The organism is Candidatus Dojkabacteria bacterium (assembly GCA_016927995.1).
GTDB lineage: Bacteria > Patescibacteriota > Dojkabacteria > JAFGLO01 > JAFGLO01 > JAFGLO01.
Genome location: JAFGLO010000008.1, coordinates 1 through 57,671 on the forward strand (window position 1 = coordinate 1; position 57,671 = coordinate 57,671).

The window sequence follows — 57,671 nt, forward strand, 5'->3', positions numbered from 1 at the left end:
GCTTGTTTTGCTTTCTTGTTAAGGTGAATCTCTGCTCACATACCGGGCTTCCAGAGTTTTACTTTACTTCTTCACTACTTCACTATTTCACTACTTTACTATTCTCTCATGAACTCTTCGAATTCTTCCTTACTTACTACTTCACTTTCCATAAGAATCTTAGCCAATCCTTCGAGTTTCTTTCGTTGTTTTGTTAGAATTTCTCTTGCGTTCTCATATTCTTTATCTACAATTGCTTTGATTTCTTCATCTATTATGGCTGCTATCTTTTCACTATAATCTGACCGCTTCTCGTAGGAATAGCCAAGCCAATATTCATTTTGGGCTTCGCCATATTTTACAAATCCAAGTTTATCGCTCATTCCATATTCTTTAACCATTTTTTCAACGAGTTTGGTTGATTCTTCAATGTCGGACTTAGCACCGGCACTAATTTCTCCATATACAATTTCTTCGGCAACACGTCCTCCGGTATACACACGAACACGCGCCAAAAGTTCTTCTTCTGAAATTTCAAGTCTGTCTTTTTCTGGTAACTGCATTGTCATACCCAGAGAAAGTCCACGAGAAACTATGCTTATTTTGTATACAGGATCGGACCCTTTGGTAAAGTAAGAAACTATTGCGTGACCTGCCTCATGATATGCAGTTCTCAATAATTCTTCTTTTGTCCGCTGGAGTGACTTTCGCTCGGGACCGTACATTACTTTAAGAATTGCCTCTTCAAAATCGGCCATTATTACTTCTTTTCTATTGTCCTTTGCGGCAATTATGGCAGCTTCGTTTGCAATATTTTCAAGGTCGGCACCGGAAAGTCCGGTTGTTTTTTTTGCAATTGTTTCAAGATCAACCTCTTTTGTAAGTGGTTTGTTTTTCGTATGAACCTTGAGAATGTCAAATCTTCCCTTTGCATCGGGAGTCTCTACAATAACTTTTCGGTCAAAGCGACCTGGTCTCAAAATTGCGGGATCCAAAATATCCGGTCGGTTGGTTGCTGCAAGCACGATTACTGTATCGTATCGGGAAAATCCATCCATCTCAACAAGAATCTGGTTTAACGTCTGCTCCGTATAACTGGATTTTAGGGATACTTCACGTTTTTTAGCAACTGCATCGATTTCGTCGATAAATACAATACATGGTGAGAGACGGCTTGCTTTCTTAAAAAGATCACGAACCCTTGCTGCACCTGCACCTACAAGCATTTCTTCAAACTCGGCACCCGAGGTATGAAAGAACGGTACATTGGCTTCGCCTGCAACCGCTCTTGCCAGAAGGGTTTTCCCTGATCCTGGCGGCCCTATTAATAGTACACCCCTTGGAATTCGTGCTCCCACTTCGAAATATTTCTTTGGATTTTTAAGGAAATCTACAACTTCGGTTAGCTCTTGCTTTGCTTCTGCTATACCTGCAACATCGTCAAAGGTAACATTGGTCTTTTTGCCGACTAAAAGCTTTGCGGTAGACTCACCAAATGAACTCATTTTTGAGCTGGAGGCCTGAATGTTTCGAACTAATATAAACCCTCCGGCCAAGAGTAACCCAAACATCCCTATTGTAATTATTGTGTCAACACCTATTTTGAAATCCTCGGCGTATTCTATTGAAAACGATGATGTATCAACCCCGGAGTCTTTAAGGTAGTCGGTAAACGACTTATCGGATTCCTGATAGATCGCACGTTTAATCTCATTTGAATCTTCAAAGCTTAGTTCAACCAAACCTTGTATAGACTTGATTGTTATTGTGTCCACTGTTTCAGGCTCATCCTTTATTATTTGAATAAGTTCTGATATTTTCAATGTCTCTACATTGAGATTCGAAAGAATTGGCGACAATATTAACCAACCCAAAAGTGCAATAACAACAAATCCTGTTATCCACGATAACGGCGTTGATTTGGCCTTAAATGGTTTGATAATCTTTACCTCTACTCCTTTTTCGTTTTCCATTATTTTTTTATTTATTTAATTTAGGACAGGCTTGAAACCCATCCTTACTAGAAAGGTATTTTATCACACAAATGTACTTGTAGGGGCAGGTTTAAAACCCGCCCCTACACTTATCTTACATTTGTGTGCCAAAATTCCATTGTATACAATCCACCGGACAACCCCGGCATACTGCTTATTGTGGCTTTACCCTGGATTACAATAACTGGCAACAAATAGCCGTTATCCATATCAAGATAATAAACCTGCCCCATTGCAGAAATATTTAAATTTTGAAAATTAATGTCGGAGAAGACGATCCCTGTTGCGTAGTTTGGATCTTCTTCCGTAATTGGGTCATCGTAAACTGAATTATATTCGTCAAAGACAATCTGCGTCTTAACTATTTTCGAACCTGCCGTACCTGACTTAAAACTATCTACGATTCCGTCGGAATTGTATCCGTTATACGTTCCTACTTTGTTAAAATCAGGTAAATATCTAAGCATCGACATATACGTTATTTGACCGTCCGAATCAACCACAAGTTCAATAAGATCCTCCTCAAAATTTGTGTTTAGAACTTTATATTTGTTAACCGACAAGGTTCCTATTATACTTTCATAACCGGCAACATTTTTTACAGAAAAGGTATAATTATCGAAATATTCGGTTTGGAATAAATCATTTAATGCCTTTGCTACAGAGGAATTCACGTCACCACCAGACGAATTTATTACCAACCCGCTGTTAGTCAAAGATATTTTTAATATTTGGGTATATAAAGTTGCGTTTCCCTTGTTTCCCGCCCAGGTTGTAAAATACTCTGATTTGGTTTCCACAAACCCTAACGATTGCATTGCACTTATTAAATCGAGCATTATATTTATATCAACAAGCTCATACACTTTATTTAATTCGGGCCACTGTGTAATCTCGGCATTGGCATCAAGATAAACTGCTGTATTCGAGAGATTAAGTCCACCGTTTGGATCATCTATTGAAAGCTCTCCTAATGATTCATCTCCCTGCTGAGCCGGATTTAGAAGATCCTTAAAGTAAACAAAGTATGTTGCAATCAGTAAGCCAACAAAGGCAAGAACAACAAGAATAACGAGGTAGTTTGCAACGAAAAACTCTTTAATTTTTTGAAAACTAAACTTCTTATTTTCTTTTGGTTCTTGTACTGTTTCCATTTGCATTTAATTAACTTACTCGGGACATACACTATTACTTCCAATTCCAACATACCTTGCAACATCTACCGGAGCCCCCGAAGGAGTACGTGCAAATACATGCACATGCTCACCACTCCAGCGAAGAGTACAGCCATCCGGAATTTGCCCATCTCCCGGCCCGGGAATTGTCTTAAGCTGCGAATATTTGATTCCACACCCAACTACCCAGTCACCCTGCCCGGGAGCAAGAGAAAACAACTCACATAAAGGGTCACCAGCATTTACTGAAGCCCCAGACTTTATCACGCACTTCTTTGCATCAATATGTACAATAACGAATTGAGCTCCCGTACTTTTTCCTGTTTTATGATTCTTTTCCTTAATAATAACATAGTCCTGAGATAAACCAACGCGGTAAATTGATACTGTTCCACTTACCGGAGCTTTCACCATTTTGGTTCCATCGGTTGGGGCAATATCAACTGCATAGGTATTTTTTGTTTGGACAAGAATTCTGTGAGACGTGGCTCCTTTGTATCCTTGAGTACATTTTATTGAATCAAACATTGGGCTAAATGGATAATCTAGCTTTAACTGCGTTAGACTTGCATTGTAGTCAATTGCATATCCTCCACCTGCAGTACCGTCGAGTATGCTTGTATTACCACCAGGCACTGTAGCTCTATCGGGTCCTCCCGACCCAACTTGACCGGGAATAACATCGTTTGGCATAAAGGCCCCGGAACGTGCATACGTGGAATATATACCGGCGATAAGAATGCCCATTATCACGGCTACCAATAATAAACTCTTAACGGATATCTCCAGCACGGCCCATCCTATTTTTTCTACAATTTCAGCGACAACCCATCCGACAACTGCAGCAACCAAATTTCCAATTACGGGAACTGCTGAACCTATCGCTTGCAAAGCTCCGTGAATCAATCCTTTCGTTCCAAACTTCATAGCCAACTTTACAAATGCATCAGACACCGATTGAAACGCTTTTCGAATCGCATATTGCACGACCGACTTGGCCGCATTTTGCCATCCGGCATTTGCAACCTTTTGTAACTCCTTTGCAAGTCCGGCCATGCCCATTTTTTGTGCAATATTTATTGCAAAACTAACCCCTCGTTCGGCAATATGCTTGTTTACAAAATTCTCAAGTCGACCTTTTATACCAAGTTCCGGAAGTATCTTTTTCCCAAAAAGCAGGTTAACCATTTTTGCCCAATCGCCATCCCATGCCGATCTTAAGATAACACCCGGATGGGCAATATATGCCAATGCAAATACTTTGTTAAATCCTTTCCCCAATTTATAGTCTTTCCATTTCTGAGGCGTGGCCGTAAGCAATGCCCTGAATTTATCGGCACCACGACCAGCCGCAAGCATCTTTAAAAGATCTCCGTTTAAGAAGAGATTTGGAAATGTTTCAGCTTTCGACCAGGCCAACCTACCTGCATTAATATCGTTTACTAAATTTATAGCACCTAACCATCCACTCTGACCTTTTTTAATTCTGGTAAGTTGTATCGCAAGTGCCCTTTCGCTTTCAGAACCCTTGCTTAGTTTTCTTATGATGTGGTCAAACGCAAGAGACTGATAATTCTCCCCGCTTTCAGTTTCAATAATTGTTCCAACGATTGATTGAACCGTACTCGAGGTTTCTTTGGAAACATCCAACCCTAATTGAGAAAGATCTGAATCAACAAGCGCTTTTAATCTATCCCCTCTTTTCTTACTGGCTTTACCCTGCTGTGCTATTCCGATTCTTTTTAGATATGCATTCCTTCTACTTGCATCATTAAAACTGCCGAGATACTGCTCAATTGTATTTATTTCGGGGGCCGATACTTTTGCCTTTGTAAGAATTTCTCTGGAGTTTTCGGCAAGTTCTGCAAACGCTAAGGCTCTTGCATCGTTAGAAGTATGCATTATATCGTTGTTATTCCAAAGATCCAGCACTCTTCTTCTGAACGAATCAGAGATATCCCCGTGTCCTGCCTTTGCAAGAGAATACTTTAGCAATCGCTCCTTTTCCCAAGAAGTTAGACTTGATATCATATTTGCCCACTTTTTACCCCCACCAAAAAGCGGCGCACTTGCACCATAGGCAATCTCCTTGGAAAAATTAATCGCACTCTCTACGGCTTTGTTCGGATCATCAAGAGCCTGAACAATAAATTGCGGAGATATCGAGACGTTAAGGTTTTTATAGTCAAGCCCTACGGTAAACCTAGGAGAATATAACGCAATGTTAGCTCTGTTTATAACGTTATCAATGGGACCGGCAACCAACGCATTTATAGGTGCCATTGCACCTTCCATTACATCAGCAACCTGAGCACCCTGCTGACCAATATCAATAAAAGGTCTACCCTGCGCAGGTCTGCTTTGCTTTGGTAACAAACTGTCAAATACCGAGTCTAAAAGTCCCATTAAAATTCAAAGTAAAGTTTAAAAGGTTTAACCATTACTACACTACTCACCCACTGATTTAAGTAAACCACCAATAAGTGGAGTCTTGGACGACATCCCAACAATGCTTTTGGTTGCAAGACCCGCGGCCTGTGAGCCCTGAACCTTTAAGAACTCTTTTGTAAACTTGTCGGCTGATGCAGCGGCAAGCACTATAGCATAGGCAATTAGCCCACCAATGTTACCTGCGCCGGGATCAACAAGTGTTGTATTGATTCCACCAGGGAAGGTAATCGCAGTCTTAATACTACTTATTGCAACAACCGCCCCAATGTTAATCATTGCGAATGTAACCGGAAATACAAGTGCATCTGCAAAAATACCTTTATACGAATCGATTATCATTTTTTCCTGACCAGGTAATGTGCCAATTAACGTAACAATAGGTAGTGCTATTACCTTCATAAAAATCTGGGCGTATGCAAGAAACAGATTGAAAACTATCTTAAATGAGGCATATATTAAGCCCACGGATATAATAATTTTTACCAAAATGTCCTTCCAGGTTATTCCTCCGTTATAAATAAAACCTGTAGCCGCAGTAACTGCAGACATAGATACAGATGCCGTTGAGGCCAGAAGATCCCCCGCAGAGGTTCCCCAACCCTTAAATGTTGTTATTAGTGCATTTCCCCACGACGTTACCGCTCCTTGAAGGGTTTGCTTTATACTGGCAGAATGTGCTGCATTACCAACGCCACCCGTCATATCTACAGCACCCGTTAAAATCCACTGTGTGTTTGTCCAAAAATACCAAGGTCCGCCGAGTCCAATTGGCTGCATTGAGATTCCATTCTTAGTGTAGTAGTCAGCAATGAGATTACTTATTAGCGCCATGACAAATGTACTAACGCTAAGAAGTAGTCCTGCTAAAAAGAAACTCGCGTGCACAAGAATCATTCCAATTATCACACGGGGAATAGAATTTGTTATGGACACTGCAACCTGCCCGTTAATCTTTTGTCTAAACATGATCATAAACCCGATTACAACAACAACTACAACAAATCCTACATATGCAATATTCTTTGTGTAATCCCATAGATCCTTTATTGGTTTTAACATATCTTGACCTGAGGTGGGAGCTGTCGCAGCATTAGCTTGGTTTATTCTCGAAGGACTCCACTCCTGTGCAATGTAAACTCCCGGGTTTACAGAGGTAGGAAAGTTTGAAAAAGCATAAGTAACAAACTCACTTGAGCGATCCAACAGTCCGTATCCCATGGATCGAGCCGCTTCACTTTCCTGTAAAAGCGCCATTTGGTCCTCAACTGGAAAAACACCAAGCCCTATTAACCGTTGTCCAAAAACTAAAATACCGGCCATTGTATTAACGCAATGATAATCGGCTGCGCTAGTCCCCTCTGTCCCATATACCTGATTTGTAACCTCGGAACACTCAGTATATGCAGAAAGGTTAGGATCACCCGCACTGACCTTAAAGCTTCCGCTTATGGTTCCGATAACTACCATAAACAAAAGTGCCATTGTTAAAATCCTCATGCCTTTGGTGAAGAGCTTTTCGATTTTGGACATTTTAAGTTAATATTAAAATTTAAATTTATTCTTCTTTGGGCGGAATACCCTGAGTTGTAAGTCTAACATAAGCTTCACTAATATCCATGTGTCCTGGCATTCCATACATTTGATCGTATGCTTCACCAATAAGACATGAAAACTTTAGTACTCCAGGAAAATACAGCTTAAGATTATCATATTGTTTACCACAAATATATGCAGAGACTTCGACGTAAAGTTCGCCGACGTTATCACATTCGGTACCGCCACCCGGATAGGCCGTCATACCTAGAAGCGCAAGATCATACTGTTGCATTATATCGGTGAAGGTGTCGGTAACATAAAATTGAATATCTTTTATGCTTTGTTTACACGGATTAAAGAAAGAGATCGTTCTATCAATTGTACTTTCTATAACCCATGTTCCCGCCTGACCAATGGTCATTGTAGGTGCTTGAATACTGCAGTACTCTAAAGCTCCGGCAGGTACGGAGTTAACCTGATTTTTACAAACCCCAATCATCTGTTCTTCAGCATATGCTTTTAAATATTTTTCAAGGTCCAAGAGTCCATTAACGCCTTCCCCGGGAATTCCATAAAAATACGCCATATTACTTTTTGCCTTTTCATAGGCTGCCGCCGCATCTTCAACTGTTGCCTCGGCTTTCTGCCCACTTGATCCCGTTGTCTCAATGTATAAAACAGATGGCGTATAAGCCGCCGGAAAGTTGGCCGTACTTGACCAAACCATGTCGTAATTTTTACCTGGAATCTGCATTGAATAAGGATTCCCACCTTGTTGGGCTGTTCGACCTTTGGCTCCGATAATTGGAATTTCGTTATCTTTTGCAACTAGCCCAAATGGTGCCGAAATTCCTGTAGGATACATCATGGTTCCAAGCCGAATATCGCAATTGCAACCAAATTTTCCAACTTCGCCAAGCTCGGAAAACCAGGTGGACAAAGTATTAGAAGTTTCACCCGTTACCGATAATCCTTCGGTACAAACCATTTTGTCAACAACAGGAATATCGCCTGTACATGGACGAATTTCGTCGCCCCATTCAGGCCACAAACATGCATTCATATCGGCTCCCCGAGTTGGAAATCCATTACAACATACGTAATATGCAGAACAATACGAGCCACCACCACACGAAATATATTTATTGGTCGGACAGGCTAAACTACTATTAAGTCTAGAGGCAAAATTAGTAGCACTCGTAGCTCCACTAAAAATACTGTTCCAATCGACGTTACAATTATTATAAACAGATACCGCAACAGTTGATGAATAACCGGTATTGCTGTTTGTCTGACTGCCGGCCGCAGGTAAGTAATAACCTCTACACTGAGCAGTTCCTTCGATATCGGGGTTGTAAATAAAAGGCATTGCAGCTTTTACCTTGCCCTGCAATTGTGGCCATGCATTTGCTAAAAATTGAGCCATATCAGGCTCAACATATCCACCTAAAAACCCAAGTTCTGTAATAAAAATATTGTTTCTGTCAAAGTTAACTCCGGACGTAGTTCCCTTTAATATAGCATCGGTACAGATCCCGGCATCGATACAGTTTACACTGTCCTTGTTGTTGTATATTGTTGCATAACTTCCGCCATATACGTGAAGGGCAACACCATCGAAAGTAAGATCGCCTAAATTCATGTTACTAATAAACTCACTCGGATTAACGGTCTCGGCATTCGGATATGGGTTCATGGAAGGAAATAATACCTTATGCCCCTTTGCCCTAAGTGCAGACACCAGTTTTTTAAGATATTTACCAACACCTTGTGCCATTGCCGTATTACCTCCACTATTAAAAAGCGCAGTGTTTTCCCTGCTCCAGTTAATTTCGTTAAGAGGCTCAACCCATACAGACGTAATTCCGGAAAGACATGAAGCAAAATTATTAACCAGATTAGTTTGGTCGGCATCGCTTACAGGAATTCCGCTACTACCCGGATACAATCTGACAATTAAATTCCCACCTGTGTGCGAGGCAATATAGTCAATTGGAATTCCACTATTCACCTGTTTACAGTCGGTACCCATCATTACCATTACCCAGTTACCGTTATTAACCGCCCAGTTAAGCGTGGCATTCTGATGATCCCAGTCATCGCATCCATAAGCACCAAGATTATACCCGACAACAGAATCTGCAACAGGACCGGTACATGTTCCACCCGACGATGCAGATACCAAAGGTTTGTAATTTACAATAAAAAACAAAGAAAGCAGAAGACACAAAACAGAGCCGCCATAAAACCAAAATTGTTTTCCGGGCATCTTTAAAACCATGCCAAAGGATACCATATTCTGTTCGTTTCTGCTAATATATAATACCTTCTACGAAGGGAAAATTTTGAATAAATTTTTAGAGCCTGCCCAGCTATGATTACATGGAACACTTACTTTTCAAAAAATAGTGAGTCCACAAAAGCGTCAAAAATCTTTACACAAAAACTTGGAAATACCAATGTTTTCACAATCATTACACTTTTGGGCTCGGGTCCCTTCAATGCTCATACAGCAGGCAATATGATTTGGGAGAAAATTAAAGAAGTAATAATGGAACCAACCGAGTCGATAACCGAAATGCTCGAGGAGGCACTAAAAAAATCCCGCCAGCACTTAATTCGTCTGATTCAAAATGACGAGACATTTAAAGATATCGGAATTGATTTTCATGTTTCAATCGTTATGGTTCAAGGTAAAATTATGTACATTGGTAACATTGGAGACAACGATCTTTATATAATCCGAAACACCCCCATAGATATAGGAAAACTTGTCCACGACGAAAAGAAAATATTTCAAACCGGCAGTGGAAAACTTGAAGATAATGACATCTTGATACTAGGTGCACCCAATACGGTCGATGCATATATTGAAACCCAGTTTTCTGAAGATACCCCACTGCACCAATGGGAGCTAATAAACGACGACTTCCAAAGTCTGTCGGATGGATTTGCGGGTACACAGTCAATTATCACAGTTTTTATAGGAACACCCGAGTCACAAATTCTTGAAGAACCTGCGGGTAAGGTCAACGATCCAACAAATTACAAGGCAGGCAACATTACGGCAGAATCGGCCGGTACAAACACCGCCCTAAATCCGGAAGCACTGACTCCCGAGTCACTTATGATTGATGATTCAACCTTTGGAGGAAAGGTTAAATCATTCTTTGCGAAGGCAAAACTTTTTGCAACCGATACTTACCGAAAAATCGAGCCCACTATTGGTAACCTGATCAACAAAGTTAAAGAACTGTTCGGGTCAGCCAAATCGGCAATTTCCCAAAGATTTTCGGGCCAGGACCACTCCGGACTCGAAGAAACCAAGATACCCGTTGCATTCGCAGAGCCAACTAGAAATGACAATTCCGGACTATACAAAGACTACGAACTTCGGGACGTACAAAAGCCCGTCTCGGCAAATCTAAGACCGCAAAGCTCTATTGGCCGTAAGCTAAAGAGTTTCTTGTCATTCTTACCAATTCAGCCAAAAGTAAAACCGCAAAACGTCGGTAGCAAAATCGGTGAACCCTTCTACAAAAAACAATGGTTCTACGTTGCCATAGTTGCCGTTATCGGAATATTCATAATCGGCGGACTCATAAAATCCGCAAAAGAGAAAAAAGTCTATACGGCTTACCTTGACAAGATTACAAGTTACGTAACGACTGTAGAAACCATTATTTCGGAAGCAGAGCGACTTGCTTTGTCAGGACCAGAAAAAAGAACTGAACTTATTACAAAGGTTGACCAATACAAAAACTATATTGCAACCGAAAGTATAGACACAACCAATCTAAAGGAAGCTGATCTGGAACTTAAAACTAGACTTGGAACTGCAGCTACAAAAATGATTCTACTCGAGAATCAGGCCTATTTAATAGAACCTGTAAAGGAAGGCGAGAATCTAACAATCCTCTTTGACACAACACAGGCATGCAATGGAATGGCTGATCCTATCGACATCGCCGTTAACTCACCCTTCATGATTATTCTTGGCAATGACAAAAAAAGTATTTGTGTTGTAAACCTAAGTGAAACCAACGCTCAAGGAGTAATAATTGATAATAATCATACCCTATCGGAAGAACCATTTGCCGTTTCAGCTTATACAATTAAAGATTCCCAAGACAAGATTGTCTCATCCGGGTTTTATGTACTCGATGCCAAAAAAGGTGTAATAAAAATTGAAATTCAAAATAGTGAGAATGCTTTTCTGGATGCCTCAAAATTTGTATTAACCGCAATGTCTGCACTAACTCCAAATACAATCGGGAAGGCACTCGACATAGAAACCTATAAAGAACACCTATACTTTTTAAACGCAAGTGAGTCACGTGTTAAGAAGGCCGCCGGTCAAGACAACGGGTTTGCTTTCCCTCAGGAATATCCCGGCATGCGAAATGACGAATTTACCCTGGCAACAGATATGTTAATCGATGGAGCAATTTACATTCTTACAAACTCCCCAAGTAAAATCCTTATGTACTCAGGAGGTGATCCATATAATTTAACAATCCAAAACACAACACCGAATATTAACGTTATTGGTAATGGATTCACGGAAATTGGTGAGACTCGTCCAATTTACATAATTGATCACCAAGAAGGATACGAACGTATACTGGTTTTTGAGAAACCCACCGGAGAAGGTATGGCTTTAAACTTAAATCTCAGATACCAGTTTAGATATCAGGGAAGTAAGGAAAATGTATTTACCGACCTAAAAGAAGTTTTTCCCGATGAATATGACAATTATCTTTACGTTCTTGACGATACGCTAATTCTCAAGATTGTCGTTAAATAAATGATCATTTCAAATAAGGGCGTAACAAAACATTACGAGGTAATTGACAAATACGAAGCAGGGATTATGCTAACGGGTCCGGAGGTAAAATCCATTCGAAATAAAAGTATCTCTTTTAAAGGCACCTACATTACCAACAGGACCGGGGAGCTTTTTCTTGTTGGACTTAATATTGGTCAATATAAATATACCGGCAGTAAAAATGCCATATCGGAAAGACAAATCAAACTTTTGGTTACGAAACACGAGCTTGTCAAGATTAATTCAAAACTAAAAGACGGTAGTATTACACTTGTTCCCCTTTCAATTTTTACCAAAGGCAAGCGACTTAAACTTGAGTTTGCAATGGGTCGTGGACTTAAAAAATATGATATTAAATCTCGTGAAAAAGCTATTGATCAAGAACGAAAGACTGAAGCCCGTGAAGCAAAGTATAAAAAGATTAACGGCTGATTGGCTAGAACACCACCGCCAGAAGAAAGATCAAAAGTGCAAGAATTACACATATACCCGTCCATAAAAACACCAATGATTTAATTGCTCTCCCGTAAGAAGTTTTGATAATCTTGTGAAGCACGTTAACTCTAAAGTACATAATTATCAAAAGAAAGAAATGGTAAAAATATAAAATTCCTACAAGCGACAAAACTACAATTGTAAAGAGTTTTTCTTCCATTAGATTTGCACCCCCTTTTGCTTTAATTCGATAAGATCATTTAGTATATCTTGGATTCTGCTGGGTTCTGAAACGTTAGTGAATTCAAATTCCGGGGTCTCACCGGCAGTTTGTACATAAATCGTGCCATAATTAAAAATTGATGCCCAAAGCCCTACGTTACTAACCGAAACATCTTCAATGTTTTCTATGGCCGCCTGACTAACCCTGTATGACATAAGCCCATTAAAATCGACATCAATCATTCGCTCGGTTGTTATTATGTTCATATTATAAAACCAAAAAACCATTGTATAAATGAAGTTTGTAATCGAGGCAAGTACCAAAAACACGGATCCGGCAATAACCGCTCCACTAAATTTTACTCCCGTTAAATTGAGAATAACCGGCAGGATAACTGCAATCAAGAAAAGCCCAATCGAACTAATAAATCTAGGAAACAGTGTGATTGGGTGACTTCTAAATACCAGAATAATTTTTTCTTTCGGCTCCTGACCATCAAGTTCAATTCCTTGGGGAAAAGAATATGCTTTCGAAAAAAGCGTACCCGAACGAAAACGATTAAGCTGCCGACCAAGAGTCATTGCTGTTTTATTGATTCGTTTTTCTGTTCTCTGCTGCTGCTTATCGATCATAGTTTAAAGGATTAAGTTTTATCTTACTTGCACTCAGATCCATTATCACATGATAAATTATAACATTCCTATTGAAGTTCTACAATATATACCCTGTAGCCGGCACCTACATTTGCAATTGTTGTACCTCCAACGGTAACTGTCCCGGAGTTGGATAAAAGCAGATAATACTCCGAAGGAGCAACAGTGAGTCCAATTCTTATACTAATATTTGTATTATAATCAGAAACCAATGTACCTCGATAATAGTGAGATAATATTTGATTGTAAGACTGACCGATCATTGAATAATAATACGCGCCATATTGACTTAAACCCACCCTGTGCCCGAACCCTCGTGTCCAGAATAAAAATTCGCCATTTTGGTTTACTACATCCCAAAGTTTTGTCCAAATGGCAAGATTTCCCGAAGCTTGAACGTTGTACCCAATTCTAAAACAGTCTGCGGGCATGTCGTAAGTCCCTGCCGTACCGGTTATTCTAAGGGTTGTTGTATATTTTGTGTTTGACTGAATGGTTGTCCCACCCGTATCATAGAAGTGCTGCATTCCGGTTATTGTTCCGACTTTTGAGGTAATTCCCGAACCCAGGCCGCAATACGATATACCATAGTCAATAATTGGAATTATGTTGCTTGAATTAAGTCCGGAATGGACTACCCCACCGGATGTTGAACATCCTGCACACCAGTATGTGTAGTAATTTAGCGGTGCCCTAAGCGAGCCGTTTTCGTAGTACCAATCAGACTCGGCCTGAACAAATCCACGAAATCCGCCCCAAACCTCCTGAGAGGAAAGCGTGTGTCCACCGCTATTTGAATGATAGTATGGTGCAATTACCGCCCCAGCATAAGTTAATACCTTCCCGTTTACGGCATCGACAGCCGACGTCCAGTAATTTCCGTAATTTTCGATCTCCTTTATGTATCCACGATATGCTTGATCCGATGTATTATCGTAAAGGTCAAAGTTATAATTAGCCCGTTTACCAAGATTAGCTATTGCGTATGACTTTCCAATAATTGCCTGCGATTTCAAGGCCTCCATTCCACCATTTGTTCCCCACCACGCAGACATTTCCGATAGTCCCCGGATATATTGTTCTAAGGGCAGCTCATTTATTAGATAGACGTTAGTATCACCACGAGCCTCCAACGTACCACGATACTTTCCATATGAAAACCCTGCATCACTTGCGATTTCAAGTGGGCTTACCGATGAAACCCTGACTGGTCCCTGTACATAAGAATCATATATTGATGTTCCGCTCGCATTGGTTATTGTTACCTTAAAATATGCATTACCGGACGTTACAGGCTTTGGAAAACTCCCGCCTGACGAGCTACCCGGGTTTACACTTGCATACTTTGCTGCAATTATCCGCTGTGCGGCAATATCAAGCGATGCTATCTCGCTATCAATGTCTTTTAAATCCGCAAGCAACTGGACTTGAGCCTGCTTTTGTGCGTTAAGAAAATTTTGGTACTGTATCTTTTGTGTTGCCAACTCTTCCGAAAGCGATAAATATTCAACTTCCTTCTGCAAAAGTGTTTCCTTATCGGCATCCAGTTGGATTTTTGCACTTAACACCCAGCTCAACTGGTCTTCTATTTCTGTGATCTTCCTATATAAACCGGCTTCAATGTTTTCAAAGTATGCAATTGTTTCAAAATCGGAAAAATCTGTAGAAAAATAGATTAGACTTTCTTCATCTTCTGCAACTAGTTTATAAAGCTCGGAAATCAGAGTCTTGTATTCCGTGTATTGGGTTTCAAATTCGTGTGACAGATCACCAATCTGGAGTTCAAGTGCTGCAATACTATCTTCAAGCGTAATCTTATCCATAGCCAGTTGGGCAAGTTCTGTTTCTATTGTGTTAATTCGATCGGCAACGTAATAAATTGCGTTGCTGGCCGACGTAATCTGATAGTTTACCGTTTTTAGATCACCCTGTTTTCCGGCTTTCTCGTCGAGCTTTTCGTCCTTTTGGTTGTTAATATCGTCAAGTTCATCGGCAAATACGGTATTCGTAAATGCGGCCATGGAAAAAAACACAAGGGCACTTAAAAGAATTTTGGACAGCATCTTCATACATTCAGTATACTACAGGGGGCAAGTAGGCTGCAACTAAGGATCTGTAAGTCGAATTAGTCAGTAAACCTTATGAAAACTCACCCGACAAAATCTTAGTCTAAATGCAGATCATTTTTTACCGGATTTGACAACAATTCGCTTAATATAGTCATCTTCGGAACCAATGCTTTCGGTAATAACACCTTTAATTGTTTCAATTTCCAGATGAATAACTCTTCTGTCAAAAGGATTCATGGGTCCAAGATCAACAGGTAGTCCGGTATCATTAACTTGGATAACAGCCTGCTGTGCAATTGTCTTAAGCTTTTCGACATGCTCGGTCTTGTAATTATTGATATCTAAAAACAGTTTCGCGTCCCCTATATTGTCTTTTTGCACAATGGTTAGTACAAATTGTAAGGAATTAAGGATCTGACCTTTGTACCCAATTAGCCGCCCACCCTCCTCACTTGTTATGTTTACGTTTACACAGGCTTGATCGCCCTTACCCTCTGTTGAAATATCAATTGTTGCTTCAACCTCAAGAAGATCCAAAAGCTTCTTTACTGCTGTTTCTACATTTTTTGTGGAAATTTTGGACATGATACGCACTTTAAAAATTTAATTCTTTTTTTTAGGGCTCTTTTGAGGCAATTTGTCCTGTCTTCTTTTGGAAAGCTCGGCATTTACGATAAGTTGTTGCGCAATTGAAACAGCCGACTGTACTATCCAGTAAACAGATAAGCCCAATGGCATTGTCCATGCTACATTCCCAAAGATAACCGCCATAAATCCCGAGTTAATTAAGAGAAATGTTGGCGAATTCATTTGAGCCATTGGATCAGGCTCAGCATCTTTCTTTTTCTTTTGATTCCTTTTCTCTTCATCAGTTCGCTTACTTGATGAAATCGTGCTAACATAGCTACTTGCAAACTGTATCAAAACCACGAGAACAATTCCCAAAATATAGGGCAGCGATTCCATTGCCCAGAATCCGAAATCTTTGGTTACGTTACTTGCAGTCTTCGCAAAGTCAATCCCGAATTCCGAAAGCTTAACTGTAACATCACCGGAAAGTTTAAATAAACTCATTATAAATGGATACAATACCATTCCTTCACCGTTAGAAATTTTTCTAATTACGGAATAAAGTGTAATTACAATCGGCAGTTGAATAATTAAAGAAGTTAAGCACCCCATTGGGTTGTATTTAATCTCTTTATATAAAGCAACTGTTTCTTGCTGTAACTTTACAGGGTTGTCCTTGTATTTTTCCCTTAATTTTTCAATTCTCGGCTGTGCCTCTTTTAAGCGATGAGCCGACTCCAGCTGCTTTTTATATAAAGGATAAACCAACACTTTTATAAGAACAGTTATCAAGACAATTCCGAAAATAAAACTCTGCCCAGTAAGAAAATAAAAAATTGCAAAAATATTTGTTACGGGCTGAATCAAGATTAGGTTAAAAAAATCTGCCATTTTAAGCCCTTTTTAATTTATTATTCTTGTTAATGTATCCCAAACCTCTTTATAGTGTGGACTTTTGTGACCTTTAAAAACATATACCAAACCTACGCTCTTGTCTTTTGACTTGCGTAATATATCAGTAAATGCGGCTCTAAACAACCGTTTAATCCTGTTTCGAACCACTGCAAGCTTTGATACTTTCTTTGAAACGATTACGGAAAGAACGCTTTTTTTAAGATCTGTGTTTAGAATAAACCCGTATCCATACTCGGTCCTAAAATATTTACCTTTCGACTTTATCAACGAGAATTGCTTGGGAGACGATACCGTGTCAAAAAATTTACCCATAAGAAAAAAAGAAACTAAAACTTTTTGCCAAGTCCTGTCATTTCTTTTGTAACGGAAAGACTTTCCCGACCTTTTAATTTTCTTCGCTTTATAACTTTTCGTCCATCTTTGGTTGCCATTCTGGCCCTAAATCCAAACTTTTTGTTTCTGGTTCTTTTGTTGGGTTGATAGGTACGTTTTGTCTTTGCCATGACAATTTTTTAAAATTTAATTTTCAGTATTATTTCAAGAATAATGGATAACTCTTTACGGAGTAAATGTAACTAGTGTATAATACACCGTTACTTTCACAGTGTCAATGAAGTCTGCTTCCCTACTGAAATTACAAAGAAGCTAAAACCTAATTTAATCTACAAGTTAATGGAAGATATTCACGTAGACAAAAGGACCGTTACCGGAAAAGCATGCAGAACCTTAAGAAATGACGGTATTACCCCTGCTGTAATCTATGGTTATGGAAAAAATCGCGAATCCAAGAATATTCAGCTAACCCAAGAAACGTTACACGAAGTCATGGGTAGACTAAGCTCAGCAAGACCGGTTCAGCTCGAACTTGATGAGACACTAATCTTGGCAATCATTAAGGATGTTGTCATGCATCCGGTAACCAACGATATACTTCACGTAGACTTTATGGCAGTTAATGAAAATACCCCTGTTACAGTTTCCGTTCCGGTTGTACTTACCGGGATTTCACCTGCCGTTAAAAATAACATTGGAGTTCTTGTACATGAGCTTGATCAGGTCGAGGTCACCTGTCTCCCAGATTACATTCCGGACCAAATAGATGTTGATATTACTACACTCAAAGTAATCGGTGACAACGTATTGGTCGAAGATTTAAAGCTCCCCGAGAATTTAAGTCTTTCCGAAAAGGAATTAAAACGAACGGTTGTGACTATAGCCAAGGCTCAAAAGGTTATTGAAGAAACAACAGAAACCACCCCGGGTGAAGAATCCGAGGAGGAGAGCGATTCTACCGGAAAAGAAAGTGAAAACCTTTCGGATGGTGAATCCGCTAACGATGAGCAACCCAAGGAGTAAACCGGATATCGTTCTAACACTAAATCCTTTTATGATACCCTGTTTGGGGTGGGATTTTAGTATCAAAAGTCAACTAAAGAAAGTTTTAAGAGCAGATATATCATTGTTCGTTTCATCTGATAATTCGATAGCCCCTACTTCTATCCAGGTTGGATATTGCACCTCTTGGGCATGTCTTACAGGCTGGATACGAAACCCAAAGCTTAACACGGGACTGCCATCTACTTCTTTAAGCACCGCATATTTATCTCTTCCGGCAACGACCAAGTTGACGGTTTCGGGGTTTTTAGTCTGCGAAACAAAAGGGAGTCCCCAATCAGTAAACGAGGAAACATCTAAATACTTCCCATCTTTAAAAATTTGCGGATTTGTCAATTCTATATAATCTTTATCGCCGTTACATAAAACTTCAACCCTCGCCCGTAGTTCCTGTAGTTGTCCCCATGGTTCTGCGCACGTATACATTCTTGCAAAACGACTTCCCGAAACAATCCTGGTATCTTCGTTCGCAGCCGGTTGTTGAATATATATTTTGTCTTTCCCAAATTGAGGAGAAACCATTTGTCTAACCATTAAAGGCCCGGATTCGAGTGAAAGCCTATGAATTAAATCCCGGGCATTTGATGCTTCCAAAAGTATGGAAGCAAAAGCACCAAAATCCATGAACCTGTTTCGAGGTTCACTTAAAATGTCCACGCTATAAATCTTTTCTTTCTTATTTAGTCAAAAAGACAATGTTTTAACCAATTAGAAACAAGGTTATTCAAAACTTTTTTCAAAAGTATTGTTTAACTCATTTGTTTCAATTACCGTATCTCTATAATCAACCGAGGCCTCAATATGCATAACCTGATCCCCTCCATTATCCCCTATTACGCCACGAGTTATACTACCCGTACGCATACAAGTACCGGGTTCCGGAACGGAAAATGGGTAATGATGGTTGGTTTCAAATAATACACCCGTTTCCTTATTTTTTATACTCAATGTCAAGAACCCGTCACTGGAACTTGTTCCTACATTACAAAAATCAATATAGTAATAATAAGCGTTCCTACTCACTCCCGAAACAATTAGATCAACACCTTGCTCCTCGGTAGCCTCTGGAACATAAATAAAGTTATTACCGGCACCATGTCCACCCAAAACATCACCTGACGAGAGATAAATCTCATTGGGCCAAGTATATGAAAGGTATCCTGAGTAGAAAGGAATTATAGATATAGAATCATCCGTAAAAACACTCGGGAATACTTCGTATAATGTTTTCCTGCTTCTTAACCGAGAGAAAGATTCCCAACAAACAAAATATAGCTGACCTGTTTTTGAAATAGTCTTTCCCTCTAAGTATTCGGACTGAGCAAACCAACTTCCGGGATATTCTTCGTAAAAAACATAGCCTTGAGTTACGTCGTCAACCTGTGGCATTTTAACGTAAACACCAAAATCGGTGTCATCCTGTTCATATCGATATGTTGCTATCTCACCATTTGCATGCATTACTGTAAGCTCATAGTAGTCAACCTGTGCAGGCATTGTAAACCTATCGGTCATCATCCAATCCATATCAAAATAAAATCCGGACCTTTTAGTATCTATATATGTCATTGGAGCAAATGGAAGTCTAGTCATATCGGTAAGTTCTGCAGAATAACCATCTTTTCTAACAAATTTAAACTTCACTGCGGTTGTACCCTGACCCACAATAAAATTTATATGTTCATCCATTGCAACAATTAATGGTACTTTATTAGCCGTTTCTGCTGACGGAGCAGTTACTCTATCCTGGGTTGATTCATCCAACGTAATCACTTCTGAATCTAAATTTACAGTCCAAGTCCAATATTCTGGCGCCCTTCCATTTGGATAAATTATCAATGCTTCAATATTGGCACTATATCCAGAAGGAAGTTCAACAGAAAGCATGTTTGATTGTTCGGTCTGGTAAATCTTTATATCTTTTATTCTTTGATACTTAACCCTATCGACAACTTCTGAATCAATGTATGCCAGTTGCGTTCCGGAAGGACCAACAACGTTTACGGTTGAAATAGATGCAGCTTTTATATCAGATTCTGCGGATATATTGCTAACAATTGTAGTTTCCGGCGTACTTACGGGTTCTTGAGTGTTAGAAGCCGTTTCTGCCTGTGATATCGAGCTATCCAACGCTTCGACAATCTGATCTGTTGTAGCACTTGAGTTAACTTCAAGAATTGTCTGAGTTCCAAGTTTGTATGTAGTTACCGTCTCACTATAGTTGCTAACGGTCCAGTCGACAACCGAAGACGTGTTATCTTCAAGATTTGTTTGAGTATTAGTTTTATGTGGATCCAGAAGCAAATATCCAACGAACGCAATATCCGCCAACAGGAAAACGGTGAGAATGATTCTTGTAAAAACTTTCATGTAGTTTTGAAGAACTTATTTAAGGTATCCTGTTTCGTATTATACACCAAAAGGTCGGATTAGTATCACTCGTCTTTTGTACAAGTCAACCTGGATAATCGATAATACTATTTGGACAATCTTGCGATACATAGACTCAGGCTATATACTACACACAATGGAAAAGACACTGAAAATAAACAAAAATCAACAGGCGGCAATTGCACATATAGATGGTCCGGCACTTGTGATCGCAGGTGCGGGAACGGGAAAAACATTTGTTATAACTCAAAGAATCGTAAGTCTAATAAAAACAAAGAAAGCCCTACCCTCCGAAATACTTGCCTTAACCTTCACAAATAAGGCTGCCTCCGAAATGGCAGAGCGTGTTGACCAAGCGTTGCCGCTAGGGACATTTACCGAGTGGATTATGACTTTTCACACATTCTGTGAAAAAATTCTAAAACAAAATGCAGTGCATTTTGACTTGGAGCCAAGTTTTAGATTAATAAATAAGCGTGAAGCTATACACCTTTTTAAGGAATATATCCGTGCTTTTTCACTAGATAGATACCGTCCCAGTGGTAATAAATATAAATATGTAAGTGATATCTTGTCTTTCTTTAGTAGAGTTCAAGATGAAGCATATAGCGCCCAGGAATTCTTTAATTACGTGACCAAATCATTACTTTCCTTCCTTAAAAAACATGGACTTTCTGAGTCACAGTTTAAAAATCTTTTAGATAAAAATCAGGTAAAAACAACGATTGACTCTTTCGTATACACTGTAAGCAACCCAAAAAAAATTCCATCCTGGAAAAATCTTGCTAACATCTATCCAAAAGTCGAAGAGATTCCCGAAGATGTATCTGCAGAATTTAATACATTGGCCGGAAATTTTGAACTGGCAAGAGTTTTTGTGGAATTTGAGTCTGTAAAAAATGAGCTTAATCTTCTTGATTTCGGAGATATGGTTCAAAAAACAATCGAATTATTCAAGAAAAGACCTGCAATTCTTAAGAAATATCAACAGCTCTTTAAATATATATTGGTTGACGAGTTCCAAGATACAAACTATGCACAGTACGCACTTTTGAAACTTTTAGCCCATCCTAATAATAACTTAATGGTTGTCGGCGACGACGATCAATCAATCTACAAATTTAGAGGTGCATCAATTTCAAATATACTAACATTCCAAAAAGATTTTCCTAAAACTGAGGTGTATGTACTTGTTGACAACTATCGTTCAACACAACCTATCTTAAATCTTGCATATCAAAGTATTCAAAATAATAACCCCGATAGGCTTGAAATAAAGACCAAAATCTCAAAACTGCTAAAGGCACAGGGGAATGAGCTAGATACAGAAATAAACGTCACCGTGTCAGAAACCGGTTACGACGAGGCTGAATGGATTGCCCGTGAAATTTCCAAACTTACAGGAATAAAACTTTCCAAGCTCTATTCTGACAGCAAACCAAATTCTGTTGAGATTGTAATCTCTGAACCTAAGAAAGAGACAGAGCCCGGGCAACTTACACTTATTCAGGAAAATGAAGCAAGTAAAAATATCGCACTCTCAGATATTTCAATTCTTGCCCGAAGCCTAAATCACGTAAATCAGATTACCGAGGTTTTCTCAAAAGCAGGAATTCCTTATAACCTTGCACAGGGCAAAAATCTGCTAACGGAAGACGAAGTACTTTTTATTCTTTCGTTTCTGCGTGTTTTGACTGATTATACAGACGATCTTTCAATGCTGTATCTACTTAGACATAAATATAACCAACTAAATCCTCGTGACTTTATGTTGATTAACCAAAAGGCAAAATATTCCAAAGAGACGGTTCTTTTATGGATTGAACGTAATTTGGGACTATCGCTTGATAACCCTGAAGCCAAGCCCGTACTATCCCCCGAGATTATAAATCTTCATATAAAAGATGATTCCATTGAAAAGATTACCAAAATATTTAATCTAATTGCAGAATCTCTTAAATTGGTTCGAGATCAAAAGGATTTAACCTTCATTGTTTACAACACTCTTTCAAAACTAGATGTACTTATAAACCTCACAAAGGAAGATAATATTTCAGCAAAGATTGAAATTAATAATATTGAACGAATTTTAAACATAATCAAGACTTTTTCGTTAAAATTTGGAACTACTAATCCCGATGACTTTGTAAGATATATCGATTCCATAAAGTTTTCCGGTGAACCGCCCGAGGACGAGGAGGAATTTAGTTCGGTAGATGCAGTAAATATTTTAACGGTCCATAAGGCGAAGGGTCTCGAATTTGACACTGTTTTTCTTGTTGGACTGGCGGGAAGGAGATTTCCATCGGATGATAGAAAAGATCCGATTGATTTACCAAGCCATATTATTCATGAAATATTACCCGAGGGAGATTTTCATATTCAGGAGGAACGACGGCTATTTTACGTTGCACTAACACGAGCAAAACGTCGACTATTCTTAAGTTTTGCCCAAAAATATAACGACGGGAAACAGATTAAAAAGCCAAGTGTCTTTTTGGCTGAACTTGGAATAAATGCAAGCGCCACACCAAAGCCGGATCTTAACCGAGACAAACTTTCCGAAATTATGATTGATTCCAGTCTTACCCCGGACAATAAAGCCATTCCGTTTTGGGAACCAAAGGTTTCAACATTAAGCTACTCCCAACTTAATTCATACGAAAGTTGTCCATATCAATACAAACTTCGGTATATTCTAAAGCTCCCATCAAAACAAAGTGCAACCTTTTTTTACGGTTCGATAATTCACGAGCTTTTAAAGCATATGTTCCTTTATTTAAAACAAAATAATAAACAACTTCCAATCGAAAATGCACTTGCGTTTATCGATAACAGTTGGGATCCTTCGCCCTTTGATACAAAAGAAGAATCCGAAGCACAAAAGCAAACAGCAAAGAAAACCGTTCAAAACTTTTACGCAAAGCACTATGAATCTAAAGGCTCACTTGTGGTAATTGAAGATACGTTTAAAGTTCTTCTAAAGGATATTGTGCTTACAGGGAGAATCGACAGAGTTGATAAAACAAATGATAATAAATTCAGGATTATCGACTACAAAACAGGAAACTTAAAGGATATTGCCGACGTAAAAAATGATATGCAACTCAAAATATATGCCTATGCATTTACCCAGAAATTTATGTCAAAAGTTGACGAGATAAGTCTTTTCTTTGTTGATCATGGAAAAGATCAGCTTATAAAGCTTCCGGAAGGTTACTACGATAAACTTGAAAACGAGTTATGGGAAAAAATCGGCCCCGCCGTCGAAAAGATTAATTCCAAACAATTTACGGCTAACCCTTCGCCTCTTTGTAGGTTCTGCGAATACAGAAATGTGTGCGAATTTGCAATGACCTAAAGATTTCTAAAGAAATATCCCCTAAAGTGGCATTAAATAGTCTCACATATCCCTACCCGGGACCAACTACCCCTCTACTATCACGTCAGGTTACGTCGTTCAAACAGATATTAGTAACAGCTGCATACGCAAGCCATCCAAAACTTAGGGCCGCTAGGAGTTCACCACTTTACCACGTGGCCTCTTTGTGGATAAATGTGGATAAGTCCAGGCAAATATGTTACTAAATGCAGGGGCAAAACGATTGCAAGACAACCACTTTGACACCAGTCCCGCCTATGTGTCGTGACGTTTATTTTTCACTGTTACGCAATGTGGACTAGTCTTATCGGTTTTCCAAAAATGTGGATGAAGAAAATTCTTGCCAAACTCTATACAGATACATCCACTTCAAAATACACAAAAATATTAACAAAACAAAAGCTTTATTTGATAACGGGTTTAAGGGAAAACGCTCGATTAGATAAAGAGTTGAAGTAGATCTTTTTTTCCACAAGAAATATCTACTCGATTTTCGTTATTACGTTGGAACTTTTAAAAAAATAGTCCACCAATACACACTCTCTACTAATACTTCTGCTAATTAAAAAAACTAGAAGAACTTAGGATTAATTAATTTTCTTAATCCTAAAGGTTACAACTTCATCACCCTCTAAAACCTCAAGGGTATCTTTAAAAATGATTCCACATTCGAATCCTTTATTTACAACATCAACTTTCTCTTTTAGAATTCTAAGAGATTGAATAGTTGACTCACCAATAACTTCACCTTTTCGTAAGATTTCTACACGAGCTCCCTTAGTAATTTTACCTTCGGTAACAATCGAACCGGCAACTTTATCGCCTTCCGTCAAGATAAAGACTTGCTTAACATTTGCTTTACCCAAGATATCTTTTTGTTCGGTAGGTTTGGTAAGTAAGGTGATACGCTCTTTAATATCATCGATCATTCTGTAGATAATGGCATAGGTTTTAATACTCACATCAACCTCCTTTGCTTTTTTCTCTGCAAGCTTTTCCACGGGAACATTGAATCCTACAATGAGTGAGTTTTTACTTGCCCTAGCGTTTTCAACGTCAGCAATTGTAATGGGTCCGACTTCAGATCTGTGTAATTTAAATTCGACGTCCGGAGTTGTCTTTTGAAGATTATCTAACTCTTTACGAACGGCGTCGAGAACTGCCGGAGTATCGGCCTTTAAAATAAGGTTGAGAGGAATTCTGGTTTCTTCGGTAAAAAGCTCCTCTAAGGATTCTGCTACAACCTCTTCTGTTGGTTGATTGCAAGTTAATTCACATTCCTGGTAGCTAGTATTTTTAAAAAATTCTTTTGCTGCAACAATTCCTTTCTCTGTTTCGGCACAATACAATAGTTTTCCTGCAGAATGAATATTTGAAAGACTAATTATTCTAACGCCATTTCCTTCTGAAACTTCATTAACAAGCTTTTCGCTTTGATCAAATAAAACACCTGCACGTTCTGTACCTTGAGGCGAAGATATAAAGAAGCGTTTCTTGAATGAGCCTTTAATAATAATTGCATCAAGACACTTACCCATTGATTTATCGACCCAAGCGTCCAATATTACGGCAAGTCCATACTCCGACTGAGTGGTTGTAAGCTCCTTAAGTTCCGCAATAAGAATAATCATCTCTAAAAGATCGGTTAGACCCTGCCCTGTCTTGGCGCTTACTTCGACAATGGGGGTTTTGCCACCCCAACCTTCAACAAGAATGCCTTCCTCACTTAATTGCTGTTTTACTTTATCTGCGTTTGCACCTTCTAAATCAATTTTGGTTATTACAACGATGGTTTCGGTCTGTGCAGCTTTAAGTATTTCGATTGCTTCTTTGGTTTGGGGTTGTACACCCGCATCTGCGGCAACTATTAAAAGAATAACATCGGCAGTTTTTCCACCAATTTCACGCATTATTGAGAATGCCTGGTGACCCGGGGTGTCTATAAATGTGATTTGCTTGTTATTGTAATTAAGGGTTGACCATGAAATGTGTTGAGTGATTCCGCCTGCTTCGCTGTCCCAAATTGCCGTCTTTCTAAGGGCATCGAGTAAAGTGGTTTTTCCGTGGTCCACATGACCTAATACACCGACAATAGGGGCTCTCCATGCTGTTTGTGTTTGTTGTGTTTTCTTTTGCATTGTAATTGTAGGTTAACTTTGTAGTCGCGGAAACGTTACTGCTTCAGTATTCCCTGTCGACCAATGTGTTCGGCGGAAGCCCTTTGCTTATTATAATTTGTGCTAAAGCGATTTCCTTCTCACATATCGGTTCTCCAGAATACTATCCTGCTTCACTACTTTACTGGTTCACTCTTCGACTTATCTTCCTCTTTGGTTTTCTTTTCCTCTTCTGCCTTTGCTGTCTCTTCTGCCATTATTTTTTCACGCATTTCTATTGCAGCTTTATTCAATTCTTCGACATCGCTTTCACTTGTGAGTTTTTTCTTAAGGCTCTTTGCCGTTACGGTTATTTTATAACCTGTTAATTTTGCTGCAAGTCTCACGTTCTGACCCTCTCGACCTATTGCCAATGAGACTTGATCATCGTCCACATTAACAATGGCTTCATTTTTGTTATTAATTTTTACATCGATCACTTTGGCGGGGCTAAGTGCATTTGCAATGAATCGTTCAGGATTTTCGGCCCACTCAATAACATCGACCTTTTCCGTCCCGAGTTCATTCATAATATTTGAGATTCTTACTCCCTTTTGACCAATACATGATCCAATAGGGTCAATTCCTTCTTGATCGGAGGTTACCGCAACTTTACTTCTAAATCCGACTTCACGGGCTGTACTTTTTATTTCAACAGAACCCGACGCTATTTCTGGAATTTCTATTTCAAATAGTCCGGCCAGAAATTCGTTTGTTGCACGAGATACAATTACTTCTTTTCGGTTATTTACTTCCTCGACACCTTTGATCATTACTCTGTAACGCTCGCCGATTTTATAAAATTCGTTTCCTATTTGTTCTTCAGGAGGCATTATTGCAATTGCTCGATCAACTTCCACTATTGCGGTTTCGCCTCGCATTCGTTGAATCTTGGCTGATACAACATTCCCGATTTTTGTTTGTATGTCATCAAAGATTGACTCGCGCTCTGCGGTTCTGATACTGCCGATAAGAACGTTTTTAGCAGCTCTTGCGGCAATTCTTCCGAAGTCACTTACGGGAACTTCAACCTTTATTTTGTCGCCAATTTTGACCTTTTGACCGGTTAGGGTATCTGCTTCTTTTTTGGAAACTTGGGTTTGATTGTTTTCAACTGATTTAACAACGGTTTTAGTTAAAAATGCCTTAAGAATACCTTCCCTTTGGTCGATATCAATATCAATTTCGACATCTGATCCATATTCTTTTTCGTAAGCTGACTTGATTGCATCGGTTATAGATTGATAAACTGTATCTGCATCTATTCCACGGTCTGCACTTATTTGGTTTATTGCGGTCATTAGCTCTGACTGAACAGCCATTTCACGGACAAATTAAATTAACTTAGGATTATTTCTTTAAAATAGCGTTGGTATTATACAGTAAGCCGGTGAAATAGTGAAGTAGTTAATGAGTTAGCGTAAGCAGTGAGTAAGAAGGATTTGTTGTGACTTATAGATTTATTAACTTGTTAAAGGTTTTATTGAGCATTCTTCATAGTAACTGGAAGAAATACCTTACTCCCGCCAGTTACAGTCCTCTGGACCAAAACGCTGGCTCCGAAAGCCTCTTCTTCAGGTTTTGTAAGTCTTTGATATAAAACATCAAAGCGTCCAATCGGAGGATTTGTTCCATCAGTTCGCTGAAAAAGTTCAATATTATTTCCTGCGCTCAAACACGGTATTCCTTTAACGTCTGAACAATCGGGAAGCTCAATATCTAAGATTGGAGTTAGTGTTGATTGAACTAATGGTTGTTGAGTAGGGGTAAATTCGTATAATCTATATGTGAGTCTTTTTTCTCCGTTAACATCTATTCTAATAAGGGATGCAAAGAAGTTTCCTTTAAGCTCCGAACCATTAGGAAGGGAGATGGTTAAGTTTTCAATATAAGTAAGCCCGTGAAGGTGGTTTGTATCTATTGGTTCTTGTATATCTACTGGAGTTACAAGGACTCCACCTTGGTCAACAAATGCAAAACTAGCTCCGATTGTTGAATCTCTGTTTACGTATCGTCCAAAAATTACTGAACCATTACCTATCGAAACAGATGATGGATCTGTAACTTTATTTGAAGTTGTTGCTATGTCAACAGAATCGCCGGTAGTTTCAGTTCTGATACTAGGAGCATTACCTAGGCTATTATTTAAGGTAGAATCTGTTTCCAAACTCTCAAACTCATCAGCCCAAACTGAACAACCTCCAACGATTTTACCTGTTGATTTATCAAATAAAGTAGCTGAATAGAATTTTCTACCACTTGTATATAATTCTTGGACAGAAATGCTATATCCCTCCAACGAGTCGGGTATTGTGCCGGCAAGAAATTCATCAAGATACTTGACCTCCGTTGGAGTCTGTAATGCAAATCTTACCATATTTGGGGTTGATTGCCCACTTTGGGTAGTTGCCATAACTACAACAGGATTTTCAACATTGGACTGTGCACCTACAGCACGTGCAACTCTATTATCTCCCGGAGCTAAAGGGTTCTGATCACCTGTGGGATCCTCGTCTACAAGGTATGCATGTGAATACAGACCTTCTCCAGTAGTGATAGCTACACTACCTCCATGCGTGTAAGTCATAACCTTTGGATTTGTTCCCAATGTAAGGGTTACGGCTGTCCCATTTGCCCTAAGTCCTTGATGGATTAATGTAGTTGTGTTGTCTGGTAGAGTTGACAAAGTAATTGAACCTTGTGTTGCAAATGGACTGATTAAGGTGTCTACCGCTCTTGGTATAACGACAGCTTCAGTTGGAGCCGTTTCTTGCATCTCTTTATTGTCTGGTTTTTCAACTGTGGTTACTTCGAGGGGGGGGGGAATTACTGGTAAGTTGGGAACCAAAGCTGTTCCTATGGTTGTTGCTCCGATATTTGTTAAAAAGGTTCGTCTTGAAATTCGATTACCCATAGCTTTAAGTTGAATTAAGTTAAAACAGTATTATGTTAATTGATTACGAAAACAGCGAGAACAAAGTAACAAGAATCTTTTATCAAATTTACATTTTAGGAAGAAATTTATCAAGGGGATTGTAAGGTTGTTATTGGGTAAGGGATTTAATACACCTTTTGAATTCGGCAACCGTATAAAGATTTCCACGGGCTACGGAAGACTCCTTAATGGAGCTTAGCTGAGATGGATTCATCTTCTCAAATTTTTTAATCGCAGCTTCTAAATCTTCTACCGCTGGCTCTTCTATTAGTATTCCTGTTTTTCCATTGATTACCGTTTCTTTTGTGCCACCTTTGTTTAATCCGATTACCGGTGTACCTGCCATCATTGATTCTACAGGGACTATTCCAAAATCTTCGTGATTTATATGTATTGTGGCTTTGGCCTTTTTATATAATTCCCATTTTTCTGATTCATCTACTCGACCGGTGAATATGATGTTACTAAGCCCTCTTGCTTTCTCCTTTAATGATTCTTCCATATCTCCTGTGCCCGCTATTACAAGGTTTAGGTTGGGAAGCTTCTTGAATGTATCAATTATTACGTCGACCTTTTTGTAATCTACAAGTCGACCGAGGTATAGGTAGTAGCCATCCGGAGGTAAATGTTGTAGGTTAGATGTTATACGTTGATCAATAGTTTCTGCCGGAGGCGGGGTATCAATGGGTGGATTTATAACAATACTGTCTCTGCGATATGCCTTTTTTATACGAGCTCTTATGTCTTCTGAATTTGCAACTAAAATATCGGGCCGTTGTGCTGAGGAGTAATCCCAGATTCTAAGTAGGTTATTTATAAACTTAACCGGAAGCCTAAAAATTTTTGGAATTCTGCCTTGTCTACTTGGTTCCATGCCCCATAAAAACCTTGGAGGGCAATGAATATATGAAATATGACGTGACGTTGGTTTTCCAATTACCCCTTTTGCAAATATGCTTGTGCTACTAATAATAACATCGTAGTCTTGGAGATTTAGGGACTCGAACGCAAATGGAAGCAGAAGTTCGTATGCAGGATAAAACCATTTTAAAAAAGGAAGTTTTTGAACCCAGGTAGTTTTAACATTTTTGGGCAACCAACCTTTAAACCCGGGTAGAATAAGTCCTGTATAAACATCAGCAGCAGGGAAAACCTCTGTAAGTGCCTTAACAACCTTTTCACCTCCCCCATCCCATATAAAGTAATCGTGAACGATAGCTACGGAATAATCAGTAGTCAGTGATGTACGAGCAGGCTTTTCCTTGGCTGCTTCACTATTTGACTGTTTCACCATTTCACTCATTTTTCTAAAAAAGACTTTGCGGTTTAACTGGAGTGGGTTTTTTCTTCTCCTGAGCCGTTTCTTTTGTCTTAATAATATCCGATACGGTGTCATCAATTTTTACCGGTTCCAAATTTCCATCTAGGAAACTTTTAAGCTTTTGAAAATCGGCCATTAATACCGGCCTATTACTGCCGTTGTATAGTGCAAACGCAGGATGGTACGATATAAAATATACCCTCCCTCGGTATTCGTAACAGTTTCCGTGATCGTTACCTACCTGCCTTCCCGGAATGAATCGGTTAAGTGCGTGTCTTCCAAGTGGAATAAATACCCTGGGGGCTATAATTTCTATTTGTTTATCAAGCCATGGAGCGCATGTAGATACCTCGTCGGGTAGTGGCTCTCTGTTGTTTGGTGGTCTACATTTTACAATGTTTGTAATAAAGACCTTGTTTCTACTTAAGCCTATTGATTCCAGAAGTTCATTTAGAAATTTGCCTGCCGATCCTACAAAGGGTAACCCCTCTTTGTCCTCGGTAGCTCCGGGACCTTCACCTATAAACATAATTTCGGCGTTAAGTGAACCTGCCCCGGGAACAACCTGGGTAGCATTTTCTCTAAGCCTACAGGCACTACAATCCGCAATTTTATTTCTTAGTGGGAGGTAAGCCTGTTTCTTGTCCAAATGCATTGTTAACCGAAGTTATTCCTTTATTATATCAGCTTTTTCAAGTCCCGGTGCAATTTTATAAAGATCCTTTAGCAATGGGAGGTTAGTTCTAATTGTTGTAAGGATTGCACGTCCAAGTCCAATCGGGATAATAATTGCCTTTGTAACCTGTGAAAAAGGAAGTTTCTTGGTAAGTTCATAAACCTTTCCTATTCGGTCCTCCTCAATGTTTATAATTTGCATATAAAAGCCTTTAATTCTTGATTCTTTATATATTTTTATAAACATGTCTGCATAACGAAAAAGAGCTTTAAAGAAGCCCCATTTTTTAAATTGATACGAGGATTTTAGATCTCTACAATAAATTGTTTTTACCTTTAGTTTATTTTTAACATAATGGGTATTCATTATTACCTCTAGAAGGTAGCCCTTTTGTGGATCGATAATTATCTTTTCAAACTCTTCTTTATAAAAAGCCCGCTCGCCCCCTAATAACCTTGGAATATTAGTCCACCCTATTATGCTTTTTCTATCACTGATTCTATCGAGGATTGTCATGTCGTATCCGTCTTGGATAATAGGATTGATTAGCTGATCAAGGTTTTTTAGTAGGATATCTTCCAGGTCAGCGTCCAAAAGAACAATTATCTGGCCGCTAGCCTTTTTAATTCCATTGATTATGGCTGCTGTTTTTCCTTTGTTCCGGTTGTGTCTGAATATGGAAAGTTGAGGATGAGTCTTTTTGTAAGCGGAAAGAATTTTTTGTGTGTTATCGGATGAGCCATCATTTACGACCACAACTTCAGAAAATTTACGATAAGATAATGCAAGAGATAATACTTTTTCAATGCGAGGACCTTCATTATATGCCGGGATAACGCAGCTGATTGTAGGAGTTGGTTTTTTCACGTTTGATTTTATGTTATAAATTCCGAGTATCATACCACTTTCTTTTAATTTCTGATATTTGATGCTATTCTAGGGTATGAGAAAGCTTTGGGAATTTGCAAAAAAATATGGTTGGATTTTGGGAACCGTTTTATGGGTTTTTATTCTTTCCTTTGTGCTTTTTCCTAGCATTATTAATGAATTTATTCCCTTTGTATTAACAAATGATCCGGTACTTGGGAGTTCTGCAAGTGGATACACTTTGGAGCCGCTTATGCAGGATATGAATTTACCTTTTGATAATCAAATGTCTGATATTGGTTGGAGCTTTGGTGGATACGTTCTATCTGCCGGTGAGCAGAGCGTTGATCCCCGTGTTAGGGCAATTGAGATGCTTTTAACTCAGTATGGATCTCCGGTTGCGGAATACGCAGAAGTTTTCGTGCAAGAGGCTGATAAAAACGGTAATGATTGGAGACTGGCGGTTTCGATCATGGGTGTCGAATCGGGTTTTGGAAAAGTGATTCCTGTAAATTCTTATAATGGTTGGGGTTGGAAAGGTGGTCCTAACGGTGCGTATAGTATATTTTCATCGTGGAACGAATCAATTTCACATATTACTGAAAGACTTGCTACAGGTTATGGAAAGAAGATTACCCCACTAATGATGGAAGCCATTTACTGTCCACCTTGCGGTGCTACGGGAATGCATTACTGGGCTAATGGGGTTCAGAATTATATGGATATCCTTGAATATTACAGGAAAGCTATCGTTCGATAAACTTGGGTCTACTAAGTGCCAATATCATACAGAATAAAAATATTCCGGTCGGTATTGTTAGAAAATAGTGATCAAACAAACCAATAACTATCACAAAAAGTAATGTAAATAAAGTCTTTGGATTTTGTTTTAGAAGCTGCAACCGAGTGGAAATAAACCCCGCTATCAATACCCCCCAGCCTATACAGAATACGCCATATTCTACAATTATCGAAAGCAATATGTTGTGAATTGGCTGAATAAAATATGTACCGGTTTTTTGAATTATTGGGTCAATAGAAGACAGATCAAGAAATCCCGTAATACCCGTGCCAAGAAGTGATTTGGGAAGGTTCGAAGTAAAATGTAAAAGGGCTTGGTCGACTTGTTCTATCCTAATTCGCACAAAATCGGCACTTGTGTATACCCCCACCCCTATTACTGCCGTGGCTGTGAGTGTAAGAAGAAGTAACAATACACCGTGATATCTATTGGAAGTAAGCTTTAGTATCCAGTAAAGTACAAGTAAGAAAATTCCTGCTTTTGATAAGGTTAGGCAAATAATTATACTGCAGATAATTCTTATAACCGAAGAAAATGTTTTGGAATATGTTGTTTTGTCACTAATGATTAACGTGAATAAAGATAATCCGGCAAGTACGTTAGGATGGGATAAAAATCCATAACCTCTAACGATAAATATGTCCTTAATAGACAGGGCGGCTATATCTATCGCAGTTTTATCGATAATAGACTCTCCTATTATGTTTAGTCCAAGCGAATGACGGAAAACAACCTGATAGAGCGCTACAATTAAGTTTAAACAAAGCATAGGAAATAATCCGAATTTAACGGCAATTCCGATTTCTTTTTTTGAATATGTGTTTGATATTGAAAAAGCTGTAATCAAATATAGGATATATTTTAATGTATAACTTAGTGCCGGGTATGAAAAATGTACCGCCAGGGGTATACAAAGCGCAACAAGGATAAGGGCTATGGGCGTTGAAAGCCTTTTCTTGAATGCGATGTATATTGTTATAAGAAGGCAAAGAATGTCGATTATGTGGATTGTGGGAATTTTGTAATAAATTAACCTTCCATTTATATATGAATCAGGTGAGATAAAGTGGTAAGCAATATTGAATCCAAGTGAGAATAGAAGGCTTGAAAGAATTGCAATATTAAGATTCTTGGTTTTTATATATGAAATAACGGCAGGTAAAACAACAAGAATACAGATTAATGATAATTTTAATAGGAAGTGTATATTCATGACCTATTTTAGCTTTTATCAACCTACTTGACAAAGGTGAGTAAGGGTTATTATAATTGGTTAGCACTCGGACGTAATGAGTGCCAAGATGTATTTAATTTAATTTCTAAAGTTATGAATAGAATCTCGGTTTGGAACCCTTGGAGCATGATATCTCCCTGGGAGTGGGACGATGAGGATTTCCCACAAAATCTTCCTCCTATGAATATTGTCGATAAGGGTGATACTCTTGAAGTAAAGATTCAGATTCCCGGTTTCGATAAGGAGAATGTAAAAATTACCGTTGAAAACACAAAACTCGTAGTTTCCGGTGAGGTTAAAAAAGAAACAAAGGAAGAAAATAAGCAGGAAAAGTTCTTTAGGCACGAAATCCAAAACAGATCGTTTAGTAGATCTTGTTCACTTCCTACGGAGGTGGATTCCGAAAAGGCCAAGGCTACGTTCAAAAATGGTGAACTCATTGTTGAACTTCCCAAGGTCGCCAAAGTTAAACCTAGAGAAATAAATATTATTGAGTAGCTCGCGATTTCACCTTACGCGGGCTTTGTTCGCCAGGACGTGAACAAAGTTGTGCCAAAGCTCAACTAAAAAGTTAATTAATTCTTACTCCCCACTGTCCCCCGACGGCCGTCGGGGGACATACCTCAGTAGCATTGTTTATTGTATAACCGTGTAGATATGCAACCCTAACTTTGTTATTATTAACTTATGAAGCTTAGTATAAAAGTTGTTCCAAAATCCTCTTGCAATAAGGTTATTCCACAACCCGATGGATCCTTAAAGGTAAAGGTAACGGCGCCACCCGATAAAGGCGAGGCAAATAAGGCTGTTTTGGACCTTTTGGCAAAGTACTTTAATATTGCAAAGTCGCAGATTGCTATTTCAAGGGGTGAAACTTCAAGGAAAAAGGAAGTAGTAATATTAAGGAATTAGGTCCTTGAGTTCAAAGGCAATTGTGGGCTGTTTACAAAGAATATGCGCCCATTTGCCTGCCCGCCTACGGAGGGGACTTGAACCCGAGCCGCATGATACCGATAAGGCGAGATATTATAAAGCAGGATGATTATTAAGGAATTAGGTCCTTGAGTTCAAAGGCAATTGTGGTCTGTTTACAAAGGATATGCGCCCACTTGGACTTGAACCAAGGACCCCCGCTTTATAAGAACGGTGCTCTAACCACCTGAGCTATGGGCGCACAATTAACGGTTAGCACATAATTTTACTTGTTTTGCGAACATTTCTCAAGAGCCGTTAAAAATGATTTATAGGAGGTTTCAGAAAACCTTACAATAAAGTAGACGTCAACAGAAGCTCGTTTTGAGGCGGTTGGGACCAAGATTCCGGTTGTCTCGAATATTGGAGCACAAAAATGAGTTTTATCACTAGTTATTATTGTTGTCGTTTGGGAGTAAAGCATATGGGCTGCTCCAAGTAATAAATCACCTAAACCAACACTGTTTTTATCGGACTTATGAAAGTGTATGTACATTTGAGTTAGTGTAATCACGTTTTTTAGTTTCTTTTTTAGAATATCGGGATGTAAGATTGTTTTAATAAAAGGGACTTCCTTTATAAAATCTTCCTTTGTTTTAAGTATCATTGGCAAGAAGGTATCGCGAACATATTCAATATGAACAAACTCGTCTATTAAGAAGTGTGTTGAGTTGGCTTTAATTAGTGGAGTCAGTTCGGTAAGAAAATCAGGATCTTGTTGAAGGTGAGTCAAAAAGTTTGTATCAACAAAAACATTACCAAAGCAACCGTCAGGTATATCATGAAATAGTTTAATCTATTCTATACTTCTTGCGGAGAGCCTTCCCTTCTTTTATTATTTTTACTAGTCGTTTGAGTGTGTCATTGGTAAATTTTTCGGTGGAAGGTCTAACATAAGGAAGTCGCTCTATTTTGAAAATCTTTGTTACTTTAGCAGTATTTATCCTCTTCTTCATGATTCATAATACCACAAGAATTTTCCATTCGCTGGTACCTAGAATGACGTCATGTCATTCTAGGTACCAAGGTTGCTGTAGAAACGTGTACCTTAAGCAGGTATTCTCAAGCTAGTCCTCGTAATTAACGATATAGTTAATTTTCTGGTTTTCCACTACAGCATCGATTTCATATTCTTCGCCCATATAGGTCATAACGAGCTCGACATTAATCTTTGAAGGAAATTCGTATACAACTTTATTTAGAAGCTCTGTTTTCTTGTCTATATAAAAGGTGACGACAAGATCTCCGCTAAAGTCAAATTTTGTAGTTATGTCATTTTTGGAGATAGCCTCAACGCCAGATACAAATCCATTAATAAAGTCATCTTCATAATCTTTAAAAAGATCCTTGAATTTGTCTGATCCTTCAACAATTGTATATGAATATACCCATTCGTCGGTTGTTGATTTCTCGGACTTTAACTCTTTTGTACCGAAAGGAAAGGATTTTCCTTTAAGTTCTTCTGCAATAGCAACAAGTACAGGCTCGTCCCATTCTGTAGTATCTCCTTCGAGCTCGTATTCTTTGTTTTCGACGTCAACAGTCATTGTATATGAGTCGCCAAGGTCAACTGAAGATGTTTCTCCGGCTATGGTTGTTTTCGTGGTTCCTTTGGTTTCGACCTTAACGGAAAAGTCGTCGACATCACCGGTAAACTCGAGCTTACTGAACTCGGTGACGGCTTTTTTAAATGTATTATAAGGCTTGTGCATGGCCAAATAATAATATGCTCCACCACCAAGTAGAGCTAAACCGCCGAGCAAAAGGAATGCTACAACGATTAATCCTAAAACCTTTTTATTCATTTAGGTTTTATTAAATTAGTTTCTAGAATTATAAACTATATGAGCGTTTTTATCAATTATTTAACCTTGACTATTCCCTTTTTAAGATGGATACTTGTGCGCACCACAAATAATATAACATAGTAACATCTATACCGATGACCAAAATAAGAAAGGCAATAATAACAGCAGCGGGCCGAGGCACAAGGTTTTTGCCGGTGTCAAAAGCATTCCAAAAGGAAATGGTTCCCATAATGAATAAACCTCAGCTCCAATGGGTAATAGAAGAGGCACTGGACTCGGGAATAACTGATATTGCTGTTGTTGTACGTGAAGGCGTTGAAACATTTAAAAATTACCTTAACTACTCGCGATCGCTTTGGCGATTTTTGAAAGACTCAAACAAAGAACATCTAATGGAAAGCTGGGTTAATCTCAAACACGAAGCCAAGATAACTTTGTTTTATCAGAAGAACACTGATCCATACGGGAATGGTACTCCTTTTATTTTGGCAAGAAAATTTATAAAGGATGAGCCGTTTGTTGCAATGTGGGGTGACGATATTATTGTAAAAACTGACGAAAAGAAACCCTCTTGTATTCAACACCTAATTAATTATTATGAAAAATATGACCCCATTGCTGTTCTATCGGCTAAAAAGGTTAAAAGGTCCGAAATTTCAAGATACGGGAGTTACGAATACTTCAAACGTAGTGAATCTAAAATTCCTTTTCACGTTAAACGTGTTGTAGAAAAACCAAATCCGGAAGAGGCTCCGTCGCTTTATGCCAATGCTTGCAGATTTATCCTTACACCCACAGTTATGGAGGAACTCTTAAAGAAGATTCCAGGAAAAGATAACGAGCTTTGGCTTACCGACGCTGTCGAGCGTTTAGTTGCCCGTGGAGAAACTGTTTTAGCAGTTCCCTTTCCAGGAAATGAGTGGATTCCTGTTGGTGATCCAATTAACTGGCTTAGGGCCAATATTGTGCTTTCAGTGAATAAGCCGGAGTATCGGACTGACGTGATTAATATTCTGCGAAGTATAAAGTACTAATTAAGCACTGCGACATCAACCGGCAGATATTCACGGACATTTTGCGGACTAATGGTAACTTGAGCTACCCCACTTTCTACTATTTGCCTTGCAGCATGTCTGCAGATTTTGGTGACGTTTCGTTCGAGCTGACGGATTCCTGCATCAAACCCGATTGGTCTTACAATTTGTGGCCACACATCTTCAGTAAATACAACCTGCTGGGTGTTTAACCCAAGCGATTCTAATACCCTTGGGAGTAGATAGTTTTTACCGATAACGATCTTTTCCTCGTCGGAATAACTTGTAAACCGGATTGTTTCAAGTCTATCCAAAAGCGCTGTAGATATGGTTCCGGTGGTATTAGCCGTTGTAATAAAGAATACTTGTGAAAGATCGATTGGATGGTCAATGTAATAGTCAACGAAATGTGAGTTTTGTTGTGGATCAAGAATTTCCAACAAGACTGCCATCATGTCGCTTCTTAAACCTTCGTGTCCACTTGTTTTGTCAATCTCGTCAAGTAATATAACGGGGTTCATAGATCCTGTTCTTTGTAGTGCTTTAATAATAAAACCCGGATCTGCATCAAGCTTTGATCGTGGAATGCCGCGAAGCTCGGACACACTTCCAAGTGCGCCCATGGGTATACGAGTAAACTTTCGACCAAGTGCTTGAGCAATTGATTTTGCCATTGTGGTTTTTCCAACACCCTGTAGTCCTACAAAACAAAGTATTGGAGCATTGCCGGATGCACCTTTTAGCTTAGATTCGTCAATTCGGGAACTGGTCTGCGAACTCGGCATCTCATTGTTAACGGAATCAAACGATTGTTGGGCTGGGATAGTTAGTTGAGTTTTACGCCATGCAACTTCCTGCTGGATCGGTTGGGCAGCAGACCAAGGATCTGACTGTTGTAATGACGGAGGCGTTTCTTGGCTGACTTGCGCTTGTGTCAATACTTGAGTATCTGTAACAGGTGTATTTGTTTGTTGCGGTGATTGATAACTTTCCTTTAGTTTCATTACAGCTAAATAGTCCAGAATCATTTGTTTAACCCCTTCCATCCCATGGTGATTTTTGTCCATAAGTTGTTTGGCGGCTGTAAGGTCAATGGTATCTTTTGTAAAGATTGTCCAGGGAATAGAGTTTATTTGTTCGATATATTTTGAAACGACTTCAAATTCTGCCGAATAGCTACCAAAACGGGCCATACGCTCAAGTCGTTCAATCATTCGGGAGATTCGATCTTTAAGTTTTTCCGGAATGGTTGGTGTAGCCGAAGCTTTCTTTAATTCTTCGATCTCTTCTATTATTGCTTGTGTTTGTTGGGCAGTGTCATACATATTAATAAAGTCTACTTGATTTCGGTGCGAAGATCAATTGTACTTTAGATCTTATTCAGGAATTTCAACGTCAACAGAAACATTTGTTTCTAATATTTTTGAGGTTGATACTGATTTGTAAGTCATTTTATATGAAACTCCATCCTCCTCTTGAGTTCCTATTGTCTCTACGTTCAGATCGCGTTGACAAGGAGTTCCATCCTTTAATAGCCAAAATGTAAGCTCTGCTGTTACAATGGCTTCCATTCCGCCAGATTCGAAATACTCTTTCATATAATAAATGTCATAGTCATCCGAAAGATCATTGATTACGTCTACATCTGTAACAACAAATTTGTAAACCTTTTTGCCGTCTAGTTCAACAGTTGATACTTCCATGTCTTCTATATCAATTTCCGAAATTGATTCCCAAATTTCCCATCTGTCATCGAACCAGTTAGTAAGGGTTTCTTCTTCAACGGTTACAGCGTTATTAATATATCCAAGGTTGTTTTCTGTAAAAGCATCCTCGCCCTCATTCTTTACATAGAAATCAGTATCCTCAATGTAGATTTCAGAATTGTAATCATTGTCATACACTAGTTCATCGGGATCGTTAGTTTCATTTTTGTCATTTGCAGTTAAAACAATATAAGCCATTTTGTGTGTTACGTCCTCTTCTATTTCGAGACTAGTTGTATTTTCGTATGTCAGGTAAAGTTCGGTTCCGTTACTAAGTTCCGATTTAAGGGAGTTGTAAGCTTCGGAGCTGCCTTTTAGGGTTTCAATTTTTTCTAGTTGAGTTGGTATATTGGCTAATGCCTTTTTCGGAGTAGACCTAAATACAAAGTACCAAATAGCTAAGCCAGTAGCAGAAGCAGTACAAAGCAGAAATATTCCAATGAGTGCAACGACGGTTAGTGTTTTTTTGTTCATTAATGTTTTTTAAAATTTAAAAGTTCATTATTTAACTCCTTCAGGAATTGTGACGTTGGTTTTATTAATACCACTTGCAACAATATTGAAAATAAGTTTGGAATTTGAATATTGACCATCATCAAAGTCAATTTCGGAGGAAACTTCAACGTAGATTTCAACGGGCATCCCATTGGTTCCAATCCAAAGTGTAAGTTTGGCAGATACATCTGAATCTTCTCCCGATACAATTTCTGATAACTTCTCTGAGATAACGGCTTCTATTAGCTCCTTGTCGGTGGTTTCATACTTATAAGTTCGAACTCCATTGTGATCTTCCTTTTGTATAAATGTGAATTTGTCTGTGTTATCTTTTACGGCATGAAGGAATGTTCCAAGCCAAGTTTCCTGAAAGTATTTTTCGAGTCCGGCCTCGTTTTCATAGAGAATTTGCGAAACATCACCAAGTTCATTTTTACCAAAGATTGTCTCGTCGTCGGTTTTTGAATAAAAGGTACTGTCTTCAATATAGACTTCCCCTTTGAGTGTTTCGGTTTCATCATTTGTTGTAAGACTTGCGTCGAGATCGATATATGCCTTTTTGTTTTTGTAGTCATCCTTTGCAAGTTGGCTTAGTATAAGCTCGGATTTATATGTGCGTTCGGTCCCATCTTCGAGATATTTTGATTCAATAAAGTGACTTCGCTTTACTAAGAATTCTGCACTGTTAATTGTTTCGAGTTTGTCGTTAAGTTTGCTCAGTGCCGTCTCGGGGGTTACCCTCAGAAAAAAGTACCAGATAGCAAAACCGCCGCCGCCAACAATCAAAAGGCCCAAAATTACCGCGATTTCGATTCCAACAAAAAGTGAAGATTTCTTCATTTTTTTAAGTTGAACTTATTTAAGATATATAGCTAAAGTTTATCATAGTTGTTTTGGTAGGTAAATTGTGGTTAATGTTATTTTGCAATATCCGAAACTTCGATTAAATTATTTATCACGTATTTAGCTTTTCGATATCCTTCTTCTGTATCATTTATTGAATGGTTGCCTGGTTTTATAAACAATACCGTTTCAATATTTACAGCGTTTGCACCTTCTATGTCTGTATGGGCGTTGTCACCGATCATTAAGGCATCTTGAGGGAGTGTGTTAAGTTTGTGAAGGGCTTTAAGAAACATTATTGAGCTTGGTTTATCACTACCTGTTTCTTCACTTGTGATAATTTCATCAAAATAACTGGCAATACCAAGCCTTTTTAGTTTTCTTAACTGAATACTTGTTGTTAAATCTGAAACAATAGCCATTTTAATTTTGTGAATCCTTAGTTGTTCTAGTATTTCTTTCGCATTTGGGAAAAGGATCATGTTGTCAAAATAGACATCCCAGTAGTTGTCATAAAGTGACAAAATAAATTCCGCAGAAATAGGTGTGAAAGAATTGGTTTGGTTGCGTAAGTGTTCGAATATTCGTTGAAAATAAAGAATCCTGTTGTGTGAGCTGGCTGTGCCTTCAAGTTCTATGTGGATCTCTCTTCTGGAAAGTTCATATAATTGTTGGAATATGTTTTTAGATACGTTGTATTCTTTACTAACTATATTGTATATGGCGGCGATCGATTTATTGTGCGCAATATCGTAGTCATAGAGAGTATTATCTAAGTCCCAGAGAACAGCCTTTTTCATTGGTGTAATATCAAACTTATTTAGGGGTTAGATGGGATTTCTTGTACCTTTGGGGAAACTTCGATTTTTGAAAAAAGTGGAGAAATATTGTTTTCAATTTTTATTGTAGGGTTAAACTCATCCGAATATTCCCATAGAAGTTTTCCGATCTTAGGTGTAATTTCATCTATCATAAGATATTTTGAAATGACTTGGGAGGTGTTGGTTATAAATGGATAAAAAAGTCGTCTTAGATTGGCAATTAATACAAGGCAGTTGGATAGGATTGCTTGTGCTTTTTGTGATTCTGTTTTAACAACTTCCCAGACTTTACTTTGGTCGAAATACTGGTTTGCAAAATCGACAAGTGCCATAATTTCGGAAAGTGCAGCGGCTTGCTTACTGTTACCTAGAAGTGCTGCCGTATTTTCGAAGGTGTTTTGGATTTTTGATTTGACCTCCAATGGAATGAGTCCTTTATGTATGTTTCCTTCGAACTTTGAATTGATAAACGTTAATGTTCTGTGAACAAAGTTACCAAATTTTGCTGAAAGCTCGTTATTGACGGTTGCCTCGAAATCGGTCCATGTAAAATTACCTTGTTTGTTCTCGGGGGAATTTCTTAGAAGGTAAAAGCGGACAGGGTCTACGCCGTAGTTATCTGCTATTTCAGCAGAATCAATTATCCAGTTTCGACTTTTGCTAAATTTCTTGCCTTCATAGTTTAAAAATTTGTTAACTACTACCGCATTTGGAAGAGTATAGTTCCTTTTTGATCCAATAAGAATTCCGGGCCACAAGATCGTATGAAAGACTAAATTATCTTGACCCATAAAGTAGTAATGCCTTGAGTTGTTGTTAAACCACCAATCTTCCCATTTTGTTGCTTGGCCTTTTTGCATTTGAAAGATGATCTCACCTGATTGATCATTGTTTTCTATACGTTTTGACCACTCTATGCTTCCGCTTAAATAACCGATTACTGCATCGAACCATACGTAAAATCGTTTGCCTTTAAAGGAAGATAATCTTTTTTCTTTTGGAATTTTTTCCTCAGGAATGGGTACACCCCAATCAAGATCTCTTGTTATTGCGCGTTTTTGCAGGCCCTCCTTGATCCAACCTATTGCCTCTGCGTATACCCAGGTACGCAAGTTTTCTTTGTTTTTGTCTAGATTTTCTTTTATTTCCTTTGACAGTTTTGAAAGATCCAGAAAATATTGCTCGCTCTCCTTGAGGGTTACAGGTGATTTTGAGATTTTGCTTACAGGATCTATAAGCTCGCCTTGATCAAGCATCCGACCACAAGCCTCGCATTGGTCGCTTCGCTGTTCCTTTGCGTGACAATGTGGGCACTCGCCTTCTATGTACCTGTCAGGCAAAAACTTGTCATCGGCTTTGGAATAGTATTGGAGGGATGTTCCCTTCTCTATATAGTTGTTTTCTAAAAGGTCTAAAAATAGTTGTTGTGTAACTTCTGCGTGATTTGGTGTTGTTGTCTGAGTATATAGATTGTATGATAATCCGTACTGCTTAAACAATGCTACGTCTTTGGGGTGATATTCGGCCACTACTTCGGCGGGTGTTTTATCTTCTTTGTCTGCTTGGACTGTTATCGGGGTGCCATGGCAGTCCGAACCGGATATCATTAGAACGTCATCACCACAAAGTTTGTGGTACTTGGCTTGTACGTCGGCAGGTAATAGGTAACCGGCCAGGTGACCTACATGCAGATCACCGTTTACGTATGGCCAAGCCACCCCTATGTAAATTTTCTTATTCATGTGAATATTATACGTTTTCCGTAGGGACAGGTCTAGACCGACACCCACAATTGTAAACATAGATGATATCTCAAATCAAGGATCCCCAACTGATGGTCTATACTTGGTGTAGGTGTTAGGTACTGCTTAATTTCCGGTGTTTACCGTATTGTGAATTAAAGGCTGATTTGGAAAGGCTATAACCTTTCGGGGCTATGGGGAACAATGTTTTATACAGATTGAGTTAAGTTACAATGTGTAATTTTGTCGATCTTTATACACACCTACACACCCGTTTCGGGAATCGACCATCAGATAATGGTTCCCCGATATCAATGTCGGTCTAGACCTGTCCCTACATGTTTTATGTTATGTGTTATATAATTGGCTTATGAAAGAAAAAAGACCAAGACTAGCTGTCTACGATGACAATAAATATGACTATTCAACGTATTGGCAAGGACGACAGTATGAACATCGGGCAGAAGTTTTAGCATTGACGTGCCTGCAAGCAGGGAAACCGAAGAAAGGATGGTTTATCGATGTAGGTGGATCATTTGGTCGGTTATACGATACTTATTCAGAAAAATACATGAACTCCGTTATAGTAGACTATTCAGTTGTTGCATTAAAGCAGGCGAAAGAACAGCTGGGAGACAAAGTATCACTAATAGCAGCCAATGTTTACAACCTTCCCTTTCGTAATTCAACCTTTCAGGGTGGTCAGATGATACGAGTACTTCACCACTTAGACAATCAGCCGGCTGCAGTAAAAGAGCTTGAGCGGATAATGAGCGCCGACAGCGAGTTTATCTTGGAATTTGCAAACAAGCGTCACCTGAAAAACAGAATCAAAGCCATTCGTAGTAAAGAGTTTGCAAACAGATTAAATGCCCCGGGACCATTTGTACCGGAATCCGATGGGGTTACCCAAGGTGTTAAGCCCGGTCAAAAGAGCATATTTCTAAACTACGATCTTCCTTTCATTAAAGAAACACTTTCTCATACTAAGTTTATAATTTCAGCGATTCGTGGAGTTTCAATACTTCGAAGTGATTTTATAAAAAGTCATCTTCCATTATGGCTTATGCTTATATTTGAGAGAGTATTCCAGTATATTTCCAGTATATTTCTTTGGACACCTAGCGTATTTTTAAAACTTTTTAAAGGAACCGGCGATAATTATTATGAGGGGTCAAACATAAAAGAGATTCTTGTTTGTCCAAGGTGTAAAGGTGAATTGGAGTTCAAGGCAGAGTCGGTTCAATGTTTAGATTGCAAGCAGGTCTATAAGTTATGGGACGGAGTATGGGATTTTAGATGGCCCCAAAATTAAAACGATGAGAACTAAAAAATCACTTGGCCAAAATTTTTTAAACGATACCAAGGTTATTTTTCGATTCATTGATGTACTTGCACCTACCCCAATCGACACGTTTATTGAGATTGGTCCGGGAAAAGGAGCTGTTACGTTTAGACTATTACCTCGCTGTAAAAAAGTTATTGCAATTGAAAAAGATGATTTATTAGCGCAACGGCTGACAAATAAAGCTAACAGACAAAGCCTGTCTAATCTAACTATAATAAATAAAGACTATTTTTCCGCGGAAGAAGAGATAAGCCAGCTTGTAAATGATCCCGACAACACGTCTCTTTTATACATAAGCTCTCTTCCATACAATGTATCGAAGAAAATCCTGTTTTCCCTACTTTATGAGGAAAAGGGTTTTAAGAAAGGTGCCTTTATCATTCAAAAGGAGGTTGCCGAAGATTACTGTTCGGCGATACCTAATGCGGCCTTCTTAAGTCGTGTAGTCTCTCTTGTCGCAACCTGTGAATATATGTTTACAATTCCCAAGGAAAATTTCACACCAATGCCCAAGGTCACAAGCGCAGTAATAAAAATCACAAGAAAGGATCCGCTAATAGATTCGGTTACGGAACAGATTGACTTTTTAAAATTTGTGCGAACCCTTTATCAGTTTAAGCGTAAGGTGATAAGAAATTCACTCAAAAAGATGTTTTCGACTACCGTAGCCGATGAGTTGATAAGTAAATTTAGATTGGAGAATAAGCGTGTTGAGGAAGTTGATTTAACAACTCTGGTTACCCTGTATAAAAAGTGTGGTAATTTGAATTAAGTTGAAACAGTTAAATAATCAATGGTCAATAGATTTAAAAAATATATAAAGGTATATCTGTTTTCATTTAAGAAGCTCCTTAAATACGGAAAGGCTTCACCTGTAATTTTTTTCTTTTGTAACATTGTTCAGATTGCAACGGAAGTCCTAGATACGTTTATTACGGGTTCGTTTGTTGCCTCACTTGTGGAGTTGGTTATTGAAGTTCCCAAAGTCTCTTTTGATAACTGGCAGGAGATACTCGGCTTTGTGTTAGGGACTAATGCGCTTAGATATGGTCTTATAAAAATCGCTTTAAGTTTGGTTAATAGAGTTAGAAATTACATTATAGAGGTAATTTCAGACAAATTTTATACCGATTCTTGGAAATTATTTAATATAGATTTGGCAGAAAAATTCTCCCGATTAAACCTAGAGGAGGTAGAATCAACCAATTTCCTTGATCTTTTAAACAAAGTTAGAAACAACTGGTATTATAAATTCGACGAGTTCTATATAACAACAAGAGATCTTATCAGCTCTTTATTTGGATTTATAGCTACAGGCTTAATAATTTGGCAACATAACCCTACGTGGTTTTTTATAATTCTTGCTTTTGTAATTCCTGAAGGCATTTTGTTAATAATACTTGCGGCAGTAGATCAAAAGAGAATAGATCAAGATACCGTTGATAACGTTATAAGTGATTATTCATTAACAACGCTTTTGGATACAAGGTCTGTAGAAGAGAAGCGAGTTGACGGAATTTTTAAACTTTTCAAGCGAAAATACATTGATACAATGGAAAATATTGGGAGCCGATACTTGAAATTTGCCGGTAAAAGATCGTTCTTACGGCTTGTGTTTAACCTTTTCTCAATGGGGTGTTTGTTCTTTTATCAAATAAAAGTAATCGTTCAAACAATCACAGCAAGGCTATCTGTTTCCAACGGTATCTATCTGTTTGGGTTTCTTGATTATTTCTGGAATAAGGCAAACACATTATTCTTACAGTTGGTTGGGTTTTTTACTTTAAATGGTTATCTCGAGTATTTTTATGATTTAGAAAATCTTCCAACAATGCATGAACAAAGCACTGGAAACAGAAAAATGCCAACCAAAAACTTGAGCCTTTCGCTAGTCGATTTTTCGTTTAATTATCCCAACTCCGACAAGGAGGTTTTACAAAGGGTTAATTTTAGTACCCAACCCAATGAAAAAATATTATTTCTTGGTAAAGATGGTTCGGGTAAAAGCTCAATTATAAAAGTTCTAACGGGATTGTATAAAATAAAGACCGGTGATATTCAAATTAATGGGACGTCAATAAAAGACTTTGCACCCGGCGAGTTAAAGAATTCAATATCGGCTGTGTTTGATGACTTTGGCCGGTACTACTACTCTATTAGAGACAATATAATGCTTGGTGATATCGGGAAACCCTTTAGTGTTCAAAAATATAAAAAGGCTTTGGAAGTAACGCTTTTGGATGAATGGATGGAGGAAAGCAATATTAGTGATCAGACACTGCTTGGGAAAATTAATGACGACGGTATCGAAATTCCTTCCGGTCATTGGCAAAGAATAGCATTGGCTCGGGCTGTATATGGTGACGGCGCGATTTTTCTTCTTGATGAGGCGTTTACCTATATCGACTCAGATACAAAGCGAAAGATAATGAGAAGACTTTCAGAGTATTGGAAAAATAAGCTTGTGATTGTGATTGATGAAGATGATGGAATTTTAAAATACTTCGATAGGGTATTTCTTTTGTCGGGAGGTAAACTAAAAGAAATTACTAAGTCTACCAAGTCTTCCATTTGGGGGTAATATACACTTGTGTCATTTGGTTGTTTTGGTATAATCGGTTAATGCCCAAGTTATCAATTAAGTTGTTTTATTTCCAAAATGAGTGATTCTAACTACGTTGTCGTCAATGCAATCGATTTAAGGCAAAACATGGGTGATCTTGTTAATAGGGTATTTTATCAGGGACTAACTGTCTTTGTTAAACGTAGAGGTAAAGTGGTTGCTAAACTTATTGCTTCAGATAAGTCCGAGGTTCCCGATTCGGAAAAAGTGGATGTTCCCAGACCCGATAACGTTAGAGTTATTGAAGATTCACCTGTTTCCGAATCAAAAGATATCCCACAGGCGACCGTAGCAAGTGATGCCGTAACTGAATCCGGTGTGACCAATATTGACTCAAATACCCCGGAGAAAACAGATAACCCTACCCCTCCGCAAAACAGTACATCCGGAGACTCAAGTATATCCAATGACTCTTTACAGCAGTTAAAAGAGGAATTAAAGCGAGCCGGATATGATCCAAGCTATATTAGACAGTAAAACCCATAAGAGTAAAATCTAGGATAGATCGGACTTTGTCTTAAGAGTTGTCGGTTGGGGCCTTTTTTTCAATAGATTTAATAAACCTTTAAGCTAAGAACTACGTTGACTGCATAGTTAATAGTTTCTTCTGCGTCCATTCTGAATCCAAGTGTTATTACCTCGTTGGGGGCCAGTGTAACAACCGCAGGATAAATATTTTTGCCGGAATCGACAAGTACATAACTTGTGGATCCCATTGTGAGAGCAATTTCGACTCCATTTGGAACCTGTTTAAGTTGTGGATCAATACGTACCTCTTTCCAATCCGATGATTGATTTGTGATTGTTATTACGTCGTCCCTTTTAAAGTGAACAAATGTGTCATCGGAGGAGATGTTAAGGTTGTAAGTATTTGTAATTGCATCATATGTCATTGCGTCTACGTTGCCATCCGAAATGGCAATTTCGAAATCTTTTCCTCGATATCTTTGTAGTCCCAATACCGATTTGTCATTAGAAGATTCGTCCGATGAAACAGGAGAAAGATTCGCTGTAATTAATGCAGGTGCTCCGACTATGAGGACCAAAACCGGAATAGCAAGTAAACCAAGAATTGTTTGAGTAATCTCCTTTGTTTTTGTCATATTAATCTTTATAAAAATTAGTTTTTTCAGAGATCTCGTTTTCTACATCTCTGAATGCAAGCCAAGTGCAAAGTATTGCGGAAACAAAACCTGAAGCCAAAACATAAAGTGATAGTCTACCCGTGACAAAATCAACAATTACAAGCACTTGTGCAATCCAATAATATAAAAGCCATACAAAAAGATTAACGTAAATATTGTAAGAGTCTCCTATGATCTCAAAAAAATTAAGCTCGGCAAGTTTTACAAGTGTTCGTGGAGCAGGATGTGTGTTGTGGAAAAAGTATGCTCTAATAAGTTGAATAGAAAGTCCGATTAGGAGTACTAGTAGCATTGTAACTGTTGATATATTATTGATTTTTGTTGCCTGTTCGGCGGTTTGATAGGTAATCTGAAGGGAAAATATTTTTTGTATTTCGTTTGTTATGCTAAAAGTATAGCCGAAGATACTATTTGCAATATATAATCCTCCGATTTTTCCAATTATCATAAATGCCGCCGGATATAAGGCTGCCGATAATGTGTTAACTGTTAATCTTTTCATGAAGTCAATAAAAAAACTATTCGAACTATATAACAAAAGTATAGCAAGTCTTTAAGGGAAGGACAAATCTAAAAGATTCTTATGGTGGTAAGATTAGGGACACCTAAAACACTTCCAAATATATTCATTATTATAACTGAACCAAATGCAACAACGGTTCCGATTACCGCCCACAGGATAATGTTTCGAGCTTTTTGAACGTTTTGGGGGTTGCCTCCGGCAATTGCCCACATGAATCCGCCATATACAAACATTCCAAACAAAAGGATTCCAATAAGTGGCCAGATAAAAGAGACAATCCTTGGTATAAAATCTAGAAGTTCCGCAAGACTCGTAACGTCAGCACTTACAATAGAAGAAAATCCAAGCTGCATTTTTGTCTTAGATAGAATTACCTAATAAATATTGCTACTGTCTCTTCTACGGCTTCTTGAAGGCTGGTTCCAGTAATTCCAAGTGCCTTTAGGATAAATCCAACCAAAAGCCAAGCAAGACCAACAATAACAAGTCCAACCAAAGCATAAATAATTGTGTTTTGAGCTTTTTCTGTTTTTTGAGAGTCACCTGTACTGGTAATATACATAACACCACCATAGACAAGTACGGCAACAGCAACTAAAGCAGCTGCCAATGTTCCAATGTTTAGAAGACCGGATATGGCAAGGTCTAGAGTGGGAAATCTTGTGAAGTTAAGGTCTCCTGAAAGGGTTCCAATTAATACTAGGGGTAAGTTATTCATTACACAATATGTTATGTTATATTACAAATCTATTATATATAAGACTCATATATATTTCAAGTGGCTATTTTGGGTCGAACTGAATTTTCCGTAAACAGATTATCGCCGGATAAGTGAGGCAACAATGTCTGACTCTACCTCGTTAAAAAGATCGCCTTCAATTCCTAGGACCTTAAGTATGAATTCCACAAGGAGCCAAGCAAGACCAACAATAACAAGTCCAACCAACGAATAAATAATTGTGTTTTGGGCTTTTTCTGTTTTTTGGGAGTCACCCGTGCTAATGATATAGGCAAGCCCGCCGTATATAAGCATAACAACAGCAACTAAAGCAGCCGCTAATGTTCCAAGTCGTAAGAGACTTTTTATGGCATCCTCAAGGGTATCAAACTTTGTGAAGTTAAGAGCACCTCCAAGGATTTGAGCCAACATTGCCTCTGCTGTTTTATCCATTACTTATATGTTTACATTATGCCATATTATATGGTAATTATAACTCGAAACTATTCATTTTTCAATAGTGCTAGGCGTTTTATTAATCGGTTAAAGGCCTTTGTTGTCTCTCTGCCTTGTAACCCAGTTTTCAATGTAGTTATTTGGGACTGAATTTTTCGAATTTTTATTTCTTTTACCAATCTTTTAAGATCGGCTTCAAGAATAGTAAGGTCGTCACTTGGAAGAAGATAAACCTTAAGAAGTTTCCAGGTAGATTCAAGCTTTTCGGGTGGAGTCGTTTTTATTCCGGCTTTGACGATGTGTGCAAGAATTTTTTGTAAAACGGGTGTTTGAAGGCTTGATGGTTTTACAAAGTTTGATTTCTTTCTAAGTGTTTTTACCTGGATTAAGATTGCCAGATAATATTTTTCTCGTTCCATGATTCCCTTATTCTTATGAACAACTTCGTTTATTGTTTCGGTGAAATCTTCTTTTAAGGTAGATTTGGTTAAATTTTCAATCGTTTCAGAAGTAAGTTCAAAAAAATCTGAAACAGTGTCAATATAACTACGCTTGGTTACAGGATCAGTTACTCCGGTTATGAGCTTTACAAGTAGTGAAAGTACTCTTTTTTTCTGGGCTATTGTCTCCGTAGGAAGTTTGTTAAGCAGGTATTCAATAACGTTTTTTGCTGATTTTATGGCTGAAATATAAAGTTTAGGGTCTTTCTTAATACATTCGTCAATATCCTTTCCATAAGGGATATTGACAGCGGACACTGAGAATCCCTTTTTATGCGCAATATCGGCAGTTCGAATCAAAGCTTTCTGACCGGCCAAATCGGAATCAAATGCAACGTATAGATTATCGGTATATTTTTTTATTGACAAAAGTTGATTCTCGGTTAGGCTTGTTCCCAACGGAGCAACAATATTTTTTACTCCGGTAGAATGGGATGAGATTACATCGGTTTGTCCCTCAACAAGAAGTACAAAGTCTTTTTTAATAATACTTTGAGAGGCTTCATAAAGTCCAAATAAATTGTCACGTTTTTTAAATATTGGGGTCTCGGGGGAGTTCAAATATTTGGGACGCTTGTCGAATCTGTCTATTATTCTTGCACTAAAACCGACTACTCTACCCCGTGTGTCTTTTAGTGGGAAAATAACTCTGTCATAGAATTTGTCGGAAAGCTGTCCTGGTTTTGTAAGTCCGGATTCAAGAATTTCTTTTGAAGTATACTTCTCTTTTAGTCGCGATGTAAGAAAATTATTTTCTTTGGGTGCATATCCAATATTAAAGTTTTTCCAGACAGTTTTAGAGAATCCCCTGTCGGCAAGATACTTTTGAGCCTTAATCCCATGTTTTGATAAAAGTACCTTGTGATAGAAATCGGCAACACGAAAATAAAGATCATATAGTTTCTTTTTTGAAGAGGCCTCCGGGTCAGAGTACTTAAACTTGCTAATATCGACACCCGCCTCGGGCGCCAAAATTTCAAGTGCTTCAGGGAAGTCAACGTGTTGATACTTTTGTACGAAAGATATCAAATCACCACTTTCGCCACAGCCAAAACATTTAAATATTTGCATGTCGGGATTAACGGAAAATGATGGAGTTTTCTCTGAATGGAAAGGACAAAGCCCAAAGTAGTTTCGACCTCTTTGAGTAAGTGGAACAATACGTCCAATGTAATCGACAATATCAATTGACTCTTTTATTTGATTAGCAATATCCATATTTCTATTTTACACTACACCACTTTACATAAACAATGCCAGTAAAGCAGTAAAGTAGTGAAATAATACTCTCCGGAAGATACCTATGAGAGAAGTGGCAAGCTTTAACAATAAGGGAAAAACAGACAAAGGGTTCACTTCGAACATAGGAATCAACGGAAGCTTAAACAGTGAAGTAGTAAGCAGTGAAATAGTGAAGTAATCCTCCGGAAGATACCTATGAGAGAAGTGGCAAGCTTTAACAATAAGGGAAAAACAGATAAAGGGTTCACTTCGAACATAGGAATCGACAGAAGCTTGCGCAGTAAATCAGTGAAGTAATCTCCGGAGAGCTGAAGATCTATTACATGAATTATTTAATCGATTGACCGGCAACACGTTTCAAGTCACTTGGGAAAAGTGTAGCCTCTCGAATGTTTTTAAGTTCGAAGATCTGCATTGTCATTCGCTCGAGTCCAAATGAGAATCCACCCTCAGCAGGTATTCCATACTTGAAAGCCTCAAGGTAATGAGGATATTTTTCAAGTGTGAGCCCTTTTTCCTTCATATTGGCAATCAATTTATCATATTCGTGAATTCTATGGGTTCCTGATAACCACTCCAGTCCCCTACAAACAAGGTCATAACTTAATGATTCATCCGGATCGTCGGGATTATTCCAGGTATAGAAATTTTTATTTTTCTTGAAGTTTAGAACCCAAACAAAATCTGAACTGTAATTCTTTTTACTCCACTCCCCTAAAAACTTCTCATCCTCCGGGTCAAGATCAAGTTCTTCACGTTTACTACTTTTTCCTGTTTCTTTTTCGATTAACTTGTGTATTTCTTTGACTTTAATTCTTGGGAATTTATCTTTGGGAAGTAATGGAAGCGTAACTCCACAAGTTTTTATATCGGCACTATGGTTTTCCTCAAGATATTTAATAATATCACGTACGGTTTGCTCTGCAACATCTAGGATCTCATCATAGCTATCAATAAAGCCCATTTCAGCATCGAGTTGGGTTAGTTCCATTATATGTCGACTTGTATTGTGCTTTTCTGCCCTGAAGGCCGATGCAATTGTAAAGACCTTTCCAAAAACGCCAACCATTATTTGTTTGTGAATCTGTGGGCTTTGTGCCAAGTATGCCTTTTTGTCATAATATTTGACTTCAAAAACATCCGCCCCACTTTCCGAAGGTACTCCAAGTAAAACAGGTGCTCTAAACTGAATAAATCCCTGTCTGATTAGTGATTCCGAGAATGCTCTTAGAATCCCCGCCTGGGTCTTAAAAATTGCCCTGTGTTTTTCGTTTCTAAGGGTAAGTGATCTGTGGTCAAGATCGGTATCCAGATTTATATCCAGATCTTTTTTATAATATTCAACCGGTGGAGGTTCCTTGACTTTAACTAATATTTTAACGGTTGGGTTAACAATTTCGTAAGTATAGTCACGGGAGTTTGATTTCTTAAGTATACCTTCAACCTCAAGTACAGATCCTGCGTAGATGTTAGTTAATTCAGACACGACATCTCTCTTATCCAAAACAAGTTGAATTAAATTATTGTCAAATCTAAGTGTAGCAAAAGCAATCTTTCCAATGTCTCTAAAGTCATTTAGCCATCCTCGAACGGTAATAGTTTTATCAATATTTGAGGAAAATTCGTTAAGACTGCGAAGTCTCATAGTTATAGAGATTTAGTTTATGTTATTTATTATACAGTAATACGGTAAAAGAGTGTGTAATGAGATAATCAACAACTAATAATCAAACGGATAAAGTACAGACAACCAAGTGAAAATGAATTCCTCAATTGGGGTATCAGTTGAAGCTTCAATTTCCTTGAGAGAGTTTTCGGGCTTCCCCGGAAAGTACACCACAATCTCTCCCGGTTTTGAATAATCCAGTCTCGTTCGTGCCTCCCTTTCAACAAATTCTAAGTTATCTGAAAGTATCTCCTTTTCTTGTAGCATAATTTGTAAATATTCGTATCGTTTTTTATCTGCATATGCTGTTACTTCCGACTGAATTGTGCGCTTATAACCTAATTCTATGATTACAACATAAGTTTGGTAAAAGAAATATACAGAAAAGAGTGTAAGTAGAATTGTAAGTACAAGTTTTGGCAGTTTCATACTCTAATTATAACGTACTTTACAGTTCAATGTCCTTTGCCTTTGGTTCCTCAACCTGCATTAAATTTTTGTATCGATCGGTTGTTGAGAGGTTCTTGTGTCCAACAATCTCTGCAACTTTTTCTTTTGGAACTTTGTTTGCAAGACAATAAGCAATATAAGTGTTTCTTAAATCGTTGACGGTGGCGTTTTCTACGCCGGCCTTTTTGAAAATACGAAGCAGTGAAGTTCTAAGATTACGAACAATTATTGGTTTCGCCGTACGGGTAATGTAGATATAGTCACTATTTACCTCAGGTCTTACCGACAGCCACCTTTTTAGTGCAGTATAGGATTTGTTGTTCAGTTGAACATTTCTTTCGGGTTGACTTTGGTACTTGTCAATAAATAGAGATGGCTTGGGTGAAGAGTCTTTAAAATCCGAGACCTTTAATCGGACTAATTCACCTACCCTAAGTCCAGTCTGTAACAGTATTTCGATTATACTGTAAAGTTTTGTGTCGCTTGCGCTTGCATCACGAATTGCACGATATTCAGTTTGTGACAGTACACGTGGAGGTGCATTTCTAAATTTGGGATGAGAAAGATCCTTAGCTGTGTTTTCCGGAATAAGCCCTTGTTTGTTTAAGAACCTAAACAATAATCGAACACTGTTTACCTTCCTTGAAATACTCTTGACGGAATATTTTTGAGTATTAAGGTGAGTTTTAAAGTCGTTTAGAACGTCAAGCGGAACTTTTTCAATTGCGTCATAATCTCGAGAACCTAGATATGCTACAAGTTGTCTTAGATCGTTGATATAAGATTGTATTGTGTACTTGGAACGATTCTTCTGAACTAAGTGCTCTTCGAGTAGTTTAAGGGCTTCGTCGTATCTAATCACGTTGTCGTATAATAGATAATTTATTTTTGATTATAGCATTGAAAACCTGTAGGTGCAACCTCTTTATTTTTTATCCCTTTTTTTAATTATTGCCCTAACCCAATAAGGTTTATCGGGTACGGGGTCAAATGCAGGTCTGTTAAAGGGATTACAGCTTAAAACCCTTAGAAATCCCATCCATAATCCACGAATAGTTCCAAATCGTTCTACGGCAATCTTGGTGTACTCTGAACAGCTTGGTTGATATATGCAAACTCTGAACCTGTCAGGATTTGCCCATATTGCATGGTCAAACGATAGTGTTTTCTGGTATAGTGCTATCGTTTTTATTACTAAATTGCGCATAATTAACCTCTTTTGTTGTCAGGGGTTGTTAACATTTTGGGCTGAGACCGATTTTGATTAACACCCTGTAATAAAAGATTGTACAAACTAATAACATAAGTGACCGGTATGATCAAACATTTATTATACCACACCGGACGTGTTGTCCGAATTACATAAACAGTCTAATATAACTTTGTTTTTATGGAAAGAGCAGGTTGTCCCTTACAAACCGAAGCGTTGCAAGGAGTTGAATGGATATATGCGCGAGTAGCGCCCAAGTTGGCAGTTCTAGGCCCTTCCGGAGATATTATTGATCTTGGAGAAGAAGTCGGAAGGATTTTGGCTATTAATTTAGCCATGGATGCAGGTAATACGGACCCAGATACAGACATAAGCCCTCCTCCTTTAAACTTATTTGACCTTATTCCGGAACAATATAAAGGAATTTGTCATCCTAGATTGCAAGAATTTCTGTATCCCTGTGACGGCGGTAGTGGTTGTGTGCCTTCTTCCTTGTTAATTCCGGTTACGGTAACTTCTAATTGTAATGGTTCTGGATGGCAATGGGTTAGTGTTGCGTTACTTGGTAGAGATGCCGACAGGATTGCGATTACCATTGATACCGTTGATACACGGGCATATATAGAGGCAATGCTTTCGGATATTGTTTCGAAGCTTTCTTTTCCTGCAGTTATATTGGAACCAACGGATGATGAAGTATCTATCAGTTGTTACAACAGCGCCTTTGGAAGCCTGGTTGGATGTGATGCCGGAGATATATCTGGTCGGTCATTGACAACGATTTTTCCTCAGGATGATGAGTTCTCTCAAATAATTATTGAACATATGGTTTCGGGTGAAAATATGATTCCTCTTATTGAAACGGAAATAATTAGATCCGATGGAGTTCCTCTAACCGTGTGGCTATGTACCGTTCCAATCGTAATTTCGGGTCAACCGAGGATTCTATCAATCTTTGTTGACGTTACACGTTACAAACAAGCCGAAGGTGTTGGAGCCGAAGATGTGTTAAGGAACATAAATATGGCTTCACAAAGTTGGGCGCATGATGTAAGAAATCTGATTGGTCTAATTAAATTAGGTCTTGACCTTTTAATGCTTCCGGATACAGACCAAGACACTGTGCCGGAGACCGTAGGTCAGTTACAAGTTTCTTTGGAACGAATGGAAATCGCTCTTTCCTCTTTGATGACATATATTGACCTTCTGACAGAAAGAAATTTCGAGATGGGACAGATCAGTATTGTTGAACTCCTTGAGCGGGTAAGAGCAGGCCTTAATGGAACTGCAGTTTGTAATAATGTTAACGTAACTTTTTCACCTATTGAGTTCCTGAATCACAATATTCTTGCAAACCGGTCTCTTGCCTTGGTTGTTATGGAAAATCTTATTATTAACGCTATCAAATATACTGCAGTCAAAGAAGGAAGGAGAGATGTTGTAATAAGTGCCACGTCGGCACCGGATGAAATCCAAATCTCTGTAGCCGACACAGGTATTGGCATTCCTGAAACCGAGCTTGGTCATATTTTTAATAGACTTACCAGAGCTAGTAATGTTGGAGATATTAGTGGTAGAGGTATTGGGCTTGCAACAGTACAGCTTGCGTGTATTGCTATGGGTTGGAGAATCTTCGTTGAAAGCAAAGAAGGACACGGAACAACATTTACTATATATATTCCTCAAACGGAACCGACAACTTAAGGTAAACTGAGTTTCCACGTGGAAATTACTAACCTAAAAACCACTTCTCAACCTTGGTTCCCTTAAAAATGGTTCCAATAAAATAAGCTAGCAGTATCCCTGTTGCTATATCTATGGAATAGTGACCTTGTGACCAGATAAGTGTAAAAAATTCTCCAATAAGGGCAAAAAACGAAATTGATTTAAGTCTCTTATCCGATTTCTTGTCAATAAGCATCCACATGAGAGTTATTGAAGCCATATGACCCGATGGTATCATTCCGTGTTGATGATAATTAAGCCAGACTCCAATACTGTACAAATCACCATTTCCGGTTGGACGTGCCGGTGGTGATAATATAACCATAAACGATCTTATCAAGTATATTGCGCCAAACAAAAACACATAATAAGAAAATTTCGACTTGTTTTTTTGTAGATAGAATAAGAAACATAATAATGAGCTTATCCAGAACACATCGGTTAACCATTCTGTCCACTGGATATACCCGAAAATGTCGAACAGCAGGTCAGGAAGTATTGGCCTGTTTGGATAAAAGGTTTGAATTAAGTCGCTACTGATTTTTGCGCTAACGATACCGAAAAGCAAAACAGCAGTTGCAACAAGATACTGAGTGA

Annotated in this window: 53 protein-coding genes and 1 tRNA gene (1 of these 54 running past the window's edge); 13 read left to right on the top strand and 41 right to left on the bottom strand. The window is 38.4% G+C overall.

Annotated features, from left to right (window positions below; all coding sequences use genetic code 11):
• Positions 1 to 98: 98 nt before the first annotated feature.
• The 5 genes from ftsH to JW962_02285 form a co-directional block, all read right to left on the bottom strand.
• Positions 99 to 1,952, bottom strand: coding sequence for an ATP-dependent zinc metalloprotease FtsH (gene ftsH, locus JW962_02265; GenBank protein MBN1374136.1), 1,854 nt, complete (start codon positions 1,950 to 1,952; stop codon positions 99 to 101).
• A 110-nt stretch (positions 1,953 to 2,062) separates the two neighbouring features.
• Positions 2,063 to 3,127, bottom strand: coding sequence for a hypothetical protein (locus JW962_02270; GenBank protein ID MBN1374137.1), 1,065 nt, complete (start codon positions 3,125 to 3,127; stop codon positions 2,063 to 2,065).
• A 15-nt stretch (positions 3,128 to 3,142) separates the two neighbouring features.
• Complete coding sequence (locus JW962_02275) at positions 3,143 to 5,554, bottom strand: hypothetical protein (GenBank protein MBN1374138.1); 2,412 nt, start codon at positions 5,552 to 5,554, stop codon at positions 3,143 to 3,145.
• A 42-nt stretch (positions 5,555 to 5,596) separates the two neighbouring features.
• Entirely contained in the window at positions 5,597 to 7,129 is a 1,533-nt protein-coding gene (locus JW962_02280; GenBank protein MBN1374139.1) for a hypothetical protein, read from the bottom strand.
• A gap of 25 nt (positions 7,130 to 7,154) precedes the next feature.
• Entirely contained in the window at positions 7,155 to 9,416 is a 2,262-nt protein-coding gene (locus JW962_02285; protein ID MBN1374140.1) for a hypothetical protein, read from the bottom strand.
• A gap of 93 nt (positions 9,417 to 9,509) precedes the next feature.
• On the opposite strand from JW962_02285, the gene JW962_02290 reads away from it, so the two are divergent.
• Together JW962_02290 and smpB are read left to right on the top strand one after the other, a co-directional pair.
• Complete coding sequence (locus JW962_02290) at positions 9,510 to 11,942, top strand: hypothetical protein (protein ID MBN1374141.1); 2,433 nt, start codon at positions 9,510 to 9,512, stop codon at positions 11,940 to 11,942.
• Positions 11,943 to 12,395 (top strand): SsrA-binding protein, encoded by a 453-nt coding sequence (gene smpB, locus JW962_02295; GenBank protein MBN1374142.1) that lies wholly within the window; start codon positions 11,943 to 11,945, stop codon positions 12,393 to 12,395. It abuts the gene before it with no gap.
• A 4-nt stretch (positions 12,396 to 12,399) separates the two neighbouring features.
• Here smpB and JW962_02300 read toward each other — a convergent pair whose 3' ends face one another.
• The 7 genes from JW962_02300 to rpmH form a co-directional block, all read right to left on the bottom strand.
• Complete coding sequence (locus JW962_02300) at positions 12,400 to 12,618, bottom strand: hypothetical protein (GenBank protein MBN1374143.1); 219 nt, start codon at positions 12,616 to 12,618, stop codon at positions 12,400 to 12,402.
• Positions 12,618 to 13,253 (bottom strand): PH domain-containing protein, encoded by a 636-nt coding sequence (locus tag JW962_02305; GenBank protein ID MBN1374144.1) that lies wholly within the window; start codon positions 13,251 to 13,253, stop codon positions 12,618 to 12,620. The genes JW962_02300 and JW962_02305 overlap by 1 nt, the downstream gene beginning before the upstream one ends.
• 68 nt (positions 13,254 to 13,321) lie before the next feature.
• Positions 13,322 to 15,343, bottom strand: a complete 2,022-nt coding sequence (locus tag JW962_02310; protein ID MBN1374145.1) for a SpoIID/LytB domain-containing protein — start codon at positions 15,341 to 15,343, stop codon at positions 13,322 to 13,324.
• Positions 15,344 to 15,454: 111 nt separating this feature from the next.
• Positions 15,455 to 15,928 (bottom strand): KH domain-containing protein, encoded by a 474-nt coding sequence (locus tag JW962_02315; GenBank protein MBN1374146.1) that lies wholly within the window; start codon positions 15,926 to 15,928, stop codon positions 15,455 to 15,457.
• 18 nt (positions 15,929 to 15,946) lie between these two features.
• Positions 15,947 to 16,804 (bottom strand): YidC/Oxa1 family membrane protein insertase, encoded by an 858-nt coding sequence (locus JW962_02320; GenBank protein ID MBN1374147.1) that lies wholly within the window; start codon positions 16,802 to 16,804, stop codon positions 15,947 to 15,949.
• Between the two features lie 12 nt (positions 16,805 to 16,816).
• Complete coding sequence (rnpA, locus tag JW962_02325) at positions 16,817 to 17,140, bottom strand: ribonuclease P protein component (protein MBN1374148.1); 324 nt, start codon at positions 17,138 to 17,140, stop codon at positions 16,817 to 16,819.
• Between the two features lie 14 nt (positions 17,141 to 17,154).
• A complete protein-coding gene (rpmH, locus tag JW962_02330) occupies positions 17,155 to 17,331 on the bottom strand; it encodes a 50S ribosomal protein L34 (GenBank protein ID MBN1374149.1) in 177 nt (58 codons plus the stop codon).
• Positions 17,332 to 17,500: 169 nt separating this feature from the next.
• On the opposite strand from rpmH, the gene JW962_02335 reads away from it, so the two are divergent.
• The gene (locus tag JW962_02335; protein ID MBN1374150.1) at positions 17,501 to 18,184 is read left to right on the top strand and encodes a 50S ribosomal protein L25; all 684 of its coding nucleotides are present in this window, start codon (positions 17,501 to 17,503) and stop codon (positions 18,182 to 18,184) included.
• A gap of 69 nt (positions 18,185 to 18,253) precedes the next feature.
• On the opposite strand, the gene JW962_02340 is transcribed toward JW962_02335, so the two are convergent.
• The gene (locus tag JW962_02340) at positions 18,254 to 18,847 is read right to left on the bottom strand and encodes a hypothetical protein (GenBank protein MBN1374151.1); all 594 of its coding nucleotides are present in this window, start codon (positions 18,845 to 18,847) and stop codon (positions 18,254 to 18,256) included.
• Positions 18,848 to 18,943: 96 nt separating this feature from the next.
• Positions 18,944 to 20,593 carry a hypothetical protein gene (locus tag JW962_02345; GenBank protein MBN1374152.1) on the bottom strand — a complete coding sequence of 550 codons (1,650 nt, stop codon included), beginning with the start codon at positions 20,591 to 20,593 and terminating at the stop codon, positions 18,944 to 18,946.
• Positions 20,594 to 20,750: 157 nt separating this feature from the next.
• On the opposite strand from JW962_02345, the gene JW962_02350 reads away from it, so the two are divergent.
• Positions 20,751 to 23,975, top strand: a complete 3,225-nt coding sequence (locus JW962_02350; protein ID MBN1374153.1) for an ATP-dependent helicase — start codon at positions 20,751 to 20,753, stop codon at positions 23,973 to 23,975.
• Positions 23,976 to 24,583: 608 nt separating this feature from the next.
• Here the strand turns inward: JW962_02350 and JW962_02355 are convergent.
• From JW962_02355 to JW962_02380, 6 genes are all read right to left on the bottom strand, one after another.
• Entirely contained in the window at positions 24,584 to 26,134 is a 1,551-nt protein-coding gene (locus JW962_02355; GenBank protein MBN1374154.1) for a GTP-binding protein, read from the bottom strand.
• Positions 26,135 to 26,289: 155 nt separating this feature from the next.
• Positions 26,290 to 27,474, bottom strand: a complete 1,185-nt coding sequence (gene nusA / locus JW962_02360; protein MBN1374155.1) for a transcription termination/antitermination protein NusA — start codon at positions 27,472 to 27,474, stop codon at positions 26,290 to 26,292.
• A gap of 158 nt (positions 27,475 to 27,632) precedes the next feature.
• Positions 27,633 to 29,066, bottom strand: a complete 1,434-nt coding sequence (locus tag JW962_02365) for a hypothetical protein (GenBank protein MBN1374156.1) — start codon at positions 29,064 to 29,066, stop codon at positions 27,633 to 27,635.
• A 130-nt stretch (positions 29,067 to 29,196) separates the two neighbouring features.
• On the bottom strand, positions 29,197 to 30,390 hold the full coding sequence (locus JW962_02370) for a glycosyltransferase (GenBank protein ID MBN1374157.1): 1,194 nt from the start codon (positions 30,388 to 30,390) through the stop codon (positions 29,197 to 29,199).
• A gap of 4 nt (positions 30,391 to 30,394) precedes the next feature.
• Entirely contained in the window at positions 30,395 to 31,063 is a 669-nt protein-coding gene (locus JW962_02375; GenBank protein MBN1374158.1) for a uracil-DNA glycosylase, read from the bottom strand.
• 12 nt (positions 31,064 to 31,075) lie between these two features.
• On the bottom strand, positions 31,076 to 31,951 hold the full coding sequence (locus JW962_02380) for a glycosyltransferase family 2 protein (GenBank protein MBN1374159.1): 876 nt from the start codon (positions 31,949 to 31,951) through the stop codon (positions 31,076 to 31,078).
• 76 nt (positions 31,952 to 32,027) lie between these two features.
• Here JW962_02380 and JW962_02385 point away from each other — a divergent pair, with 76 nt between their 5' ends.
• Positions 32,028 to 32,711 (top strand): glucosaminidase domain-containing protein, encoded by a 684-nt coding sequence (locus tag JW962_02385; protein MBN1374160.1) that lies wholly within the window; start codon positions 32,028 to 32,030, stop codon positions 32,709 to 32,711.
• Here JW962_02385 and JW962_02390 read toward each other — a convergent pair.
• Positions 32,698 to 33,966, bottom strand: coding sequence for a hypothetical protein (locus JW962_02390; GenBank protein MBN1374161.1), 1,269 nt, complete (start codon positions 33,964 to 33,966; stop codon positions 32,698 to 32,700). The genes JW962_02385 and JW962_02390 overlap by 14 nt on opposite strands.
• Positions 33,967 to 34,080: 114 nt before the next feature.
• Between JW962_02390 and JW962_02395 the strand changes: the two genes are divergently transcribed.
• Together JW962_02395 and JW962_02400 are read left to right on the top strand one after the other, a co-directional pair.
• A complete protein-coding gene (locus JW962_02395) occupies positions 34,081 to 34,485 on the top strand; it encodes an Hsp20/alpha crystallin family protein (GenBank protein MBN1374162.1) in 405 nt (134 codons plus the stop codon).
• Between the two features lie 189 nt (positions 34,486 to 34,674).
• Positions 34,675 to 34,899 (top strand): DUF167 domain-containing protein, encoded by a 225-nt coding sequence (locus JW962_02400; protein MBN1374163.1) that lies wholly within the window; start codon positions 34,675 to 34,677, stop codon positions 34,897 to 34,899.
• 188 nt (positions 34,900 to 35,087) lie between these two features.
• Here the strand turns inward: JW962_02400 and JW962_02405 are convergent.
• From JW962_02405 to JW962_02420, 4 genes are all read right to left on the bottom strand, one after another.
• A tRNA-Ile gene (locus tag JW962_02405) sits at positions 35,088 to 35,161 on the bottom strand.
• Between the two features lie 24 nt (positions 35,162 to 35,185).
• Positions 35,186 to 35,692 carry a hypothetical protein gene (locus JW962_02410; GenBank protein ID MBN1374164.1) on the bottom strand — a complete coding sequence of 169 codons (507 nt, stop codon included), beginning with the start codon at positions 35,690 to 35,692 and terminating at the stop codon, positions 35,186 to 35,188.
• Between the two features lie 58 nt (positions 35,693 to 35,750).
• Entirely contained in the window at positions 35,751 to 35,915 is a 165-nt protein-coding gene (locus tag JW962_02415; protein MBN1374165.1) for a hypothetical protein, read from the bottom strand.
• Between the two features lie 111 nt (positions 35,916 to 36,026).
• Positions 36,027 to 36,764, bottom strand: coding sequence for a hypothetical protein (locus tag JW962_02420; protein MBN1374166.1), 738 nt, complete (start codon positions 36,762 to 36,764; stop codon positions 36,027 to 36,029).
• A 137-nt stretch (positions 36,765 to 36,901) separates the two neighbouring features.
• Here JW962_02420 and JW962_02425 point away from each other — a divergent pair, with 137 nt between their 5' ends.
• The gene (locus JW962_02425) at positions 36,902 to 37,801 is read left to right on the top strand and encodes a hypothetical protein (protein MBN1374167.1); all 900 of its coding nucleotides are present in this window, start codon (positions 36,902 to 36,904) and stop codon (positions 37,799 to 37,801) included.
• Here the strand turns inward: JW962_02425 and JW962_02430 are convergent.
• From JW962_02430 to metG, 5 genes are all read right to left on the bottom strand, one after another.
• On the bottom strand, positions 37,798 to 39,126 hold the full coding sequence (locus JW962_02430) for an AAA family ATPase (GenBank protein MBN1374168.1): 1,329 nt from the start codon (positions 39,124 to 39,126) through the stop codon (positions 37,798 to 37,800). The two genes, JW962_02425 and JW962_02430, sit on opposite strands and share 4 nt — an antisense overlap.
• A 51-nt stretch (positions 39,127 to 39,177) precedes the next feature.
• Positions 39,178 to 40,041, bottom strand: coding sequence for a hypothetical protein (locus JW962_02435; protein MBN1374169.1), 864 nt, complete (start codon positions 40,039 to 40,041; stop codon positions 39,178 to 39,180).
• Positions 40,042 to 40,068: 27 nt separating this feature from the next.
• Complete coding sequence (locus JW962_02440) at positions 40,069 to 40,902, bottom strand: hypothetical protein (GenBank protein MBN1374170.1); 834 nt, start codon at positions 40,900 to 40,902, stop codon at positions 40,069 to 40,071.
• A 77-nt stretch (positions 40,903 to 40,979) separates the two neighbouring features.
• Positions 40,980 to 41,705: an HAD-IA family hydrolase gene (locus tag JW962_02445; GenBank protein ID MBN1374171.1), complete on the bottom strand. Its 726-nt coding sequence runs from the start codon at positions 41,703 to 41,705 to the stop codon at positions 40,980 to 40,982.
• Between the two features lie 20 nt (positions 41,706 to 41,725).
• Positions 41,726 to 43,468 carry a methionine--tRNA ligase gene (gene metG / locus JW962_02450; GenBank protein MBN1374172.1) on the bottom strand — a complete coding sequence of 581 codons (1,743 nt, stop codon included), beginning with the start codon at positions 43,466 to 43,468 and terminating at the stop codon, positions 41,726 to 41,728.
• 370 nt (positions 43,469 to 43,838) lie between these two features.
• Here metG and JW962_02455 point away from each other — a divergent pair, with 370 nt between their 5' ends.
• The 4 genes from JW962_02455 to JW962_02470 all read left to right on the top strand — a co-directional run bounded on the left by JW962_02455 (position 43,839) and on the right by JW962_02470 (position 47,916).
• Positions 43,839 to 44,783, top strand: a complete 945-nt coding sequence (locus tag JW962_02455) for a methyltransferase domain-containing protein (protein ID MBN1374173.1) — start codon at positions 43,839 to 43,841, stop codon at positions 44,781 to 44,783.
• A gap of 4 nt (positions 44,784 to 44,787) precedes the next feature.
• Positions 44,788 to 45,588, top strand: coding sequence for a ribosomal RNA small subunit methyltransferase A (gene rsmA, locus JW962_02460; GenBank protein MBN1374174.1), 801 nt, complete (start codon positions 44,788 to 44,790; stop codon positions 45,586 to 45,588).
• Between the two features lie 21 nt (positions 45,589 to 45,609).
• Positions 45,610 to 47,397, top strand: a complete 1,788-nt coding sequence (locus JW962_02465; protein ID MBN1374175.1) for an ATP-binding cassette domain-containing protein — start codon at positions 45,610 to 45,612, stop codon at positions 47,395 to 47,397.
• A gap of 78 nt (positions 47,398 to 47,475) precedes the next feature.
• Entirely contained in the window at positions 47,476 to 47,916 is a 441-nt protein-coding gene (locus tag JW962_02470; protein ID MBN1374176.1) for a hypothetical protein, read from the top strand.
• A 77-nt stretch (positions 47,917 to 47,993) separates the two neighbouring features.
• Here the strand turns inward: JW962_02470 and JW962_02475 are convergent, their stop codons facing one another.
• From JW962_02475 to JW962_02520, 10 genes are all read right to left on the bottom strand, one after another.
• A complete protein-coding gene (locus JW962_02475) occupies positions 47,994 to 48,542 on the bottom strand; it encodes a hypothetical protein (GenBank protein MBN1374177.1) in 549 nt (182 codons plus the stop codon).
• Between the two features lies 1 nt (position 48,543).
• Positions 48,544 to 49,086 (bottom strand): hypothetical protein, encoded by a 543-nt coding sequence (locus JW962_02480; GenBank protein MBN1374178.1) that lies wholly within the window; start codon positions 49,084 to 49,086, stop codon positions 48,544 to 48,546.
• Positions 49,087 to 49,154: 68 nt separating this feature from the next.
• The gene (locus tag JW962_02485) at positions 49,155 to 49,460 is read right to left on the bottom strand and encodes a hypothetical protein (GenBank protein ID MBN1374179.1); all 306 of its coding nucleotides are present in this window, start codon (positions 49,458 to 49,460) and stop codon (positions 49,155 to 49,157) included.
• A gap of 17 nt (positions 49,461 to 49,477) precedes the next feature.
• Positions 49,478 to 49,825, bottom strand: a complete 348-nt coding sequence (locus tag JW962_02490; GenBank protein ID MBN1374180.1) for a hypothetical protein — start codon at positions 49,823 to 49,825, stop codon at positions 49,478 to 49,480.
• A 99-nt stretch (positions 49,826 to 49,924) separates the two neighbouring features.
• The gene (locus tag JW962_02495) at positions 49,925 to 50,278 is read right to left on the bottom strand and encodes a hypothetical protein (protein ID MBN1374181.1); all 354 of its coding nucleotides are present in this window, start codon (positions 50,276 to 50,278) and stop codon (positions 49,925 to 49,927) included.
• A gap of 50 nt (positions 50,279 to 50,328) precedes the next feature.
• Positions 50,329 to 51,999 (bottom strand): DNA primase, encoded by a 1,671-nt coding sequence (locus JW962_02500; protein ID MBN1374182.1) that lies wholly within the window; start codon positions 51,997 to 51,999, stop codon positions 50,329 to 50,331.
• A 352-nt stretch (positions 52,000 to 52,351) separates the two neighbouring features.
• Positions 52,352 to 53,668: an aspartate--tRNA(Asn) ligase gene (aspS, locus tag JW962_02505; GenBank protein ID MBN1374183.1), complete on the bottom strand. Its 1,317-nt coding sequence runs from the start codon at positions 53,666 to 53,668 to the stop codon at positions 52,352 to 52,354.
• A 75-nt stretch (positions 53,669 to 53,743) separates the two neighbouring features.
• On the bottom strand, positions 53,744 to 54,118 hold the full coding sequence (locus tag JW962_02510) for a hypothetical protein (protein MBN1374184.1): 375 nt from the start codon (positions 54,116 to 54,118) through the stop codon (positions 53,744 to 53,746).
• Positions 54,119 to 54,137: 19 nt separating this feature from the next.
• Positions 54,138 to 55,001, bottom strand: a complete 864-nt coding sequence (locus JW962_02515) for a tyrosine-type recombinase/integrase (GenBank protein MBN1374185.1) — start codon at positions 54,999 to 55,001, stop codon at positions 54,138 to 54,140.
• A 63-nt stretch (positions 55,002 to 55,064) separates the two neighbouring features.
• Entirely contained in the window at positions 55,065 to 55,346 is a 282-nt protein-coding gene (locus JW962_02520) for a membrane protein insertion efficiency factor YidD (protein ID MBN1374186.1), read from the bottom strand.
• Positions 55,347 to 55,529: 183 nt separating this feature from the next.
• On the opposite strand from JW962_02520, the gene JW962_02525 reads away from it, so the two are divergent.
• Entirely contained in the window at positions 55,530 to 57,053 is a 1,524-nt protein-coding gene (locus JW962_02525) for a PAS domain S-box protein (GenBank protein ID MBN1374187.1), read from the top strand.
• A gap of 28 nt (positions 57,054 to 57,081) precedes the next feature.
• On the opposite strand, the gene JW962_02530 is transcribed toward JW962_02525, so the two are convergent.
• Positions 57,082 to 57,671, bottom strand: the 3' portion of a protein-coding gene (locus tag JW962_02530; protein MBN1374188.1) for a hypothetical protein. 22 nt of this gene lie beyond the right edge of the window; the window shows 590 of its 612 coding nt (coding positions 23-612); its start codon lies off the right edge, out of view; its stop codon occupies positions 57,082 to 57,084.

Coding starts and splice junctions, on each gene's coding strand:
- ftsH (MBN1374136.1), bottom strand. CDS start 1,952: ATGGAAAACGAAAAAGGAGTAGAGGTAAAGATTATCAAACCATTTAAG.
- JW962_02270 (MBN1374137.1), bottom strand. CDS start 3,127: ATGGAAACAGTACAAGAACCAAAAGAAAATAAGAAGTTTAGTTTTCAA.
- JW962_02275 (MBN1374138.1), bottom strand. CDS start 5,554: ATGGGACTTTTAGACTCGGTATTTGACAGTTTGTTACCAAAGCAAAGC.
- JW962_02280 (MBN1374139.1), bottom strand. CDS start 7,129: ATGTCCAAAATCGAAAAGCTCTTCACCAAAGGCATGAGGATTTTAACA.
- JW962_02285 (MBN1374140.1), bottom strand. CDS start 9,416: ATGGTTTTAAAGATGCCCGGAAAACAATTTTGGTTTTATGGCGGCTCT.
- JW962_02290 (MBN1374141.1), top strand. CDS start 9,510: ATGATTACATGGAACACTTACTTTTCAAAAAATAGTGAGTCCACAAAA.
- smpB (MBN1374142.1), top strand. CDS start 11,943: ATGATCATTTCAAATAAGGGCGTAACAAAACATTACGAGGTAATTGAC.
- JW962_02300 (MBN1374143.1), bottom strand. CDS start 12,618: ATGGAAGAAAAACTCTTTACAATTGTAGTTTTGTCGCTTGTAGGAATT.
- JW962_02305 (MBN1374144.1), bottom strand. CDS start 13,253: ATGATCGATAAGCAGCAGCAGAGAACAGAAAAACGAATCAATAAAACA.
- JW962_02310 (MBN1374145.1), bottom strand. CDS start 15,343: ATGAAGATGCTGTCCAAAATTCTTTTAAGTGCCCTTGTGTTTTTTTCC.
- JW962_02315 (MBN1374146.1), bottom strand. CDS start 15,928: ATGTCCAAAATTTCCACAAAAAATGTAGAAACAGCAGTAAAGAAGCTT.
- JW962_02320 (MBN1374147.1), bottom strand. CDS start 16,804: ATGGCAGATTTTTTTAACCTAATCTTGATTCAGCCCGTAACAAATATT.
- rnpA (MBN1374148.1), bottom strand. CDS start 17,140: ATGGGTAAATTTTTTGACACGGTATCGTCTCCCAAGCAATTCTCGTTG.
- rpmH (MBN1374149.1), bottom strand. CDS start 17,331: ATGGCAAAGACAAAACGTACCTATCAACCCAACAAAAGAACCAGAAAC.
- JW962_02335 (MBN1374150.1), top strand. CDS start 17,501: ATGGAAGATATTCACGTAGACAAAAGGACCGTTACCGGAAAAGCATGC.
- JW962_02340 (MBN1374151.1), bottom strand. CDS start 18,847: ATGGATTTTGGTGCTTTTGCTTCCATACTTTTGGAAGCATCAAATGCC.
- JW962_02345 (MBN1374152.1), bottom strand. CDS start 20,593: ATGAAAGTTTTTACAAGAATCATTCTCACCGTTTTCCTGTTGGCGGAT.
- JW962_02350 (MBN1374153.1), top strand. CDS start 20,751: ATGGAAAAGACACTGAAAATAAACAAAAATCAACAGGCGGCAATTGCA.
- JW962_02355 (MBN1374154.1), bottom strand. CDS start 26,134: ATGCAAAAGAAAACACAACAAACACAAACAGCATGGAGAGCCCCTATT.
- nusA (MBN1374155.1), bottom strand. CDS start 27,474: ATGGCTGTTCAGTCAGAGCTAATGACCGCAATAAACCAAATAAGTGCA.
- JW962_02365 (MBN1374156.1), bottom strand. CDS start 29,066: ATGGGTAATCGAATTTCAAGACGAACCTTTTTAACAAATATCGGAGCA.
- JW962_02370 (MBN1374157.1), bottom strand. CDS start 30,390: ATGAGTGAAATGGTGAAACAGTCAAATAGTGAAGCAGCCAAGGAAAAG.
- JW962_02375 (MBN1374158.1), bottom strand. CDS start 31,063: ATGCATTTGGACAAGAAACAGGCTTACCTCCCACTAAGAAATAAAATT.
- JW962_02385 (MBN1374160.1), top strand. CDS start 32,028: ATGAGAAAGCTTTGGGAATTTGCAAAAAAATATGGTTGGATTTTGGGA.
- JW962_02390 (MBN1374161.1), bottom strand. CDS start 33,966: ATGAATATACACTTCCTATTAAAATTATCATTAATCTGTATTCTTGTT.
- JW962_02395 (MBN1374162.1), top strand. CDS start 34,081: ATGAATAGAATCTCGGTTTGGAACCCTTGGAGCATGATATCTCCCTGG.
- JW962_02400 (MBN1374163.1), top strand. CDS start 34,675: ATGAAGCTTAGTATAAAAGTTGTTCCAAAATCCTCTTGCAATAAGGTT.
- JW962_02415 (MBN1374165.1), bottom strand. CDS start 35,915: ATGAAGAAGAGGATAAATACTGCTAAAGTAACAAAGATTTTCAAAATA.
- JW962_02420 (MBN1374166.1), bottom strand. CDS start 36,764: ATGAATAAAAAGGTTTTAGGATTAATCGTTGTAGCATTCCTTTTGCTC.
- JW962_02425 (MBN1374167.1), top strand. CDS start 36,902: ATGACCAAAATAAGAAAGGCAATAATAACAGCAGCGGGCCGAGGCACA.
- JW962_02430 (MBN1374168.1), bottom strand. CDS start 39,126: ATGTATGACACTGCCCAACAAACACAAGCAATAATAGAAGAGATCGAA.
- JW962_02435 (MBN1374169.1), bottom strand. CDS start 40,041: ATGAACAAAAAAACACTAACCGTCGTTGCACTCATTGGAATATTTCTG.
- JW962_02440 (MBN1374170.1), bottom strand. CDS start 40,902: ATGAAGAAATCTTCACTTTTTGTTGGAATCGAAATCGCGGTAATTTTG.
- JW962_02445 (MBN1374171.1), bottom strand. CDS start 41,705: ATGAAAAAGGCTGTTCTCTGGGACTTAGATAATACTCTCTATGACTAC.
- metG (MBN1374172.1), bottom strand. CDS start 43,468: ATGAATAAGAAAATTTACATAGGGGTGGCTTGGCCATACGTAAACGGT.
- JW962_02455 (MBN1374173.1), top strand. CDS start 43,839: ATGAAAGAAAAAAGACCAAGACTAGCTGTCTACGATGACAATAAATAT.
- rsmA (MBN1374174.1), top strand. CDS start 44,788: ATGAGAACTAAAAAATCACTTGGCCAAAATTTTTTAAACGATACCAAG.
- JW962_02465 (MBN1374175.1), top strand. CDS start 45,610: ATGGTCAATAGATTTAAAAAATATATAAAGGTATATCTGTTTTCATTT.
- JW962_02470 (MBN1374176.1), top strand. CDS start 47,476: ATGAGTGATTCTAACTACGTTGTCGTCAATGCAATCGATTTAAGGCAA.
- JW962_02475 (MBN1374177.1), bottom strand. CDS start 48,542: ATGACAAAAACAAAGGAGATTACTCAAACAATTCTTGGTTTACTTGCT.
- JW962_02480 (MBN1374178.1), bottom strand. CDS start 49,086: ATGAAAAGATTAACAGTTAACACATTATCGGCAGCCTTATATCCGGCG.
- JW962_02485 (MBN1374179.1), bottom strand. CDS start 49,460: ATGCAGCTTGGATTTTCTTCTATTGTAAGTGCTGACGTTACGAGTCTT.
- JW962_02490 (MBN1374180.1), bottom strand. CDS start 49,825: ATGAATAACTTACCCCTAGTATTAATTGGAACCCTTTCAGGAGACCTT.
- JW962_02495 (MBN1374181.1), bottom strand. CDS start 50,278: ATGGATAAAACAGCAGAGGCAATGTTGGCTCAAATCCTTGGAGGTGCT.
- JW962_02500 (MBN1374182.1), bottom strand. CDS start 51,999: ATGGATATTGCTAATCAAATAAAAGAGTCAATTGATATTGTCGATTAC.
- aspS (MBN1374183.1), bottom strand. CDS start 53,668: ATGAGACTTCGCAGTCTTAACGAATTTTCCTCAAATATTGATAAAACT.
- JW962_02510 (MBN1374184.1), bottom strand. CDS start 54,118: ATGAAACTGCCAAAACTTGTACTTACAATTCTACTTACACTCTTTTCT.
- JW962_02520 (MBN1374186.1), bottom strand. CDS start 55,346: ATGCGCAATTTAGTAATAAAAACGATAGCACTATACCAGAAAACACTA.
- JW962_02525 (MBN1374187.1), top strand. CDS start 55,530: ATGGAAAGAGCAGGTTGTCCCTTACAAACCGAAGCGTTGCAAGGAGTT.